This window comes from Bacillus sp. 9.4 (assembly GCF_055486415.1).
In genome coordinates this window covers 173,015-230,685 of the sequence record NZ_JBVFMU010000004.1, presented here as the reverse complement: position 1 = coordinate 230,685, position 57,671 = coordinate 173,015, and the positions used below count along the sequence as shown (strand labels likewise).

The 57,671-nt window shown below is 44.8% G+C and carries 58 protein-coding genes and 2 pseudogenes (2 of these 60 running past the window's edge); 37 read left to right on the top strand and 23 right to left on the bottom strand.

Annotation, left to right across the window (positions count from 1 at the left end):
- Nucleotides 1-1,880, top strand: the 3' portion of a protein-coding gene (htpG, locus tag ACZ07B_RS16945; protein WP_021481039.1) for a molecular chaperone HtpG. Its footprint begins 1 nt before the window's first position; 1,880 of the gene's 1,881 nt are visible here — the last part of the coding sequence; its start codon straddles the left edge of the window (only 2 of its three bases are visible, at nt 1-2); the stop codon is at nt 1,878-1,880.
- Nucleotides 1,881-1,921: 41 nt separating this feature from the next.
- Here the strand turns inward: htpG and ACZ07B_RS16940 are convergent, their stop codons facing one another.
- The 7 genes from ACZ07B_RS16940 to iolR all read right to left on the bottom strand — a co-directional run bounded on the left by ACZ07B_RS16940 (nt 1,922) and on the right by iolR (nt 7,771).
- Nucleotides 1,922-3,307 (bottom strand): sugar porter family MFS transporter, encoded by a 1,386-nt coding sequence (locus tag ACZ07B_RS16940; protein ID WP_153255529.1) that lies wholly within the window; start codon nt 3,305-3,307, stop codon nt 1,922-1,924.
- Nucleotides 3,308-3,423: 116 nt separating this feature from the next.
- Nucleotides 3,424-3,912 carry an HPP family protein gene (locus tag ACZ07B_RS16935; RefSeq protein ID WP_254150304.1) on the bottom strand — a complete coding sequence of 163 codons (489 nt, stop codon included), beginning with the start codon at nt 3,910-3,912 and terminating at the stop codon, nt 3,424-3,426.
- Between the two features lie 136 nt (nt 3,913-4,048).
- Nucleotides 4,049-4,615, bottom strand: coding sequence for a CGNR zinc finger domain-containing protein (locus tag ACZ07B_RS16930; protein ID WP_217019932.1), 567 nt, complete (start codon nt 4,613-4,615; stop codon nt 4,049-4,051).
- 190 nt (nt 4,616-4,805) lie between these two features.
- Nucleotides 4,806-5,114, bottom strand: a complete 309-nt coding sequence (locus ACZ07B_RS16925; protein ID WP_003227046.1) for a YxcD family protein — start codon at nt 5,112-5,114, stop codon at nt 4,806-4,808.
- 3 nt (nt 5,115-5,117) lie between these two features.
- Nucleotides 5,118-5,768: a hypothetical protein gene (locus ACZ07B_RS16920; RefSeq protein ID WP_130573070.1), complete on the bottom strand. Its 651-nt coding sequence runs from the start codon at nt 5,766-5,768 to the stop codon at nt 5,118-5,120.
- 261 nt (nt 5,769-6,029) lie between these two features.
- A complete protein-coding gene (locus ACZ07B_RS16915) occupies nt 6,030-6,962 on the bottom strand; it encodes an aldo/keto reductase (RefSeq protein WP_063335873.1) in 933 nt (310 codons plus the stop codon).
- 53 nt (nt 6,963-7,015) lie between these two features.
- Nucleotides 7,016-7,771 carry a myo-inositol utilization transcriptional regulator IolR gene (gene iolR / locus ACZ07B_RS16910; RefSeq protein WP_464877462.1) on the bottom strand — a complete coding sequence of 252 codons (756 nt, stop codon included), beginning with the start codon at nt 7,769-7,771 and terminating at the stop codon, nt 7,016-7,018.
- Nucleotides 7,772-8,187: 416 nt separating this feature from the next.
- On the opposite strand from iolR, the gene iolA reads away from it, so the two are divergent.
- The 15 genes from iolA to ACZ07B_RS16835 all read left to right on the top strand — a co-directional run bounded on the left by iolA (nt 8,188) and on the right by ACZ07B_RS16835 (nt 24,382).
- Nucleotides 8,188-9,651, top strand: a complete 1,464-nt coding sequence (gene iolA / locus ACZ07B_RS16905; RefSeq protein ID WP_464877461.1) for a methylmalonate-semialdehyde dehydrogenase — start codon at nt 8,188-8,190, stop codon at nt 9,649-9,651.
- A gap of 74 nt (nt 9,652-9,725) precedes the next feature.
- The gene (gene iolB / locus ACZ07B_RS16900; RefSeq protein WP_021481031.1) at nt 9,726-10,541 is read left to right on the top strand and encodes a 5-deoxy-glucuronate isomerase; all 816 of its coding nucleotides are present in this window, start codon (nt 9,726-9,728) and stop codon (nt 10,539-10,541) included.
- A 23-nt stretch (nt 10,542-10,564) separates the two neighbouring features.
- Nucleotides 10,565-11,542, top strand: a complete 978-nt coding sequence (gene iolC, locus ACZ07B_RS16895) for a 5-dehydro-2-deoxygluconokinase (RefSeq protein WP_014478485.1) — start codon at nt 10,565-10,567, stop codon at nt 11,540-11,542.
- 32 nt (nt 11,543-11,574) lie between these two features.
- A complete protein-coding gene (gene iolD / locus ACZ07B_RS16890; protein WP_003242642.1) occupies nt 11,575-13,488 on the top strand; it encodes a 3D-(3,5/4)-trihydroxycyclohexane-1,2-dione acylhydrolase (decyclizing) in 1,914 nt (637 codons plus the stop codon).
- A 16-nt stretch (nt 13,489-13,504) separates the two neighbouring features.
- A complete protein-coding gene (gene iolE, locus ACZ07B_RS16885; RefSeq protein WP_003227062.1) occupies nt 13,505-14,398 on the top strand; it encodes a myo-inosose-2 dehydratase in 894 nt (297 codons plus the stop codon).
- A gap of 14 nt (nt 14,399-14,412) precedes the next feature.
- On the top strand, nt 14,413-15,729 hold the full coding sequence (gene iolF, locus ACZ07B_RS16880) for a myo-inositol transporter IolF (protein ID WP_032725035.1): 1,317 nt from the start codon (nt 14,413-14,415) through the stop codon (nt 15,727-15,729).
- Nucleotides 15,730-15,751: 22 nt separating this feature from the next.
- Complete coding sequence (gene iolG / locus ACZ07B_RS16875; RefSeq protein WP_014481414.1) at nt 15,752-16,786, top strand: bifunctional inositol 2-dehydrogenase/D-chiro-inositol 1-dehydrogenase; 1,035 nt, start codon at nt 15,752-15,754, stop codon at nt 16,784-16,786.
- Nucleotides 16,787-16,805: 19 nt separating this feature from the next.
- Nucleotides 16,806-17,675 (top strand): sugar phosphate isomerase/epimerase family protein, encoded by an 870-nt coding sequence (locus tag ACZ07B_RS16870; RefSeq protein WP_014478480.1) that lies wholly within the window; start codon nt 16,806-16,808, stop codon nt 17,673-17,675.
- Between the two features lie 85 nt (nt 17,676-17,760).
- Nucleotides 17,761-18,597 carry a 2-keto-myo-inositol isomerase gene (gene iolI, locus ACZ07B_RS16865; protein WP_187956321.1) on the top strand — a complete coding sequence of 279 codons (837 nt, stop codon included), beginning with the start codon at nt 17,761-17,763 and terminating at the stop codon, nt 18,595-18,597.
- Nucleotides 18,598-18,617: 20 nt separating this feature from the next.
- A complete protein-coding gene (iolJ, locus tag ACZ07B_RS16860) occupies nt 18,618-19,490 on the top strand; it encodes a 6-phospho-5-dehydro-2-deoxy-D-gluconate aldolase (protein ID WP_014478478.1) in 873 nt (290 codons plus the stop codon).
- A gap of 107 nt (nt 19,491-19,597) precedes the next feature.
- A complete protein-coding gene (gene yxdJ / locus ACZ07B_RS16855) occupies nt 19,598-20,287 on the top strand; it encodes a two-component system response regulator YxdJ (RefSeq protein ID WP_003243527.1) in 690 nt (229 codons plus the stop codon).
- Nucleotides 20,284-21,261: a two-component system sensor histidine kinase YxdK gene (gene yxdK / locus ACZ07B_RS16850; RefSeq protein ID WP_339246488.1), complete on the top strand. Its 978-nt coding sequence runs from the start codon at nt 20,284-20,286 to the stop codon at nt 21,259-21,261. The genes yxdJ and yxdK overlap by 4 nt, the downstream gene beginning before the upstream one ends.
- 143 nt (nt 21,262-21,404) lie before the next feature.
- Nucleotides 21,405-22,178 (top strand): ABC transporter ATP-binding protein YxdL, encoded by a 774-nt coding sequence (gene yxdL / locus ACZ07B_RS16845; RefSeq protein WP_014115765.1) that lies wholly within the window; start codon nt 21,405-21,407, stop codon nt 22,176-22,178.
- Nucleotides 22,153-24,021: an ABC transporter permease YxdM gene (gene yxdM, locus ACZ07B_RS16840; protein WP_464877460.1), complete on the top strand. Its 1,869-nt coding sequence runs from the start codon at nt 22,153-22,155 to the stop codon at nt 24,019-24,021. The genes yxdL and yxdM overlap by 26 nt, the downstream gene beginning before the upstream one ends.
- Before the next feature lie 13 nt (nt 24,022-24,034).
- On the top strand, nt 24,035-24,382 hold the full coding sequence (locus ACZ07B_RS16835; RefSeq protein WP_014478474.1) for a YxeA family protein: 348 nt from the start codon (nt 24,035-24,037) through the stop codon (nt 24,380-24,382).
- Between the two features lie 40 nt (nt 24,383-24,422).
- On the opposite strand, the gene ACZ07B_RS16830 is transcribed toward ACZ07B_RS16835, so the two are convergent.
- Complete coding sequence (locus tag ACZ07B_RS16830) at nt 24,423-25,388, bottom strand: iron-hydroxamate ABC transporter substrate-binding protein (protein ID WP_014478473.1); 966 nt, start codon at nt 25,386-25,388, stop codon at nt 24,423-24,425.
- A 177-nt stretch (nt 25,389-25,565) separates the two neighbouring features.
- Here ACZ07B_RS16830 and ACZ07B_RS16825 point away from each other — a divergent pair, with 177 nt between their 5' ends.
- Nucleotides 25,566-25,964 (top strand): hypothetical protein, encoded by a 399-nt coding sequence (locus tag ACZ07B_RS16825; protein WP_445603912.1) that lies wholly within the window; start codon nt 25,566-25,568, stop codon nt 25,962-25,964.
- Nucleotides 25,965-26,008: 44 nt separating this feature from the next.
- Here ACZ07B_RS16825 and ACZ07B_RS16820 read toward each other — a convergent pair whose 3' ends face one another.
- Nucleotides 26,009-26,362, bottom strand: coding sequence for a hypothetical protein (locus tag ACZ07B_RS16820; RefSeq protein WP_043858345.1), 354 nt, complete (start codon nt 26,360-26,362; stop codon nt 26,009-26,011).
- Between the two features lie 246 nt (nt 26,363-26,608).
- On the bottom strand, nt 26,609-26,974 hold the full coding sequence (gene cotNE / locus ACZ07B_RS16815; RefSeq protein ID WP_123374112.1) for an inner spore coat protein CotNE: 366 nt from the start codon (nt 26,972-26,974) through the stop codon (nt 26,609-26,611).
- A 146-nt stretch (nt 26,975-27,120) separates the two neighbouring features.
- Here cotNE and ACZ07B_RS16810 point away from each other — a divergent pair, with 146 nt between their 5' ends.
- From ACZ07B_RS16810 to ACZ07B_RS16745, 14 genes and pseudogenes are all read left to right on the top strand, one after another.
- Entirely contained in the window at nt 27,121-27,489 is a 369-nt protein-coding gene (locus tag ACZ07B_RS16810) for a DUF3255 family protein (protein WP_251187552.1), read from the top strand.
- Nucleotides 27,479-28,036 carry a hypothetical protein gene (locus ACZ07B_RS16805; RefSeq protein ID WP_326209051.1) on the top strand — a complete coding sequence of 186 codons (558 nt, stop codon included), beginning with the start codon at nt 27,479-27,481 and terminating at the stop codon, nt 28,034-28,036. The genes ACZ07B_RS16810 and ACZ07B_RS16805 overlap by 11 nt, the downstream gene beginning before the upstream one ends.
- A 39-nt stretch (nt 28,037-28,075) precedes the next feature.
- The gene (gene yidA / locus ACZ07B_RS16800; protein ID WP_014478468.1) at nt 28,076-28,888 is read left to right on the top strand and encodes a sugar-phosphatase; all 813 of its coding nucleotides are present in this window, start codon (nt 28,076-28,078) and stop codon (nt 28,886-28,888) included.
- Between the two features lie 152 nt (nt 28,889-29,040).
- Nucleotides 29,041-30,027, top strand: a complete 987-nt coding sequence (yxeI, locus tag ACZ07B_RS16795) for a penicillin V amidase (protein WP_464877459.1) — start codon at nt 29,041-29,043, stop codon at nt 30,025-30,027.
- 431 nt (nt 30,028-30,458) lie between these two features.
- Nucleotides 30,459-31,784 (top strand): LLM class flavin-dependent oxidoreductase, encoded by a 1,326-nt coding sequence (locus ACZ07B_RS16790; protein WP_015385100.1) that lies wholly within the window; start codon nt 30,459-30,461, stop codon nt 31,782-31,784.
- Between the two features lie 13 nt (nt 31,785-31,797).
- Nucleotides 31,798-32,295, top strand: coding sequence for a sulfur-containing aminoacid acetyltransferase SnaB (snaB, locus tag ACZ07B_RS16785; RefSeq protein WP_014478464.1), 498 nt, complete (start codon nt 31,798-31,800; stop codon nt 32,293-32,295).
- Between the two features lie 24 nt (nt 32,296-32,319).
- The gene (locus ACZ07B_RS16780) at nt 32,320-33,114 is read left to right on the top strand and encodes an amino acid ABC transporter substrate-binding protein (protein ID WP_003227109.1); all 795 of its coding nucleotides are present in this window, start codon (nt 32,320-32,322) and stop codon (nt 33,112-33,114) included.
- 22 nt (nt 33,115-33,136) lie between these two features.
- Nucleotides 33,137-33,811: an amino acid ABC transporter permease gene (locus ACZ07B_RS16775; protein WP_003243465.1), complete on the top strand. Its 675-nt coding sequence runs from the start codon at nt 33,137-33,139 to the stop codon at nt 33,809-33,811.
- A gap of 12 nt (nt 33,812-33,823) precedes the next feature.
- Nucleotides 33,824-34,573 (top strand): amino acid ABC transporter ATP-binding protein, encoded by a 750-nt coding sequence (locus ACZ07B_RS16770; protein WP_014481395.1) that lies wholly within the window; start codon nt 33,824-33,826, stop codon nt 34,571-34,573.
- 16 nt (nt 34,574-34,589) lie between these two features.
- Nucleotides 34,590-35,732 (top strand): N-acetyl-sulfur-metabolite deacetylase SndB, encoded by a 1,143-nt coding sequence (sndB, locus tag ACZ07B_RS16765; protein ID WP_124059480.1) that lies wholly within the window; start codon nt 34,590-34,592, stop codon nt 35,730-35,732.
- Nucleotides 35,729-37,066 carry an MmgE/PrpD family protein gene (locus ACZ07B_RS16760; RefSeq protein WP_129092819.1) on the top strand — a complete coding sequence of 446 codons (1,338 nt, stop codon included), beginning with the start codon at nt 35,729-35,731 and terminating at the stop codon, nt 37,064-37,066. The genes sndB and ACZ07B_RS16760 overlap by 4 nt, the downstream gene beginning before the upstream one ends.
- A gap of 69 nt (nt 37,067-37,135) precedes the next feature.
- Nucleotides 37,136-38,248: an ethanolamine utilization protein EutH gene (gene eutH / locus ACZ07B_RS16755; protein ID WP_464877458.1), complete on the top strand. Its 1,113-nt coding sequence runs from the start codon at nt 37,136-37,138 to the stop codon at nt 38,246-38,248.
- A gap of 72 nt (nt 38,249-38,320) precedes the next feature.
- Nucleotides 38,321-39,148 carry a DUF1206 domain-containing protein gene (locus ACZ07B_RS16750; RefSeq protein ID WP_464877457.1) on the top strand — a complete coding sequence of 276 codons (828 nt, stop codon included), beginning with the start codon at nt 38,321-38,323 and terminating at the stop codon, nt 39,146-39,148.
- 78 nt (nt 39,149-39,226) lie between these two features.
- Nucleotides 39,227-39,423, top strand: a pseudogene (locus ACZ07B_RS16745) (HAD hydrolase family protein); the annotation flags it as partial.
- 1,021 nt (nt 39,424-40,444) lie between these two features.
- Here the strand turns inward: ACZ07B_RS16745 and ACZ07B_RS16740 are convergent.
- The 7 genes from ACZ07B_RS16740 to ACZ07B_RS16710 are packed head-to-tail and all read right to left on the bottom strand — an operon-like array spanning nt 40,445 to nt 44,751.
- Nucleotides 40,445-40,948, bottom strand: a complete 504-nt coding sequence (locus ACZ07B_RS16740; protein ID WP_229044426.1) for a hypothetical protein — start codon at nt 40,946-40,948, stop codon at nt 40,445-40,447.
- The gene (locus tag ACZ07B_RS16735) at nt 40,948-41,607 is read right to left on the bottom strand and encodes an ATP-binding cassette domain-containing protein (protein WP_148963273.1); all 660 of its coding nucleotides are present in this window, start codon (nt 41,605-41,607) and stop codon (nt 40,948-40,950) included. Before ACZ07B_RS16735 ends, ACZ07B_RS16740 begins: the two co-directional genes overlap by 1 nt.
- 16 nt (nt 41,608-41,623) lie before the next feature.
- Nucleotides 41,624-42,442, bottom strand: coding sequence for a hypothetical protein (locus ACZ07B_RS16730; RefSeq protein ID WP_464877456.1), 819 nt, complete (start codon nt 42,440-42,442; stop codon nt 41,624-41,626).
- On the bottom strand, nt 42,429-43,235 hold the full coding sequence (locus ACZ07B_RS16725; RefSeq protein ID WP_464877455.1) for a hypothetical protein: 807 nt from the start codon (nt 43,233-43,235) through the stop codon (nt 42,429-42,431). The genes ACZ07B_RS16730 and ACZ07B_RS16725 overlap by 14 nt, the downstream gene beginning before the upstream one ends.
- A gap of 56 nt (nt 43,236-43,291) precedes the next feature.
- On the bottom strand, nt 43,292-43,693 hold the full coding sequence (locus tag ACZ07B_RS16720; protein WP_229044421.1) for a hypothetical protein: 402 nt from the start codon (nt 43,691-43,693) through the stop codon (nt 43,292-43,294).
- Between the two features lie 36 nt (nt 43,694-43,729).
- Nucleotides 43,730-44,161: a hypothetical protein gene (locus ACZ07B_RS16715; protein WP_229044417.1), complete on the bottom strand. Its 432-nt coding sequence runs from the start codon at nt 44,159-44,161 to the stop codon at nt 43,730-43,732.
- A gap of 11 nt (nt 44,162-44,172) precedes the next feature.
- Complete coding sequence (locus ACZ07B_RS16710; RefSeq protein ID WP_464877454.1) at nt 44,173-44,751, bottom strand: hypothetical protein; 579 nt, start codon at nt 44,749-44,751, stop codon at nt 44,173-44,175.
- A 436-nt stretch (nt 44,752-45,187) separates the two neighbouring features.
- Here ACZ07B_RS16710 and deoR point away from each other — a divergent pair, with 436 nt between their 5' ends.
- The 4 genes from deoR to ACZ07B_RS16690 all read left to right on the top strand — a co-directional run bounded on the left by deoR (nt 45,188) and on the right by ACZ07B_RS16690 (nt 49,499).
- On the top strand, nt 45,188-46,129 hold the full coding sequence (gene deoR, locus ACZ07B_RS16705) for a DNA-binding transcriptional repressor DeoR (protein WP_464877453.1): 942 nt from the start codon (nt 45,188-45,190) through the stop codon (nt 46,127-46,129).
- Between the two features lie 105 nt (nt 46,130-46,234).
- On the top strand, nt 46,235-46,906 hold the full coding sequence (gene deoC, locus ACZ07B_RS16700; protein ID WP_015385091.1) for a deoxyribose-phosphate aldolase: 672 nt from the start codon (nt 46,235-46,237) through the stop codon (nt 46,904-46,906).
- 80 nt (nt 46,907-46,986) lie between these two features.
- Complete coding sequence (gene nupC / locus ACZ07B_RS16695) at nt 46,987-48,168, top strand: nucleoside permease NupC (protein ID WP_464877452.1); 1,182 nt, start codon at nt 46,987-46,989, stop codon at nt 48,166-48,168.
- Between the two features lie 29 nt (nt 48,169-48,197).
- Complete coding sequence (locus ACZ07B_RS16690; protein WP_003227132.1) at nt 48,198-49,499, top strand: pyrimidine-nucleoside phosphorylase; 1,302 nt, start codon at nt 48,198-48,200, stop codon at nt 49,497-49,499.
- 42 nt (nt 49,500-49,541) lie between these two features.
- Here ACZ07B_RS16690 and ACZ07B_RS16685 read toward each other — a convergent pair whose 3' ends face one another.
- The 6 genes from ACZ07B_RS16685 to hutP all read right to left on the bottom strand — a co-directional run bounded on the left by ACZ07B_RS16685 (nt 49,542) and on the right by hutP (nt 57,013).
- Nucleotides 49,542-50,969 (bottom strand): amino acid permease, encoded by a 1,428-nt coding sequence (locus tag ACZ07B_RS16685; protein WP_464877451.1) that lies wholly within the window; start codon nt 50,967-50,969, stop codon nt 49,542-49,544.
- A 73-nt stretch (nt 50,970-51,042) separates the two neighbouring features.
- Nucleotides 51,043-52,002, bottom strand: a complete 960-nt coding sequence (gene hutG, locus ACZ07B_RS16680) for a formimidoylglutamase (protein WP_024571658.1) — start codon at nt 52,000-52,002, stop codon at nt 51,043-51,045.
- On the bottom strand, nt 51,995-53,260 hold the full coding sequence (gene hutI, locus ACZ07B_RS16675) for an imidazolonepropionase (RefSeq protein ID WP_049140875.1): 1,266 nt from the start codon (nt 53,258-53,260) through the stop codon (nt 51,995-51,997). The genes hutG and hutI overlap by 8 nt, the downstream gene beginning before the upstream one ends.
- A gap of 12 nt (nt 53,261-53,272) precedes the next feature.
- Nucleotides 53,273-54,931: a urocanate hydratase gene (gene hutU / locus ACZ07B_RS16670; RefSeq protein WP_014478453.1), complete on the bottom strand. Its 1,659-nt coding sequence runs from the start codon at nt 54,929-54,931 to the stop codon at nt 53,273-53,275.
- Nucleotides 54,928-56,454 carry a histidine ammonia-lyase gene (gene hutH, locus ACZ07B_RS16665; protein ID WP_134154856.1) on the bottom strand — a complete coding sequence of 509 codons (1,527 nt, stop codon included), beginning with the start codon at nt 56,452-56,454 and terminating at the stop codon, nt 54,928-54,930. The genes hutU and hutH overlap by 4 nt, the downstream gene beginning before the upstream one ends.
- A gap of 112 nt (nt 56,455-56,566) precedes the next feature.
- A complete protein-coding gene (gene hutP / locus ACZ07B_RS16660; RefSeq protein WP_032725058.1) occupies nt 56,567-57,013 on the bottom strand; it encodes a hut operon transcriptional regulator HutP in 447 nt (148 codons plus the stop codon).
- Nucleotides 57,014-57,330: 317 nt separating this feature from the next.
- Here hutP and ACZ07B_RS16655 point away from each other — a divergent pair.
- Nucleotides 57,331-57,490 (top strand): annotated as a pseudogene (locus ACZ07B_RS16655) (hypothetical protein).
- A gap of 129 nt (nt 57,491-57,619) precedes the next feature.
- Nucleotides 57,620-57,671: the beginning of an arabinan endo-1,5-alpha-L-arabinosidase AbnB gene (gene abnB, locus ACZ07B_RS16650; protein ID WP_217002724.1), read on the top strand. Its footprint extends 1,358 nt past the window's final position; only the first 52 of its 1,410 coding nucleotides appear in the window; the start codon lies at nt 57,620-57,622; its stop codon lies off the right edge, out of view.

Below are 57,671 nucleotides of genomic sequence, written 5' to 3'. Positions count from 1 at the left end.
TGGCGAAAAAAGAGTTTAAAGCAGAGTCTAAACGCTTGCTGGATATGATGATTAACTCCATTTATACCCAAAAAGAAATTTTCCTGCGCGAGTTAATCTCCAATTCGAGTGATGCGATTGACAAAATCTATTACAAAGCGCTTACGGACGATGCGCTTACGTTTGATAAAGACAGTTACTACATAAAGGTCGCAGCTGACAAAGATGCGAGAACATTAACCATCTCTGATACGGGGATCGGAATGACAAAGGATGAGCTTGAACAGCATCTTGGAACAATTGCAAAAAGCGGTTCCCTCGCGTTTAAAAAGGAAAACGAGCTGAAAGACGGACATGACATTATCGGGCAGTTCGGTGTCGGTTTTTACGCGGCATTTATGGTTGCCGATGTCGTGACAGTCATCAGTAAAGCGCTTGGCAGCGAAGAAGCTTATAAATGGGAGTCTGCGGGTGCAGACGGCTATACAATTGAACCGTGTGAAAAGGATTCTGTCGGTACAGACATTATCCTGAAAATCAAAGAGAACACAGAAGATGACAGCTATGATGAGTTTTTAGAGGAATATCGTTTAAAAGCGATCATCAAGAAGTACTCCGACTTCATTCGCTACCCGATCAAAATGGATACAACCATTAATAAGCCGAAGGAAGGCAGCGAAAATGAATTTGAAGAGGTGCAGGAAGAGCAGACGGTCAACAGCATGGTGCCGATCTGGAGAAAAAACAAAAGCGAGCTGACAGATGAGGATTATGAAAAATTCTATGCTGAAAAGCATTACGGGTTTGATAAACCGCTGACACACGTTCATATCAGTGTGGATGGAGCCGTTCGCTACAACGCAATTCTATTCGTCCCTGAAAACATGCCGTTTGACTACTATTCCAAGGAATATGAGAAAGGCTTGGAGCTGTATTCCAATGGCGTGCTGATCATGAATAAGTGCGCAGACCTGCTACCGGACCACTTCAGCTTTGTGAAGGGCATGGTCGATTCTGAGGATCTGTCGCTGAATATTTCCAGAGAAATGCTGCAGCATGACCGCCAGCTGAAGCTGATCGCGAAAAACATCAGCAAGAAAATCAAAAGCGAGCTGCAAAGCCTGTTGAAAAAAGACCGCGAGAAATACGAGACGTTCTACAAGTCGTTCGGCAGACAGCTGAAATTCGGCGTGTACAATGATTTTGGCGCGAATAAGGATCAATTGAAGGATCTCCTATTATTCTACTCTTCAAAAGAGAAAAAACTGGTCAGCTTAGACGAGTATGTTTCCAGAATGCCAGAGGAGCAGAAATACATTTATTACGCGACCGGTGATTCTTACGACCGCATTGAGAAACTGCCGCAAACGGAAATGGTGGCGGACAAAGGCTATGAAATCCTCTACTTTACTGAGGACATCGATGAGTTTGCAATTAAAATGCTGGCTTCTTATCAGGAAAAAGAATTCAAGTCCGTATCAAGCGGAGACCTTGGCATAGACACGGATGAGGATCAAAAGCAGTCCGAGGAAGAGGAAAGCAAGTATAAGGATCTGTTTGAGGAAATGAAAAACATTCTGTCAGACAAAGTGAAAAACGTCAGAATCTCAAAACGGCTTAAATCACATCCAGTCTGCCTTGCTGCTGACGGCGAAGTGACAATTGAGATGGAAAAAATCTTAAACGCGATGCCTGACAGCCAAAATGTGAAGGCGGAAAAAGTGCTGGAAATCAACCCGAATCACGAGGTATTCCAAACGCTGCAGGACGCGTTTGAACAAGATAAAGAGAAGCTGAGCCTGTACACAAACCTTCTGTACAATCAGGCGCTTCTCATCGAAGGCCTGCCGATTCAGGACCCTGTGGAATTTACGAACAATATTTGCAAGGTCATGGTGTAAACAGAAAAAGGAATCGTCCCATAAGGAGACGATTCCTTTTTTTATAATGTACGCTCATTCAGCACTTGGTTTTGGGTGCTTTTCTTCTTTTTAAACCGGTTTTTCAGGCTTGCTTCAATTTCCTCCAAGCTTTTCCCTTTGGTTTCCGGTACCATGTAGAACGCGAAGAAAAATGAGAGAAGACAAATGACTGAGAAAACCATAAAGACCCATGCGATGCCCATCGCGCTTAGCATCAGCGGGAAGACAAGCGACACGATCAGGTTAGCTGCCGATAACACCAAAGTCGTGAACCCTGTCGCGGCTCCGCGTGCTTTGGACGGGAAGAGCTCAGGCATGAGCACCCACACTACCGGACCCCATGTCGCCTGGTAAAAGACGATATAGACACCTAGAAAGACTACTGTCATCCACGCTGTTGATGCGGAAAGTCCGAGCGTTAGGAGCACGCCTGATAAAGCAGCAAGGCTCAGTGTGATGCCGACACTTCCCCAGATCAGAAGTTTTTTGCGGCCGACACGGTCAATTAAGATCATGGCAGTGATACACATGATGACGTTGAGGATGCCGATCCCCATTGTGCCGAGTGCCGAAGCTGATGTGCCAAGACCGGCCTTCGTAAAAATGGTTGGCGCGTAGTAGATGACCGTGTTAATGCCGACCGCCTGCTGGAAAATGGCAAGGCCGACGCCAATCAGAAGCATGGGGCGAATCCATTTGGCTTTCAGCACGCCGAGTGTCGTTTCTTTTTTCTCCGCTTCCCCTTGCTTCATCTCTGCCAATTCCATTTCGATGTCTTTGGGATCATGAGTGATGTTCATGATGCGTCTCGCTTCTTCTTCACGGCCGCGCTTCACGAGCCATCTTGGCGATTCCGGCATGAACGCGATGCCGATTAATAGAAGCACGGCAGGCACTGCGGCCAGACCGACCATCCAGCGCCACGCTTCAAACGGTGTGAACAGGTAGTTAACGATATAGGCGAGCAAAATCCCGGTGACAATCATTAAGTTGTTCATTGTGCCGAGTGTCCCGCGAATTTTCGTCGGTGCCATTTCGGAAAGATACACGGGCACAAGTGCCGTTGAACCGCCGACGGCCAACCCGAGTATCACCCTAGATGCAATCAGCATGCCGATTGTTTGAGAAAATGCGCAAGCGAGCGCACCGATAATAAAAATGATGGAAAGGACAAATACAACCTTTCTCCTGCCCCAGCGGTCTGAGCATGTGCCGCTCAAGGCAGAACCGAAAATCGCGCCAAGGAGCAGCATGCTGACAACCAATCCTTCTGTCAATGTCGTTAAAGGAATATCGTTATTGATAAACAGGAGTGCTCCGGAGATAACGCCTGTATCGTAACCATATAGCAGTCCCCCTAAAGCGCCGAAAAAGTAGATCATATATTTCCTTGTGTCTTTCTTCACAAATGTCTCCTCCTCAGTTGTTGAGCCAATGAGTATCTAAAATGTATAACAAAGTTAATAGATTAGTACCCATTTCCTATCTCATTTGAAACATTTGTTTTGAACAAACGAAAACATTAAAGCCAAAATGCTGGGTATTGGCGATTTTTGCGTAAGTTATTAATAATGAGAGCGATGATCACGATGATGACAGATCCAATGAGGACGGGAAATACTAAATAACTCCAAGCATATGCCCCTTGAATGACAACAATCGGGTCGGCGCCGGCAGGAGGATGAGTGGTTTTGGTCAGCATCATCAAGCAAATAGCAAGCCCTGTCCCCAATGCAAAGGTCCATGGGTGGGCGCCGAATATGTGAAGGACAACAATCCCAGTAAGAGCGGAAATAAAATGGCCGCCAATCAAATTCCTTGGCTGTGATAATGGAGCATTCCAAGCGCTGAATACGAGCACACAGCTCGCTCCAAAAGGCGCCATTAACCATAAGCTTGATGTATAAGCGGTCAACGAAGCCAGTGTCAATATGGTAATAAATCCTCCGATAAGCCCTGTAACAGCATCTTTGCCGTTCACCTGCAAGGGTGTTTTTCCATTTCCTTTCATTTTAAAAAAGAAGTTGTTTTCCAAATTTATCCCTCCAGTATGTATAGAATAATAGTTAAAAACTAACCTGTCAATTTTATTTTTAGAGGTTAGTTTTTTGAGTCAATAAAAAAACCGTTCGCTGGGGAACGGATTCTTACTCATGATTCATTTTTTTCTGATGGCGTGAAACCTTATGCCTGTTGCCGCATATCTTCATGGAGCACCATTTTCGCCTTCCTGTTTTATCAAGAAAAAGCAAAATGCACTTTTCGTTTGCGCACCGTTTCAGCTGTTGAATTTCTTTTGTATGAATCAGCCACAACGCATCGTAAGCGATAAGCGATAAAATGGAATCATCTGGTTTTCCATTCGGGATGCGGGCTAGTTTGCCATCTATGATTTGATAAGAAAAGGGAGCGGCGGCGATTTGATCTTGCAGGAAAGAGATAAAAGCTTGAGAGGGTTCACTGCCTTCGACGATACGCTCAAAGTGTTTTCTCAGCTCAGCCCGGAATTGATGAATCCGCTGCAATTGTCCTCGGACTTCCTGTAGCGTCAAAGAATTGAGAAAAGGAGCAGTTTCTCCCATTATTTCAAACCATGCCATCAGATCTTTTTCTGACTGGATGAGATCGTGCCGTTTATCATAGCTTACAATTTCAGTATTCACGAGATCGAGAGAAAGGTTTTGTGTGATAAGAGGGAATTGAGCATTTGCCATTGTGATCATTCCTTTCAAAATCATTGTAAGCGCCAAAACCTTTTTGACGCAAGGATATGAGTAAAAGGAGGTTTTGCATGTTATCTCTCAGGCGGTCTGCTGATTAAAGGGGAGATGATTCTTCCTGTCTACTGGAAAACCATTATAAAAAACCTTACCCGCGCGGAGTAAGGTTTTGATTAAGACATTTTTATTCTTCTGCTTCGTTGACGAAAACCAAGGCGGAGAAGCCTTTTTTCTTATCAAATTGCAATTCAACGACGGTAACGTCCGGATTGAAGTTGTGGTATTCCTCTAAGAACTGAATAATGCCTTCTGAAATGTCATCTGACATAAGCTGCTTGTGGTGCAGGCCAAATGTGGCTTCAGCGAAGAACCCTGTACGCTTGTTGTACGATAGTTCTTTTACTTCAACGTCTTCAGGGTAGATATCTTCTTCATTGGAAATATACACGCAAATTCCGTCTACAATTTCTTGCTCATTTAATATTAATCTCATTGCCTAAAATCTCCTTCTGTACGTCTTCGGTGCTTTAAATGCGCGAATCAACGCGATGACAATGATTAAAATAATGATCAAAGCAATGATATCAACGATCCAGGCAATGGGTGAAGCGCCATACGAAACATAGCCTGGGCCTCCGACTGGATGATAGGTGTAACCCCATGGGTGCATCATGCTGATCATGAACATACCCATTGTAAATCCGCTATAATATCCAAACCATCCTGATGGCGCGAAACCTGCGTGATAGTAATGATTGACTGAAACATAACGTCCGCCAACATAAGCTTTAGACGTTTTTCCGCTGTATGTCTTTCCGGTTACTTTTGATGTAGCGCCGGAAAAGGTCCCTGACGATTTTTTAGAGCTTGATGAGCTTGCCTTTTCCGAAGGCTTCTTTTTAAGCGAAATCGATGATGATGAATCGTCAGACGTCTTAGATTTCTTGCTAGAAGAGCTTGCTCCTGAGCTGTAGCTTGATTTCGGGCTTGATTTATAGCTTCCGCTGTATGACGAGCTTGAACTCCGGCTGCTGTAACTAGATGATGAGCGGCCGCTAAAGCTTTTTGCATGAGAAATCGTTGATGGCAGCAGTACACCTAAAGCAACAATTACTGCGACTAAGGCTTTTACATATTTAAGTTTCATTCTGTTTCCTCCATAGACCATCGAAACGGTCCGCTATTCTGACCAGCAAATAAAAGAAGCTGGGTCAGCTTTATTTCATATGAGCTGGATGATATGAACGTTTCATACTTTTGCTTTCTCAATCACTTTCTTTCTGAGATAAACTACCTTTATTTTATCGGATTTATGGCTCATTTTGTAAGGTTTTGCTTCAAAATCAGTTATTTAGGAATTTATCGCACAAAAAAACAGCCTTCTCCATTGGAGAAGGCTGTTTTCTTCTTATGCGAACAGCTTATCAATAAATGAAATATCCTCTTGAGAAAGCGTCACGTCGGCTGTTTTGATGTTATCAATCAGCTGATCGGCACGTTTTGCTCCCGGGATTAAAATATCAATTTCCGGTCTTGCTAAATACCAGGCCAATACGATGTGAGGGATATCCACGTTGTGTTTTTCGGCAATCGGCGCAAGCTTGTTGACCTTTCTGATATTTTCTTTGAAACGCTCGCCCTTGAAGTGTTCCTGTTCGTTTCGCAGGTCGCCTTCTGGGAACGTTGTATCTTCTGTATACTTTCCTGCCAATAAACCTGATACGAGAGGGAAGTAAGGGATAAATGAAATATTATGCTCCTTCGTATACGGGAAGAATGTGTTTTCCGCTTCACGGTTTAACAGGTTGTATTCGCCTTGCAATACATCTACCAAACCGTCTTTGTTTGCTTCTTTCAATTGCTCTAAAGAGAAGTTGGATACACCGATGGAACGGATTTTTCCGGCTTTCTTCATCTCATTCAGCGCGTTAACGGCTTCATCCTTAGGCGTATGTTCGTCAGGGAAGTGAATGTAGAACAAATCGATATAATCGGTATTCAAGCGCTTCAGGCTTTCATCAACTGATTTTTTAAGAAATTCTGGTGAATTATCAAAGACAAAGTCATTGCCTTGTTTTCTGTGAGCGGCTTTTGTCGCGATGACAACATCTTCACGGTTGAATTCACGCAGCACTTCACCAATTAATTCTTCGGAACGGCCGATCCCGTAAATATAAGCGGTGTCTAACATTGTCACGCCATTACGGATCGCCTCGCGCACCAATTCTTTTCCGGTTTCTTCATTTAGGTTCGGGTAGAGGTTATGTCCTCCGACAGCATTTGTTCCTAATCCGATAGGGAATACCTGCAAGTCTGATTTTCCGAGCTTCGCTTTTTTCATGATCTGCCTCCTAGAATAAAATGGATGATAGACTCTCAACACTATTGTAAACGTTAGGCCAGATGAATGCCGATTTGATGCTCATTGCAGTACTGCGTGTACTCGTCGTCTAATGGCTGAGAGGTCACAATGCAATGCAGCCTGTCAAACGGTGCATACGTCAGAAGCGTTGATTTTCCGAATTTAGAATGGTCAGCCAATAGATACACTTCTTTTGCTTTTTCCGAAATCCTCTTTTTAATTTCATACTCCAGCAGATCCGAGTTGGTCAATCCGTGAGTCAGCGTCGTTCCGGTAGCGGACATAAAGGCTTTGTTGATATTGTACTTATCAAGCATAGCCGGGTCGTCCATGCCGACAAAGGAGCGGGTTTTTCTCTTATAGTTGTTTCCGATAATGATTAAGTTGATATTCTTCAAAGCTGACGCCGCATTGATAATGTCTAAACTGTTGGTTAAGATGGTGACATTTTTGGCTGGATCAAGCGTATCGAGAATAGACTTTGTTGTCGTTCCTGAATCAATGAAGATCAAATCGTGATCTTCAATAAAACGGGAAGCATAATGGGCAATTTTTGTTTTTTCATCTTGGTGCTGAATGGTGCGATTCTCAAAAGGAACTAATGCGGTTTTTTCAATAGATGTTACGCCGCCGTATACTTTTTCAATCGCACCCTTTTCTGTTAGCTTGTTGATATCACGTCTGACTGTGTTTTTGGAGACATTGAACACCTGGCACAGCTCATCTAAGGAAACAGTGCCATGCGATAAAATGTACTCCTCCATTTCCTGAATCCGCATCAGTTTCATATTAAAAACTCCTTCTTGAATCTTTACGTAACATAAATATATAATAAAAACCAAAAGTTAATCAATAGTTGCTTAAAAAATGATAACATCGGTGTATATCTTTTGCAAGATTCGACGGGCTTCTCTTACCTCTCTTAATTGATTAAAAGATTAATATAATAAAAATAATGAAAAAATTTAGTGTTTATGATTGACTTATGGGTATTATGCGATTAGAATATAACCAAGAAATGACCAAAAAGTAACCTGTTGTGCATGAAATGGTTGCTTGTATGTAAATATGCATCCGCCATTTATTTTTTTGGTTTTTTTGAAAGCGTTTAATTCTTGGCTTGCTGAAAAGTGGATATTGATATGAATCTATCCTGAACCATCCATACAAGTGTATGTGTTTACTAATGAAGGAGGCAATAAGAATGGCAGAAATCAGAAAATTAAAAAACTACATCAACGGTGAATGGGTTGAAAGCAAAACAGATCAATATGAAGATGTCGTCAATCCGGCGACGAAAGAAGTACTATGCCAAGTGCCGATTTCTACAAAAGAGGATATTGATTACGCAGCGCAAACGGCGGCTGAAGCATTTAAAACATGGTCAAAGGTGGCGGTTCCGCGCCGTGCCAGAATTCTATTTAACTTTCAGCAGCTGCTGTCCCAGCATAGAGAAGAACTTGCTCATCTAATTACAATTGAAAACGGAAAAAACACGAAAGAAGCTTTAGGTGAAGTGGGACGCGGGATTGAAAACGTAGAGTTCGCCGCTGGAGCACCTTCCCTGATGATGGGTGACTCACTTGCTACCATCGCAACAGACGTTGAAGCTGCCAACTACCGTTACCCAATCGGAGTTGTCGGCGGAATCGCGCCATTCAACTTCCCGATGATGGTTCCTTGCTGGATGTTCCCGATGGCGATCGCGCTCGGCAACACATTTATTTTAAAGCCATCTGAGCGGACTCCGCTGTTAACAGAGAAATTGGTTGAGCTTTTTGAAAAAGCGGGCCTTCCGAAAGGGGTATTCAACGTCGTATACGGTGCGCATGACGTTGTGAACGGCATCCTTGAGCATCCCGAAATTAAAGCAATTTCATTTGTAGGCTCCAAGCCAGTAGGCGAATACGTCTACAAAAAAGGAAGCGAAAACTTAAAACGCGTTCAATCTCTGACTGGCGCGAAAAACCATACGATTGTCTTGAACGATGCGAATCTTGAAGACACGGTCACAAACATCGTCGGAGCTGCCTTCGGTTCTGCCGGTGAACGCTGCATGGCTTGTGCGGTTGTGACAGTTGAAGAAGGAATCGCCGATGAATTTATGGCGAGGCTGCAGGAAAAAGTGGCGGACATTAAAATCGGTAACGGCCTTGATGACGGCGTGTTCTTAGGACCAGTGATTCGCGAAGACAACAAGAAGCGCACGCTCAGCTATATCGAAAAAGGTCTTGAAGAGGGTGCCAGACTCGTATGTGACGGACGTGAAAATGTGTCTGACGACGGCTACTTTGTCGGCCCGACGATCTTTGACAATGTCACAACAGAGATGACGATCTGGAAAGATGAAATTTTCGCTCCGGTCTTATCTGTCATTCGTGTGAAAAACCTGAAAGAAGCGATTGAAATCGCCAATAAGTCTGAGTTTGCGAACGGCGCCTGCTTGTTCACATCCAACTCAAACGCAATCCGCTACTTCCGTGAAAACATTGATGCGGGAATGCTAGGCATCAACCTTGGTGTGCCGGCTCCAATGGCGTTCTTCCCATTCTCAGGCTGGAAATCTTCATTCTTTGGAACGCTGCATGCGAACGGAAAAGACAGCGTCGACTTCTATACACGTAAAAAAGTGGTAACGGCAAGATATCCGGCACCTGATTTCAACTAAACGACGAACAGCCGAACGGCGTCCATGTGCGCTGTTCGGACTCATTCTGCCAATAGAAAGAGGAGGGCTTCTCTATGAGTTATTTGTTGCGTAAGCCGCAGTCGCATGAAGTGTCTAATGGGGTCAAACTCGTGCACGAAGTAACGACATCCAACTCTGATCTCACTTATGTAGAGTTTAAAGTGTTAGATCTTGCATCAGGTTCAAGCTATACAGAAGAATTGAAAAAACAAGAAATCTGTATTGTGGCGGTAACGGGAAAAATTACAGTGACAGATCATGAGTCGACTTTTGAGAATATCGGCACGCGTGAAAGCGTATTTGAACGAAAACCGACAGACAGCGTCTATATATCAAATGACCGTGCATTTGAGATCACAGCGGTCAGCAACGCAAGAGTGGCGCTTTGCTATTCTCCATCGGAAAAGCAGCTTCCGACAAAGCTGATCAAAGCGGAAGACAACGGAATTGAACATCGCGGGCAATTTTCAAACAAACGTACTGTTCATAACATTCTTCCGGATTCAGACCCTTCAGCTAACAGTCTATTAGTAGTTGAAGTCTATACAGACAGCGGCAACTGGTCCAGCTACCCGCCTCACAAACATGATCAAGACAACTTGCCGGAAGAATCTTTCTTAGAAGAAACGTACTACCATGAGTTAGACCCGGGACAGGGCTTTGTATTTCAGCGCGTATACACAGATGACCGTTCTATTGACGAGACAATGACTGTGGAAAATGAAAACGTTGTCATCGTTCCTGCGGGATACCACCCGGTAGGCGTTCCGGACGGATACACATCCTACTATTTAAATGTCATGGCAGGGCCGACGCGAAAATGGAAGTTTCATAACGACCCGGCGCATGAGTGGATTTTAGAACGCTAACAAGTGAGGAGTGGCTGTTTACGATGAAGTATACATTCAATGAAGAGAAGGCTTTTGACATTATTGCCATCGGCCGGGCATGTATTGACCTGAACGCAGTCGAATACAACCGCCCAATGGAAGAGACGATGACATTTTCCAAATACGTCGGCGGTTCACCTGCGAATATCGCGATCGGCAGCGCGAAGCTTGGCTTAAAAGCGGGCTTCATCGGCAAAATTCCGGATGACCAGCATGGAAGATTCATAGAGTCCTATATGAGAAAGACCGGCGTTGATACAACACAGATGGTTGTTGATCAAGATGGACACAAAGCAGGCCTTGCATTTACAGAAATCCTCAGCCCTGAAGAATGCAGCATTTTAATGTATCGCGATGATGTGGCGGATCTTTATCTTGAGCCTTCAGAGGTAAGCGAGGACTATATCGCAAATGCGAAAATGCTGCTTGTTTCCGGGACAGCGCTCGCCAAAAGCCCGTCACGGGAAGCGGTATTAAAAGCTGTTCAATACGCGAAGAAGCATCAGGTTAAAGTGGTGTTCGAACTGGATTACCGCCCGTATACGTGGCAGTCATCAGATGAAACAGCCGTTTATTATTCTTTGGTTGCCGAGCAGTCTGATATCGTCATCGGCACACGCGATGAATTTGATGTGATGGAAAACCGCACAGGCGGAAGCAATGAAGAATCCGTCAATCATTTATTTGGCCATTCAGCCGACCTCGTTGTCATCAAACACGGCGTCGAAGGCTCTTACGCATACAGCAAATCCGGCGAGGTATTCCGCGCTCAAGCGTACAAGACAAAAGTGCTGAAAACCTTTGGAGCCGGTGACTCCTATGCGTCAGCCTTTATCTATGGCCTTGTCAGCGGAAAAGACATTGAAACGGCATTGAAATACGGCAGTGCTTCCGCTTCCATTGTGGTGAGCAAGCACAGTTCGTCAGAAGCGATGCCGACTGCGGAAGAAATCGTACAGCTTATTGAAGCACAGTCATAATTGAAAAAGATCGAGTAAAGGTGGGATCGTTTGTGGGTAAGAAAATTCGCTTAACAACAGCACAGGCGCTGATTAAATTCTTAAACCAGCAGTACATCCATGTTGATGGAAAGGAAGAGCCTTTTGTCGAAGGGATTTTCACGATTTTCGGTCATGGAAACGTATTAGGGATCGGGCAAGCGCTTGAGCAGGATGCAGGCCATTTGAAAGTCTATCAAGGGAAAAATGAACAAGGAATGGCGCATGCGGCCATGGCGTACAGCAAGCAAATGCTAAGAAGAAAAATATATGCGGTGTCTACATCCGTCGGACCGGGAGCGGCTAACTTGGTGGCGGCAGCCGGCACTGCATTGGCAAACAATATCCCAGTTCTCTTGATTCCGGCAGACACATTTGCGACAAGACAGCCAGACCCTGTACTGCAGCAAATGGAGCAAGAATACAGTGCGGCGATTACGACAAACGATGCATTGAAACCTGTATCGAGATACTGGGACCGCATTACGCGCCCTGAGCAGCTGATGAGCAGTTTGCTGCGCGCGTTTGAAGTCATGACTGATCCGGCAAAAGCAGGTCCGGCAACGATTTGTATTTCTCAGGATGTTGAAGGGGAAGCATACGATTTTGATGAAAGTTTCTTCGTCAAACGGGTTCACTATATTGATCGCATGCAGCCGAGCGAGCGCGAGCTTCAAGGTGCGGCGGAGCTGATTAAATCCAGCAAAAAACCTGTGATTCTCGTCGGCGGAGGCGCAAAATATTCCGGTGCGCGCGATGAATTGGTTGCCATTTCTGAAGCCTATAACATTCCATTAGTTGAAACGCAGGCAGGAAAGTCCACTGTTGAGGCAGATTTTGCGAACAACCTTGGCGGAATGGGCATCACAGGTACACTTGCGGCAAACAAAGCGGCCCGTCAAGCTGATTTGATTATCGGCATCGGCACAAGGTATACAGATTTTGCGACATCCTCTAAGACCGCTTTTGATTTTGATAAAGCGAAGTTTTTGAACATTAACGTCAGCCGAATGCAGGCGTATAAACTTGATGCATTCCAAGTGGTAGCGGATGCGAAAGTGACGCTTGGCAAACTGCATGGCTTGCTTGAAGGCTATGAGAGCGAGTTCGGCACAACGATTCGGGAGCTGAAGGACGAATGGCTAGCTGAACGCGAGCGTCTCAGCAAAGTGACGTTTAAGCGGGAAGCATTTGATCCGGAAATCAAAAATCATTTTTCTCAAGAGGTCCTGAATGAATATGCTGACGCGTTGAATACGGAGCTTCCGCAAACAACGGCATTGCTGACAATCAACGAGACGATTCCTGAAGACAGTGTCATCATCTGTTCAGCAGGCTCACTCCCAGGAGATTTGCAGCGTCTGTGGCATTCTAATGTTCCGAATACGTATCACCTGGAGTATGGGTATTCTTGCATGGGCTATGAAGTGTCCGGGACACTCGGTCTTAAACTGGCCCACCCTGACAGAGAAGTGTATTCAATCGTCGGAGACGGCAGCTTCCTGATGCTTCATTCTGAATTGATCACGGCGATTCAGTACAACAAGAAAATCAATGTGCTGCTCTTTGACAACTCAGGATTCGGATGCATCAACAACCTGCAAATGGATCATGGCAGCGGCAGCTACTATTGCGAGTTCCGCACAGATGACAACCAAATCCTGAATGTCGATTACGCAAAAGTCGCTGAGGGATACGGCGCGAAAACCTACCGCGCGAACACAGTAGAAGAATTAAAAGCGGCGTTAGAGGATGCGAAGAAACAGGATGTATCAACGTTAATAGAAATGAAAGTTCTGCCAAAAACAATGACGGACGGCTATGACAGCTGGTGGCATGTCGGGGTGGCAGAGGTATCTGAACAAGAAAGCGTTCAGAAAGCATACGAAGCAAAAGAGAAAAAGCTGGAATCTGCGAAGCAGTATTAGAGGGGAGGCACCATAGATGGGCAAAAATGAAATCCTGTGGGGAATCGCTCCCATTGGGTGGCGGAATGATGACATGCCTGAAATTGGAGCGGGAAATACACTTCAGCATTTGTTAAGTGATATCGTTGTCGCACGTTTTCAAGGCACGGAGGTCGGGGGCTTTTTCCCCGAACCTGCCATCCTGAACAAAGAGCTGAAGCTTCGGAACTTACGCATTGCAGGAAAATGGTTCAGCAGTTTTATTTTGCGTGACGGACTTGGTGAAGCGGCAAAGACATTTACCCTGCATTGTGAGTATTTGCAGCAAGTAAACGCTGATGTCGCAGTTGTCTCTGAACAAACGTACAGCGTGCAAAGCTTGGAGAAAAACGTGTTCACAGAGAAGCCGCACTTTACGGATGATGAATGGGAGCGGCTTTGCGAAGGGCTGAATCACCTTGGCGAAATTGCCGCTCAGCATGGCTTGAAGCTTGTCTATCATCATCATCTCGGCACTGGTGTCCAAACAGCGGAAGAAGTGGACCGCCTGATGGCAGGAACAGACCCTGCGCATGTACACCTCCTCTATGATACAGGCCATGCGTATATTTCTGACGGCGATTACATGGGGATGCTTGAGAAGCATATCGGCCGCATTAAGCATGTGCACTTTAAGGATGCCCGCCTGAATGTCATGGAACAATGCAGGCTCGAAGGACAATCGTTCCGGCAATCATTTTTAAAAGGCATGTTTACGGTTCCCGGTGACGGCTGCATTGACTTTAGAGAAGTATATCAGCTGCTGTTGAAGCACAGTTATTCCGGATGGATTGTCATTGAAGCTGAACAGGACCCCGATGTTGCAAACCCGCTGGAGTATGCATTGATTGCGAGAAACTATATTGATCAGCAGTTGTTGGATCTGGCTTAATGGGGAATGAACATATGGGCAATACCAATGGAGATTCAGCCTTCAATAAACGGACAATCGCGGCAGCATTGGCTAACTATATTGATGCCGGTTCAATTGTGGCAGGCTCCGCCGGTTTATCATTATGGGTCAGTTACCTTAAGCTATCCGATACGCAAATCGGGCTGCTCGGCGCGCTGAGCGCAAATGCGATTTCTGCCGCTGTCGGCGCGCTGCTTGGCGGGTTTCTGGCTGATAAAGTCGGACGGAAGGCTGTTTATACCAATAGTATGCTGGTTTATGCACTAGGGATTTGTTTGGTTTTGTTCGGGGTTAATTTCCCCATGTTGTTAAGCGGTTACATCATTATCGGTTTATCAGTAGGGGCTGACATTACCGCGTCATGGACCATTATTGCGGAAAATGCGCCAAAGAAGAATCGGGCCAGACATTGCGGCGTAGCACAAGTCGCTTGGGCCGCGGGCGCTGTCGTTGTACTGCTCCTCTCCGTACTGGCCGGTGACTTGGGACTCTTGGGGAATAAAATCGTATTTGCCCATCTGCTTGTGATTGCGTTGATTACGTACATCCTGAGAATCAGGCTTCCGGAATCAGACGCCTGGCAGACAAAAAATCAGCCGGAGGATGCTCAGGCAGAGAAGCCGGCTGTACTGAATAAGACATCATATTTTGATTTGCTCAAGCCTATGTATCTAAAAAGCATATTGTTTTTGATGGGTGTGTACTTGGTTTGGAACTTAGCTGCCGGGGTCATGGGCTTCTTTATGCCATACATTTATCAGCAGGTCGGCGGTGTATCTGCCAACATGGCCAACCTTTTGCAAATGGGGCTGTTTATCTTCACAGGATTGGGGGTCGCCTTGATCTTCATGCCCTTTGCCGACAAATATAGAAAAACCGTATTTGGAATCGCCGCTTTCATGGCGGTGATCGGGTGGACACTGTTTCTGCTGCCAGTTGAAGGCCTGCCGATTCTGCTCCTGTTTATTGTCGTGATCGGCATCAATAACGGAGCAGGGCAGCAAGCGAACTATCAGTTATGGGCCAGTGAAATCTTTCCTACGCAATATCGTGCTTCCGCACAAGGACTGATGTTTTTCCTTGTCCGTATTTCAATAGGGATTTGGAGTCTGTTTGTCCCAATGATTATCACCAATTTCGGCATTGGAACGATGGCTGCAATTCTTCTCGGATGTGTGACGGCCAGTATGATCATCGGGCTGCTCTTTGCGCCGAATACGTCTGGCAAGTCGCTTGAACAAATTCAAGAGGAACTCTACGGATCTCCTCAGAGCCAAGTAAAGCAAGGAACAGAAAGCAAAATCATGTAACCAACAGAAGGAGTGGCTATCAATGAGTTTACGTATTGGCGTAATTGGAACTGGAGCAATCGGAAAAGAACATATTAACCGCATCACGAACAAGTTGTCCGGCGCGGAAATTGTAGCTGTAACGGATGTTAATCAAGAAGCTGCACAAAAGGTCGTTGAGCAATACCAATTAAACGCGACGGTTTATCCGAATGATGACAGCCTGCTTGCAGACGAAAATGTAGACGCTGTCTTAGTGACAAGCTGGGGGCCTGCGCATGAGTCAAGCGTGCTGAAAGCCATTAAAGCCCAGAAATATGTGTTCTGTGAAAAACCGCTCGCAACAACGGCTGAAGGATGCATGCGCATCGTCGAAGAAGAAATCAAAGTGGGCAAACGCCTTGTTCAAGTCGGCTTCATGCGCCGTTATGACAGCGGTTACGTACAGCTGAAGGAAGCACTCGATAACCATGTGATTGGCGAACCGCTTATGATTCACTGCGCACACCGCAACCCGACTGTAGGAGATAACTACACAACCGATATGGCCGTAGTCGACACGCTTGTTCATGAAATTGATGTGCTGCACTGGCTCGTCAACGATGACTACGAGTCTGTTCAAGTCATCTACCCGAAAAAATCGAAAAACGCGCTGCCGCATTTAAAGGATCCGCAAATCGTCGTGATTGAAACAAAAGGCGGCATCGTCATCAACGCTGAAATCTATGTGAACTGTAAATACGGCTATGACATACAATGCGAAATCGTCGGAGAAGACGGCATCATCAAGCTGCCCGAGCCATCAAGCATCAGCTTGAGAAAAGAAGGCAAATTCAGCACAGATATTCTGATGGATTGGCAGAGACGCTTTGTCGCTGCGTACGATGTGGAAATCCAAGACTTTATTGATTCGATTCAAAAGAAAGGCGAGGTCAGCGGACCGACGGCATGGGACGGCTATATTGCCGCTGTTACAACGGATGCTTGTGTGAAGGCCCAAGAATCCGGACAAAAAGAAAAGGTTGAATTGAAGGAGAAACCAGAATTCTATCAATCTTTTACAACAGTTCAAAACTAAAAAACAGAGGAGTGAAAATATGAAGTTAGCATTGGATCCATCCATGTATCGTGATGATTTAACTTTAGAGGAAATGGTCTATAAAACGGCGGAACTTGGTTATGAATATATCGAATTATCGCCGCGTGAGGATTTTTGCCCATTTTATAAATATCCGAAAGTCGATTCAGCAAAGATCAAACAATTAAAGCGGCTCTTAAGGGATACAGGTGTTAAGCTTTCATCGCTTCTTCCTCTTTATCACTGGGCGGGTCCTGATGAAGACCGCCGCCAGGCTGCAGTGCGCAACTGGAAACGGGCTATCGAAATTGCGGTTGAACTTGAAGTGGATTTGATGAACAGCGAATTCAGCGGTTCAAAATATGATCCTTTAACAAGTGAAGAAAAATTTATCAAATCCATGGATGAGCTTCTGCCAGTCTTTGAAAAAGAAGGCATGAAACTCAACCTTCAAGCCCATCCATATGATTTTATCGAAACGCACAAAGGTGCGATGGATATGATCCGCGCGCTTGACAAGGATTGGATCAATCTTGTCTACTCGACTGCGCATACGTTCTTCTATGATGACGGCAAAGGCGACATCGAGACCATGTTTGACGAAGCCGGCGACCGCCTCACACATGTTTTATTTGCAGATACCTATAATCATAAAGCGGCTCATGGCCTTCGCTACATCGTCAATCCGCCTGACGCGAAAGTAACGGTTCACCAGCATTTAGACATTGGCCAAGGCGAGGTTGATTTTGATACGATTTTCAGAAAACTGAGAGAGATGAAGTTCGACGGAATTGCGACGAATGCCGTATTTGCTTGGGTGGATGAAAGAGCGGATGAATCAAGCCGATTTATGCTTAAGAAAATGAAAGAAGAATTAGGTCTGGCATAAGCTGAGCATGGAGTTCGGCGGGATATGGCGAGAGCCTTCCTGCCGAACTCCCTTCATATCTAAAACGCAGATGGGGGAGTCTGGCATGAAACTTTGTTTTAATGAAGCGACAACATTGGAAAACTCAAACCTTAAACAGGATTTAGAACTATGCGAAAAGCATGGATATGATTATATTGAAATCCGCACAATGGATAAGCTGCCTGAGTACTTAAAAGATCATTCATTGGATGACCTTGCGGAATATTTTCAAACCCATCACCTCAAACCGCTTGCCTTAAATGCGCTTGTTTTCTTCAACAACCGTGATGAAAAGGGCCACAACGAGATCATCACTGAATTTAAAGGCATGATGGAAACATGCAAAACCCTCGGTGTGAAATATGTGGTGGCCGTTCCGCTTGTGACAGAGCAGAAGATTGTAAAAGAAGAGATCAAAAAGAGCAGTGTAGACGTGCTGACTGAGCTGTCAGATATCGCGGAGCCGTACGGCGTAAAAATCGCGCTTGAATTTGTCGGCCATCCGCAATGTACGGTCAATACGTTTGAACAGGCGTATGACATCGTAAACACAGTCAACCGTGACAATGTCGGGCTTGTCCTTGACAGTTTTCACTTTCATGCAATGGGTTCAAATATAGAGAGCTTAAAGCAGGCGGACGGAAAGAAAATCTTTATCTATCATATCGATGATACAGAAGATTTCCCAATTGGCTTTTTAACAGATGAGGATCGTGTATGGCCGGGGCAAGGGGCGATTGACTTAGATGCCCACTTATCAGCACTGAAGGAAATCGGCTTCTCTGATGTTGTATCGGTTGAGCTCTTCCGGCCTGAATATTATAAGCTGACTGCTGAGGAAGCCATTCAAACAGCGAAAAAAACAACAGTGGACGTCGTATCAAAATACTTCAACATGTAATGGATAAAGGAGGGGTGGACATGGCTTTTGTATCGATGAAAGAGCTTCTTGAAGATGCAAAGCGGGAGCAGTATGCGATCGGCCAGTTTAATATCAATGGTCTGCAGTGGACGAAGGCGATTTTGCAGGCGGCGCAAAAGGAGCAATCACCGGTCATCGCCGCGGCTTCCGATCGCCTGGTCGACTATTTAGGCGGATTTAAAACGATTGCCGCCATGGTCGGTGCGTTAATAGAGGACATGGCGATTACCGTTCCGGTCGTGCTTCATCTCGATCACGGCAGCAGTGCGGAACGCTGCAGACAGGCCATTGATGCCGGATTCAGCTCAGTGATGATTGACGGCTCCCATCAGCCGATTGACGAGAATATCGCGATGACAAAAGAAGTCACCGATTATGCCGCAAAACACGGCGTGTCAGTAGAAGCCGAAGTCGGCACGGTCGGCGGAATGGAAGACGGACTGGTCGGCGGGGTCTGCTATGCCGATATCACGGAATGTGAGCGGATCGTCAAAGAAACCAATATCGACGCGCTGGCCGCCGCCCTCGGCTCTGTACACGGCAAATATCAGGGTGAGCCGAATCTCGGATTTAAGGAAATGGAGGCTATCTCCCGCATGACTGATATTCCCCTCGTTCTTCACGGGGCATCCGGGATTCCGCAGGATCAGATCAAAAAAGCCATCACGCTCGGCCACGCGAAGATCAATATCAATACGGAATGTATGGTAGCGTGGACAGACGAAACACGCCGCATGTTCCAGGAAAACAGCGATCTGTACGAACCGCGCGGCTATTTGACACCCGGCATTGAAGCCGTGGAAGAGACAGTGCGAAGCAAAATGAGAGAGTTCGGATCAGCCGGTAAAGCAGCTAAGCAGCAGGTCGGCTAAAGAGACCAGAAACCGCCGAGATGGCGGTTTTTTTGTGCGGTGTTGCGTCCATATGCCCAAAACGATTATGATGATGGCAGCAGTGTAAGAAACGGGAGTGGTTCAGTTTGAATAAAATCATGATTGTGGAAGACAGTGAAGACATTCGCGGACTATTGCAGAATTACCTTGAAAAATACGGATATCAAACAGTGGTCGCCGCGGATTTTACAGCTGTTCTTGATGTCTTTTTGCGGGAAAAGCCCGATGTGGTGCTCCTTGATATCAATTTGCCGGCATATGACGGATATTATTGGTGCCGGCAGATCCGCCAGCACTCCACAAGCCCGATCATCTTTATTTCTGCCAGAAGCGGGGAAATGGATCAGGTGATGGCGATTGAAAATGGGGGAGACGATTATATTGAAAAACCGTTTTCTTATGATATTGTGCTTGCGAAAATCAAAAGCCAGATCCGGAGGGCGTACGGGGAGTACGCCGCAAAGCAGGGAGAGAAAGTGGTTGAATATGCCGGCGTTCAGCTCTTTGTGGAACGGTTTGAACTGCGTTTTCAGGATGAAAAAAGCGAGCTTTCTAAAAAAGAAAGCAAGCTTTTGGAAGTGCTGCTTGAGCGGGGAGAAAAGGTGACGAGTCGGGACCGTCTCATGGAAAAGACGTGGGACACCGACATATTCATCGATGATAATACACTTAACGTGTATATCACGCGGCTCAGAAAAAAACTGCGAGAGCTGAATGCGCCTGTTTCTATTGAAGCGGTGCGGGGCGAAGGCTACCAGCTGAGGGCGCAGTCATGAAGCTGTTTCTCCGGTCTCATGCAGTGCTGATTCTGCTTTTTCTCCTTCAAGGGCTGTTTGTCTTCTTTTATTACTGGTTTGCGGGTCTTCATTCTTTTTCTCACTTGTTTTACATATTGGGCGTGCAGCTTCTTATTTTGGCGGGGTATCTTGCCTATCGCTGGTACAAAGACCGCGGCGTGTATCATTGGCTCAGCTCGGGGCAGGAAGGGACGGATATCCCGTATCTCGGTTCCTCAGTGTTCTGTTCAGAGCTGTATGAAAAGCAGATGGAGCTGATGCGGCTGCAGCACCAGAAGCTCCATGAGACTGAAGCCAAGCTGGACGCGCGGGTGACGTATATGAATCAATGGGTGCACCAAGTAAAGACGCCGCTGTCGGTCATTAATTTAATCATTCAAGAAGAGGATGAGCCCGTTTTTGAACAAATCAAAAAAGAAGTCCGGCAGATTGAATTCGGGCTGGAGACGCTTCTTTATTCTTCAAGGCTCGACTTGTTTGAACGGGATTTTAAAATCGAAGCGGTTTCCCTGTCCGAGCTTCTCCAATCAGTCATTCAAAGCTATAAACGATTTTTTATTCAATATCGCGTTTATCCGAAAATGAACGTTTGCGATGATCATCAGATTTACACCGATGCCAAATGGCTCAAATTTGCGATCGGCCAAGTGGTCACAAATGCGGTCAAGTATTCAGCGGGCAAGAGTGACAGACTTGAGCTGAATGTCTTCCGCGATGAAGACAGGACGGTGCTTGAAGTCAAAGATTACGGTGTCGGGATTCCCTCGCAAGACATCAAGCGGGTGTTTGACCCTTATTACACCGGGGAAAACGGGCGGCGTTTCCAAGAATCTACGGGAATCGGCCTCCATCTCGTCAAAGAAATTACAGGTAAGCTCAATCATACGGTGGACATCAGCTCGTCTCCCGGTGAAGGGACATCAGTTCGATTTTCATTTCTTACAAAAATGTAAGGCTGCGTTAAGAAAACAACATAGCCCGCTTTGTTTCCCCTTGATAACATGGATTTATGTCAAGGGGATTTTTATGTTGAACGTCCCGGCACTACATGAAAGCAGCCCAGATCAACAAGAATAAAACCATAAGGAGGATTTTCATGGCGAATATGCTTGAAGTCAAACATATAAATAAAACCTATAAAGGACAAGTATCCTATCAAGCCTTAAAGCAAATTTCATTTTCAATAGAAGAAGGCGAGTTCACGGCGGTGATGGGGCCGTCCGGGTCCGGAAAAACAACGCTTTTGAATATCATTTCAACGATCGACCGTCCGGATTCAGGCGATATCCTGATTCACGGAGAAAACCCGCATCGCCTGAAGCGGACAAAGCTCGCTCATTTCCGCCGCAAGCAGCTTGGATTTGTGTTTCAGGATTTCAACCTTCTGGACACGCTGACAATCGGTGAAAATATCATGCTGCCGTTAACGCTTGAAAAAGAAGCGCCGTCTGTCATGGAAGAAAAACTGCAAGGCATCGCGGCAAAGCTCGGAATCGAAAACCTGCTCAACAAACGGACGTTTGAAGTATCCGGAGGACAGCGCCAGCGTGCCGCCATCGCAAGAGCGGTCATTCATAAGCCGTCACTCATCCTGGCCGATGAACCGACGGGCAACCTTGATTCCAAAGCGTCAAAAGACGTCATGGAAACGATGCAGAGCCTGAATCAGGATGATCATGTCACGGCTTTGATGGTGACCCACGATCCTGTTGCGGCAAGCTACTGCCGCCGCGTCATCTTTATAAAAGACGGCGAACTGTTTAATGAGATTTACCGCGGGGAAAACCGCCAAGTATTTTATGAACAAATTCTCGATGTGCTGTCTATGCTGGGGGGAAACGCAAATGACCTTTCTTCAGTTCGCTTATAAAAACGTCACGAGAAACAAAAGGGCCTATCTTGCATTCTTTTTAAGCAGCGCCTTTTCCGTTTTGATTTTCTTTACCTTTGCGATGTTCTTGTTTCATCCGGCATTAAAGGAAGGCTACCTGAATAATATCGCCAAAAAAGGCTTAACCGCTGCGGAATGGATGATCTTTGTTTTTTCTTTCTTATTTGTTCTGTATTCGGTTAACGCATTTTTGAAATCGAGAAATAAAGAATTCGGCATTCTGCTCATGCAGGGCATCACGCCGGGTCAGCTGAGAAAGCTCATTACTGCGGAAAATATGATCATTGGCGTCATGTCAATTGCAGCCGGCATTATCGGAGGATTCATTTTTTCAAAGACGTTCTTTACGGTCGGCGCTTATATTTTAGAAATGGACGCGCTGCCTTTGTATATGCCTTGGAAAGCGCTCGGTATTACGGCCTGCGGATTTCTGCTCTTATTTTTCTTTTTATCGCAGTTTACGATCCTTTTTGTCAGATCAAATACGGTTATCAAATTAATAAAGGGCACTGACAAGGTTAAGCCGGAGCCTAAGCCGTCCGTGCTTCTGTCCTTATTCGGCATCGCCTGTCTGTGCGGCGGGTACGGCATGGTTCTTAAAGGCAATGTCCACGGGGCCGAACCGTTTATCATTTTACTGCTCACCGTCATCGGAACATATTTCTTTTTCAGCCAAAGCAGTATATGGATTCTGCGCGCGCTGAAGAAGTGGAAAACCTTTTATCTGCGCGGGAAAAACGTCATTTGGGTTTCTGACCTTGTCTATCGTCTAAAAGACAACGCCCGCCTGTTCTTTATCGTCAGCATTATTTCCGCGGTTGCGTTTACTGCGACAGGCGTGCTCGCAATGTACAAATCGACCGTCGGAGCGGAAGAGTCCGCTTATGAAATGGAGTATTTATCTTACAGCAACAATCCAAAAGAACAGACTCATTTGAAAGATATTGACCATGAACTGAAAACACACGGCTTTACGTATAAGAAAGACAAAATAGATGTTTCCTATGTTCGCTATCAGGAAGGAGAAACTGTTCCCCCTGTTTACATGATCAGTGAATCGGATGCGGCAAAATACTTCCATGTCAAAATGAACGGCCTGAAAGAAGACGAGGCTGTCTATTTCCCAGGAACGTATGACCGCAATTTCAAAAACGAAGCGCCGGATCAGCTGAAGCTGCTGAACCAAAAAGGCAAGCTGTCCGGACAAAAACTGTCGGTAAAAGAAGTTAAAAAACCGCTGATCTCATTGAATGCCATCATCGCGGTGAATGATCAAACCTTTGATCAGCTGAAATCACTCGGTGATAAAGCGTCATTATACGGCTACAGCTATGATCATTGGAAAGACAGTCTTGAGATCAGCCAATCCTTGCAAAATGAGATTTACGGCAATTATATCGATGTGCATTCTGATTTTGCTTCAAAAGCCGGGACTTACTATGATACGGTGCAGCTGCCGAGCCTGAGTTTATTTATCGGCCTGTTTATCGCAATTGTATTCTTTGTCGCGGCAGCAAGTTTCTTATATTTCAGACTGTTCACTGATTTAGATGAAGACCGGGAGCGCTACCGTTCACTGGCCAAAATCGGCCTGAGTGAGCGTGAAATGGCACAAAGCGTGACAATACAATTGGCCATTCTTTTCTTCTTTCCATTTGTCATTGCCGTCATGCATACACTGTTTGCCTTGAGAACATTGGCTGTGGAAGGCTATTCCGATGTAGCGGGGCCGCTCAGTCTTACCATCGGAGGGTTTTTCATTTTTCAGCTTCTATTCTTCCTCGCGGTGCGGTCAAGCTATTTGAAAAAAATGAACAAGTAAGGGGAGTGCAAAGATGAAAAAAGCAATGGCAATCCTGGCCGTCTTGGCGGCTGCTGCCGTAATATGCGGGCTTCTCTTTTTTCATAACGATGTTACAGACAGATTTAATCCGTTTATTCACCAGCAAGATGTCTATGTTCAGATTGATCGAGATGGCAAACATCTTAGCCCAGGCGGTACTGAGTATACATTAGACGGATACAATGCATCCGGAAAAAAAGAAGAAGTGACCTTTTTCGCCGGCAAAGAGCTTCGGAAAAACGCGTATTTGAAGGTGAAGGCGAAAGGAAAGTATGTCGAGACTTGGGAAGAAGTCAGGTTTGAAGATATGCCGGACTCCGTGCAGTCAAAATTAAAGTGAATCATAAAAAACGGCACAGCGTCATGACTGTGCCGTTTTTTTATTTTTTATTTTCTTCGGCCCGTTTGATCAGCATGTCGGTGATGATATCCACCTGTTTGCTGACAGAAATCGGGTCGTACGGGTAGAACGTGTCAAAGTCATTGATAAACACGCGATTATGTTTAACAGCGTCAAGGTTCTTCCAAATAGAAGAATTCTCCAGCTTGTCGAGTGTTTTGCTTTCGCCTTTCGGGTTGTAATCCGTAATGAACATATAATCTGCGGCATACTCAGGAATAACCTCTTGAGAGAGCTGTTTCATCTCTCCTTTTTTGATGACATCTTGCTCAATTTTTTCAGGCGCTTTTAACCCAAGTGCATTGTATACAGCTTGGCCGCCGCGTCCGCCATTGTCATTGAACACCCAGAATTCGCCCTTGTCTGTGTTTTCATAAATGCCGAAGGTCGCATCTTTGTCGATGACGCCGGCAATTTTCTTTTTAGCTGCTTCCGCTTTTTTGTTAAAGTCAGCCATAAATGATGTTGCTTTGTCTTTCGCTCCGGCGATATCTCCGAACATGCTGACTGTGTCTTCTACGTTTTTCGCTGTGTTATAAGGTATGACAACAGTCGGAGCGATTTTCTTTAATTTATCAACATTCTCTTCATTCATGACAACAATTAAGTCAGGCTGAAGCTCCATCACTTTTTCAACGCTGATTGGATCACCAACATCCTTCACATTTTTCAGCTTTGATTTTAAAAACGGATTATCAAATGACCATGAGCCTGAGCCGACCACATTGGCCCCGACAGACAGCAATTCACCAGCATAAAAATCAGTGACGATGCGTTTCGGATGTGCAGGAATGTTGACGTTCCCTTTTGGTGATTTGTATGTTCTCATTTCTGTTTTTTCGGAAGCAGAATCGCTTGAGCTCCCTTTAGAAGCCGTGCCGCTGCAAGCGCTGACAAACATGAGAAGCAGCACAAGCATGCCCACGAGCAATATGTTCTTTTTCATCAAGAACCCTCCCACTATGTATCTCAATAGATTAGTAATGATTATCATTATCAATTAATAATATAGCAAGAAACCTGTTCTCCGTCTATCACTATTTTTAAGGGAGAAAGTTTTTCCCGTTTATGGGTGACGCGGTATGCCTAATCGATTATTATAGGTAAATAGGAGGAGAAAAATATGGGAATTACAAAAAGAGGTTCCGCTTGGGAATTGCTGCATAGCTGGTGGATGCTGTTTATTTTCATGCCTTTTGCCATTACCAGTTTTTTTGCCTTTTTATTTATTGGCATCAAGGTTAGAAATAGAAAGTGGATCATGTACGGCATCATTTATTTTTTCATTTTTGCGTTTGGTTTTGTTTTGCCCGATCTGCCCGGTGTTTTTATTGTGGTCCCGTTATGGGCGGTGACCATTATTCATGGATTTAAAGTGCGCCCGCTGTATTTGATTCAGCTGGATGTATACAAAGATCATGTGGAGGCGCGGGCTTTTGCCGAGGCAAGAAGTGAAGCCGAGAGCAGATTTCATGCACCGAAACAGTCTATTCAGGATATACATATTCGCAAAGAACAGTAAGAAAAAAAGCTCAACACTCGCATTGTGTTGAGCTTTTTTATATGTTACTGCTGATAGGATTGTTGCTGAAATGGCGTGTTTTGGCCGAATGGAAGTGTAGACACATTCGTATTCATGACGCTGGATTGTCCAGTAAGTTCCTGTTGCATTTGGTTGCACATGTTGACAACCTGCTGGCACTTTTGAATCGCCATGTCATGCCCGTGCAGTGCTTGCTGAATGGTATGTGCAGCTTGTTGTTCGTGGTTTAGAATCTGCTGCAGCATTTGGATGTTTTGCTGTTCCTGATGAAGCATGTGGCGATATTGCTGGCTGCTTTGCTGTGTTTGCTGAATGAGCTGCTGAGCAGTCTGGCGGCATTGATTCAGCTGCTGCAAGCCGTGTTGTGTATTATGCATGAATGATCCCTCCATGTATCGATTGACGTGAGTCGGTATTATCATGCAACCTGATTGAAAAGAAATTCTGCAAATGAGGAACTACAATTATTTTCCTCAGCCCCTCTATCTTTGAATGAAAACGGTAAAGATTGTATACTGGGTGCAAACCCTTTTTATGTAAACGTTCCGTTTTAACATATAAGAATGGCGGAAAACGAAACCCTGAAATGGGAGAATCGTATTCCGCTTTTTTTCTTTGCTTGCTCAGAAACCGCCTTCCCCTGCAGTAAATGGGATATTCAGCCTGTTTTCTACTGTGCGGAGGCGCTGATTGAGCCGATTTAGGCGGCGTGTATGGCGTTCAACAGTCTGGCTTAGCTGATTGACCTGTTCGGCCAGCCGCGCAATTTCGCGGTTTTGACGGCGATCTTCGTTTGTTAGACGGGTTAATTCTCTCGACTGCTGTTCATTTTGCCGTTCAAGTGCTGCGATTCTTCTTTCTAATGCCGGCTGTCTATCCATTTGGTATGGATCGTATACATCCTGCTGCGGATAAGAATTGTACTCATAGTGGCTATAGTAAGGTTCCTGCTGAGGCAGCTGAGGGCTGTAATATTGATAAGGGTTCATTATGATCAATCTCCTTGTGGGTGAATTCCTTATAACTTATGTAGTCATTGGCACAGCGGCACGGCATTCGCCCAAAAAGAGGAGGAAAGGATGTGATCCCCTTGAGAAACAGATATGGCATTTTGCTTTTAACTGCTGTATGCATTATGGTATCGGGCTGCCAGCAGCAAAAAGAAGAGACACCGTTTTATTACGGAACGTGGGATGAGGGGCTTGTCCCCGGGCCAGCGGATGGCGTGAAATCAGCAACAGTCACATTTACCAAAGATGAGGTAGTGGAGACGGAAGTCATTGAAGGAAGAGGAGAGGTGCAGCTGCCTTTTATGGCATATAAGGTGATTTCCCAAAGCACTGACGGGTCCATTGAGATTCAGTATCTCGGCTCCTATTACCCGCTCAAAAGCACGCTGAGAAGAGGAGAAAACGGGACGTTGATCTGGGAGCAAAATGGCCAGACAAAAACGATGACAAGAATCGAGTCAAAGACCGGCAGGGAGGAGAAAGATGAGAAATAAAAAAGCTGAGAGACTGGTGGCAGCGGGGCTTGTTTTACATATTATTCAGTGGATATTTATATTATGGGCTTTTCTCAAAGTCAAACATGTATTTAGTGACTATACGATCTATAACCCTAATGTCATCAGCGGATCGATGCAGTCCTTATCGTTTATACAAATGATGCGTGCTATGATGTACTCAGGGGCAATCGTGAATTATGTTTTGTTTTTTGCTCTTGTATTGCTGATTTATGGCATAGTGCTTCATGCCATCCTGATTGTTCTGGAAATGGCGGCTTACGTCATGATCAGACGGAATCCTTCATCTTCATGGGGGTTCTTTTTGATCGCTGCGGGTGTAAAGCTTGCCATCTTGAATATAACCGGCATTCCTTTTTTAGCTGCCGGCTTTCTGCTGATGAAACAGAAAAAAGCAGAAAACGGCGTCAAGGCAGAAAGAAAGCGGAAACCACGCAAACGTATCCGAAGACAAGGGCGGCGTCTAAACAGAATCCGGAGAAAACCTTCTCTTCCGGTTGAATATCAAAAAGAAAAAACGATATGATGGGACTATAGCCTGAAAACGACATGAAGGAGATGCAGGATGTACAAACTAATTGCAATTGATATGGATGGAACACTTTTAAATGATCATCATGAAGTAACAGAGGAGGTCCGCGACGCCCTTCACGCGGCAAAAGCGGAAGGTGTCAAAATTGTGCTCTGCACCGGCCGGCCTATCGGGGGTGTGCAGAGATATTTAGATGAACTGAATTTAATTGAAGAAGGCGACTATGTCATTGCGTATAATGGAGCGCTTGTTCAAAATACGCATACAAATGAAGTGGTCTCGGAGCTGTCTCTCGGCTATGATGATTTGACTTCATTATATGACCTGAGCTTAGAGCTGAAGACGCCGATGCATTTCTTTGATTCATCTAATTTGTATACGCCTAACCGGGATATTAGCGAATTTACCGTATACGAATCCTATGTGACACAGGTGCCGCTTCATTTCCGCAAGATTGACGAGGTGCCTAAAGATATCCTCATCCCGAAAGTGATGTTTATTGATAAACCGGAGAACTTAAGCCGCGTCATTACATCGATTCCAAAAGACGTGAGAGAAAAATATACAATGGTCAAAAGCGCGCCTTTCTTTTATGAAATTCTGCACTCGGAAGCCAGCAAAGGAAATGCTGTACGCCAGCTGGCACAGCTGCTCGGAATCGAGCAGGCTGAAGTCATGAGCATAGGCGACAACGGGAACGACCTGACAATGATCGAATGGGCGGGCTGCGGGGTTGCCATGGCAAACGCCATTCCAGAAGTATTGGAAGCCGCAAACTTTCAAACGCGCTCCAATAATGAACATGGCGTTGCACATGCGATTCATGAGCTTGTTTTGGCTAAATAATAAAAAATCCAGCCTTCTAAAGGCTGGATTTTTCGTTTTATTGGATGTAATGTCAATTCTTTGACGAATCGATTTGACTTTCGTTATGCTGATAAAACAAGTTGTTCACAAAATGTACGATTTTAGCCTGAATTGAAAGGGGACTGAATCAGATGTGCACAAGTCTTACATTGGAAACTGCTGACCGGAATCATTTATTAGCGAGAACAATGGATTTTGCATTTCAGCTGGGGACAGAGGTGATTCTCTATCCGCGCCGTTACAGTTGGAATAGTGAAGCTGACGGAAAGGCCCATCAGACACAGTACGCATTTATCGGTATGGGAAGAAAACTTGGTAATATTCTATTTGCAGACGGCGTTAATGAAAACGGTTTATCGTGTGCTGCACTTTATTTTCCGGGCTATGCAGAGTATGAAAAAACGATACGGGAAGAAACCGTTCACATTGCCCCGCATGAGTTTGTGACATGGGTGCTGTCAGTCTGTCAGTCTTTGGAAGACGTAAAAGAAAAGATTCGATCTTTAACGATTGTAGAGAAAAAATTAGATCTATTGGATACAGTTTTACCGCTTCACTGGATATTGTCAGACCGGACGGGACGAAGCCTGACGATAGAACCGAGAGCAGACGGCCTCAAAGTCTATGACAATCAACCTGGTGTCATGACGAACAGCCCCGACTTTATATGGCATGTAACTAATCTGCAGCAATATACAGGAATCAGACCGAAGCAATTAGAGAGCAAAGAGATGGGCGGGTTAGCCCTTTCCGCTTTTGGCCAAGGCTTAGGAACGGTTGGCCTGCCGGGGGATTATACACCGCCTTCCCGGTTTGTCAGAGCTGTTTATTTGAAAGAACACCTAGAGCCGGCGGCCGATGAAACGAAAGGTGTAACAGCCTCTTTCCACATTTTGGCAAATGTGACGATACCAAAGGGCGCAGTGATAACGGAAGAAGACGAAATTCATTATACGCAATATACTTCCGTGATGTGCAACGAAACTGGAAACTACTATTTCCACCACTATGACAATCGGCAAATCCAAAAAGTAAATTTATTTCATGAAGACCTTGACTGTTTGGAGCCTAAAGTGTTTTCTGCTAAAGCAGAAGAGAGTATTCTAGAACTTAATTAAGATTCAATTAGCTGATTTCGGTATGAATCCGGGATCAGCTTATTTTTTTATGTGAAGTCTCAGCTTCTGAATGAGTGGGAAGATGGACCGTTCTACGACGGCGACACGCGCGTTTATTAGCAAAGAGCAAAAGCAGCGGCAAAATGCGTATGGTCGGAAGTACAGATAAGGTACAAGCTACATTTATATAAAACTTTGGATCAAAACGAGTCTCAGCATCAGACTGGTTTTTCCAGTATACAGGTTGCACAAATGCCGCCCCATAATTCTGCGAAATTCTTTTCAGCTTAAAAAGAAAAATTTGATCCTAACTCATTGACAAACGTCCAAGACAAAGGTACATTTTGATTTATTCATATTAAACGACTAGGAATATAGGAGTTTATTTTTCGGATTATTCAGCCTAAAAACATGATAAAAGGAGTATCGTCATGACAAGCAAAAAGAAACAAATCAAATTAGGGGTATTTTTAGCAGGTACAGGCCATCACGTCGCGTCTTGGCGGCACCCGGACGCGCCGTCAGATGCGAGCATGAATTTGGATTATTTTAAAGAGCTTGCGAAAACAGCGGAGCGAGGCAAGCTTGATATGCTGTTTTTAGCGGACAGCCTTTCGATTGACAGCAAATCACACCCAAATGTATTAACAAGGTTTGAGCCATTCACCCTGCTCTCTGCTTTGGCGCAGGTCACATCAAAAATCGGACTGACAGCAACAGCCTCCACTACATACAGCGAGCCATTCCATATTGCCAGACAGTTTGCGTCATTGGATCATTTGTCCAACGGCCGTGCCGGATGGAACGTCGTCACTTCATCTATTGAATCAACAGCGCTGAATTTCAGCGGTGAAAAGCACCTTGAACACCATTTGCGCTATCAGCGGGCAGAGGAATTTGTCGAAGTTGTAAAGGGGCTTTGGGATTCATGGGAAGAGGACGCCTTTATCCGTAATAAAGAAACGGGTGAATTCTTTGACAAAGAAAAAATGCACGAGCTGAACCACAAAGGAGAATATTTCTCGGTTCGCGGACCTCTGAACGTTTCAAGAACGCCGCAGGGCCAGCCGGTCATTATCCAGGCAGGATCATCAGGAGACGGAAAAGCGTTGGCTGCCAGAACAGCAGAAGTGATCTTCACAGCACAAAACCACCTGGAATCAGCTCAGGAATTTTATCAATCCATTAAAGAACAGGCAGCGGAATTCGGACGTGATCCAGAAAAAATTGCCATCATGCCGGGTATTTTCCCAATCATTGCCGATACAGAAGAAGCAGCGCAAGCCAAATACAAGGAGCTTCAAGATCTGATTATCCCATCTGTCGGTCTGCAAATTCTCCAAAATTACTTAGGCGGAATTGATTTGTCGGCATATCCGCTTGATGGGCCGCTGCCGAAGCTTGACGCAGAAGCTTCTAATGCGGTGAAGAGCCGCTTCAAGCTTGTTCAGGAAATGGCTGAAAGGGACAATATGACGATACGAGAGCTTTACAAATACGTTGCAGGCTCCAGAGGCCACCATATCTTCGTCGGCACGCCGGAGCAGCTCGCCGACAAGATGCAGGAATGGGTGGATAAGAAAGCGTGTGACGGGTTTAACATCATGCCTCCGCTTCTTCCAGAAGGAATTGAAGTGTTTGTTGATCAAGTAGTTCCGATTTTACAGGAGCGCGGCGTGTTCAGAAAAGAATATGAAGGCACAACATTACGAGAGCACTTCGGTTTGGAAAAGCCGGTAAACCGCTATGCAAAGTAAGGAGGAACGCTAGATGAAGCCACAATATCGCCTTGCAGTTGAACGTGATGCTGAACAGCTCCTCGCGCTGACATTGCGGGCTTATGAACCGATTCGAAAGCTTGGCATTCGTTTTGCTGCTGCTCATGCGGATTTAGATTTGGTGCTGCAAAATATTCGGAAAAACGCTTGCTACGTCATGGAAGAAGACGGGCGGATCATCGCGACCATCACCTTGAGAATGCCTTGGGGAAAACAGCCGGGACCGTATGGCGTTCCGCATATCTGGTGGTTCGCTGTGGACCCCGACACCGGTAAAAAAGGAATCGGAACAAAGCTGCTTCAATGGCTGGAGGAAACAATCCTTCGCGATACGTTAAAGGTTCCGTTTGTCTCACTCGGAACAGCGGATAAGCATCCGTGGCTGATAGAGATGTACGAACGAAAAGGGTATGTCCGCTCAGGTGAACAAGACCTTGGAAAAGGGCATATCACAGTCTATATGAAAAAACAATTGCGACATGATCTATAAAAAAAGAAAAGGCGGGAAAATCAAATGAAAATGAAAAAATGGACTGTGCTGGTCGTTGCTGCATTATTAGCGGTGCTTTCAGCTTGCGGCAATGGAAACAGCAGCAGTAAAGAGGATGACAATGTGCTTCATGTCGGTGCGACAGGACAAAGTTACCCATTTGCTTATAAAGAAAACGGAAAGCTGACAGGTTTTGACGTTGAAGTGATGGAAGCAGTCGCTAAGAAAATTGACATGAAACTGGACTGGAAGCTGCTTGAATTCAGCGGGCTGATGGGAGAGCTTCAAACAGGCAAGCTTGACACCATTTCCAACCAGGTAGCTGTGACAGACGAACGTAAGGAAACGTATAACTTTACGAAACCATACGCTTATGCGGGAACACAGATTGTCGTCAAAAAAGACAATACAGACATCAAATCAGTAGACGATTTAAAAGGCAAGACAGTCGCAGCCGTTCTCGGTTCAAACCACGCGAAAAACCTTGAAAGCAAAGATCCTGATAAAAAAATCAATATCAAAACGTATGAAACACAAGAGGGTACGCTGAAGGATGTTGCGTACGGCCGTGTAGACGCTTATGTCAACAGCCGAACTGTATTGATCGCGCAAATCAAGAAGACCGGTTTGCCATTAAAGCTTGCAGGAGATCCGATTGTTTACGAACAGGTTGCATTCCCATTTGCCAAGGACGATGCGCACGACAAGCTCCGCAAAAAAGTCAATAAGGCGCTAGATGAATTGCGTAAAGACGGAACACTGAAAAAACTCTCTGAAAAATACTTTAATGAAGATATCACAGTAGAACAGAAGCATTAAGAAACGGCGGTGACTCACCAGAATGAACACGATTGATTGGGAATTCATGATATCAGCGTTCCCGACTTTAATTCAGGCCCTTCCGATCACGTTGTTTATGGCCATAGCGGCTATGATTTTTGCCATTATTGGAGGACTTATTCTCGCACTCATTACAAAGAACAAAATTCCAGTGCTTCATCAGCTGTCAAAGCTGTATATATCCTTTTTCCGAGGCGTGCCGACACTGGTGCAACTGTTCTTAATCTATTACGGGCTGCCGCAGCTGTTTCCAGAGATGAGCAAAATGACAGCTCTCACAGCTGCCATCATCGGGTTAAGCTTAAAAAATGCAGCATATTTGGCAGAAATCTTCCGGGCCGCCCTCAATTCTGTTGATGACGGGCAGCTGGAGGCGTGCCTGTCTGTCGGTATGACAAAATTTCAGGCATACAGACGGATTATTTTGCCGCAAGCGATCCGAAATGCGATTCCGGCAACGGGCAATACATTTATCGGGCTCCTGAAAGAAACGTCACTGGCCTTTACATTAGGGGTCATGGAGATGTTCGCCCAAGGGAAGATGTACGCTTCAGGAAACCTCAAATATTTTGAGACTTACTTGGCGGTTGCGATCGTCTATTGGGTTCTTACCATTATCTACAGCATTTTGCAGGACTTGTTTGAACGTGCCATGAGCAAGCCATACCGGACTTAGAGGTGAAATCAGTTGATAACAGTAAAAAATATTCGCAAAGCGTTTAAAGATCTCGTCGTGCTCGACGGAATCGATCTAGAAGTGAAACGCGGAGAAGTGGTGGCAATCATCGGTCCGTCCGGTTCCGGAAAGTCAACGCTTCTCCGGTGCTTAAATTTATTAGAGCGTCCGGATCAAGGACTTATTGAAATCGGAGAAGCCAAACTGAACGCGGAAAAGTTTACACGCAAGGAAGCATATCGGCTTCGCCAGCAAACGGCCATGGTCTTTCAAAACTACAATCTGTTTAAAAATAAAACGGCTCTGCAAAACATTACAGAAGCTTTAATTGTGGCTCAACATAAACCACGCGACGAAGCGAAACGTATTGGAATGGAGATTCTGAAACAAGTCGGTCTGGAGCATAAGGCTGACAGCTATCCGATCACAATGTCCGGCGGCCAGCAGCAGCGAATCGGCATCGCCCGGGCGCTTGCGGTCAATCCGCATGCGATTTTGCTGGATGAACCAACTTCAGCGCTTGACCCTGAGCTCGTCACAGGGGTGCTTCAGGTCATCAAGTCCATTGCGGAAAAGCAAACAACGATGATCATTGTTACACACGAAATGGCGTTTGCAAAAGAGGTCGCTGATAAAGTGATTTTTATGGCAGACGGCCATATTATCGAGCAGGGAACGCCAAAAGAACTGTTTGACCATCCGAAAAACGAACGGACGAAACGATTTATCAAGCAGGTGGGAGAGCCTGCAGAGCTTATATAAGAAGGGGAGAAGAACAATGGCCGACAAAGCGTTTCATACCCGTTTAATCAATATGCGGCGTGATCTTCATGAACATCCTGAGCTGTCATTTCAAGAGGTTGAAACGACGAAAAAAATCCGCCGCTGGCTTGAGGAGGAGCAAATCGAAATACTTGATGTTCCTCAATTGGAGACTGGCGTGATTGCAGAAATCAAAGGACGGGAAGACGGCCCCGTGATAGCAATACGAGCGGATATTGACGCGCTCCCGATCCAAGAACAGACGAATCTCCCGTTTGCATCTAAGGTTGATGGCACAATGCATGCGTGCGGACACGATTTTCATACTGCTTCTATTATTGGCACAGCGATGTTGCTGAATCAAAGAAGGGCCGAGCTGAAAGGTACAGTCCGCTTTATCTTTCAGCCTGCAGAAGAAATTGCCGCAGGAGCAAGAAAGGTTCTAGAAGCTGGCGTACTTAATGACGTTTCTGCGATTTTCGGCATGCACAATAAGCCGGATCTGCCTGTCGGGACCATTGGTGTAAAGGAAGGTCCGCTCATGGCAAGTGTTGACCGGTTTGAGATCGTCATCAAAGGGAAAGGCGGACACGCCGGCATCCCGAATAACAGTATTGATCCAATCGCTGCAGCCGGACAAATCATCAGCGGGCTGCAATCTGTGGTCAGCCGCAATATCAGCTCACTGCAAAACGCAGTCGTCAGTATCACAAGAGTACAGGCGGGCACGTCGTGGAACGTGATTCCAGACCAAGCTGAAATGGAGGGGACGGTTCGAACCTTTCAAAAAGAAGCGAGGCAGGCTGTTCCGGAGCATATGAGACGAGTGGCTGAAGGAATTGCAGCGGGCTATGGGGCACAAGCAGAATTCAAGTGGTTTCCTTATTTGCCTTCCGTTCAGAATGACGGCACATTTTTGAATGCGGCATCCGAAGCTGCGGCACGGCTTGGCTATCAAACCGTTCACGCTGAGCAGTCTCCGGGCGGAGAAGACTTCGCTCTGTATCAAGAGAAGATTCCGGGATTTTTTGTCTGGATGGGAACGAACGGGACGGAGGAGTGGCATCATCCGGCCTTTACACTGGATGAAGAAGCCCTTACGGTTGCCTCTCAATACTTTGCGGAGCTGGCGGTTATTGTATTGGAGACCATCAAATGAGCAAACAAGGGCTGACAGCAGGTCTTGCAGAGGCTGTGAGAACGTCACAACCTGAGCATTCAGTTGACGCGATTCACGAAGCAAAAAAGGGATTACTTGATTTTACTGCCGCTTCATTCGCAGGAAGAGAAGATAAAGGAATTCAAAAGCTCCTCCGTCTGATAGAGGATGAAGGAGGCCGGCCCCTTGTTCCTGTTATCGGACAGGGCAAAAAGGCCGCGCCATTACAATCCGCGATGCTCAATGGATTTATCGCCCATGCATTGGATTTTGATGATGTCCACTCCGATGTAAGAGGACACCCCAGTGCAGTCATCGTGCCTTCTCTTATTGCTTCTGCCGCTCGCGGACATGACGAGCGGCTTCTTGGCGCTTATGTTGTTGGTGTGGAAGTGATGGCACGGCTGGGAGAATCAATTGGCAGCCGCCACTATGAAAAGGGCTGGCATAATACAGGAACGCTTGGTGCTATCGCTGCTGCCTGCGCCGTAGGTTATGCTGAGGAGCTGACTCAGGAAGAGCTGGAAAAAGCAATTGGTTTTGCGGCTACGCAATCTGCTGGGATGAGGGTGCAATTTGGAACAGAAATGAAACCGCTGCACGCCGGTTTGGCGGCTCAGGCTGGCTTGCTGGCCGTTAAGCTGGCCCAATCAGAATTTGGCGGGTCCCGCACGGCACTTGAAGGAGAAACTGGTTTCTTCAGTCTGTACGGTGACGTTGAAAAAGCACAACATACTTTGCTAAACGATTGGGGGGCACCGTGGAGAATTGTGCAGCCGGGTCTATGGTTTAAAATCTATCCATTTTGTTCCGCGGCACACCATGCTGCAGATGCGGTACGACAGCTTATCTCCGAAGAAACCATTTCTGCTGCCAATACCGAACGTATTGAAGTGATTTTTCCGCCAGGCGGAGATGCTGCATTGACGGAAAGATCTCCGAAAACTGGAGAGGAAGGCCGTTTCAGCGTTGAATATGTGATTGCTCTTGCTTTGCACGGACACGACCTGACCGTTGAACATTTCAACAGCCAGCCGATCCCAAACGGAATTCAAACGACAATAGGGCATATTCAGCGCGTATATGACAATGCTACTCAGCCGGCTCCCCATGCCGTTCCAAAAGGCCGTTTCACGATTGTCCGGGCCTATTTATCAGACGGCCGGATTTGCGAAGCGCGTGTGGACTGCCCAAAAGGGGCGCCAGGAAATGAGCTGTCTGAAGAAGACATAATAGAAAAATTGACATTAACGGTCCCGCAAGAAAAAGCGCGGAGCATCATAACAGCCGTTGAAAAAGCCGATATAAAAGAATTTTTAGCTCATATTGAATAAGATAAACTCTATTCGGTGATTTCAGATGATATGATAAAACCAATCATACGTTTGAAAAAGGAGAAAACCATGACGGTGAATGACGCGGTTGTATTCATTTTGGCTGCCTTTTTACTATGGGGAGCGGCGGATTATTGTTTGGGAAACAGATGGGGGCTAGGCGAGCGGTTTGCGGACGGCTTTAAGGCTATGGGGCCGCTGGCGCTGTCCATGATCGGAATTGTGTCGCTGGCGCCCGTGCTGGCAGCAATCCTGATTCCCATTGTTGCTCCGTTTTACACAGCGATTGGCGCGGACCCTTCTTCCTTTGCGAACACCATTTTGGCGATTGATATGGGAGGATATGCGCTGGCTGGAGAAATGGCGAAAGATCCGCAGGCCGGGCTGTTTTCATGGGTGTTTTTAGGAACAATGATGGGACCGGCAATCGTCTTCACAATTCCCGTCGCTCTTGGCATCATCGAAAAAGAGGATCATCCGTATTTTGCGAAAGGCATATTAATCGGGCTGTGCACAGTGCCGATCGGTTGCTTAATCGGCGGATTATGCGCAGGCTTTGACATTGGCATGATAGTTAAAAATCTTCTGATCCCGAGTCTGTTATCTGCTGTGATCGCTTTTGGGTTATGGCGATACACCGACAATATGATTCAGTTGTTTCATCTCTTCGGGAAAGCGGTCAGTGTGGTTGCGATTATCGGGCTTGCAGCTGTTTCTGTTGAAACGATGACCGGCATTGTGCTGATTCCGGGAATGGAGAATGTCGAGACAGGGATACAAACGACAGGGACCATCGCCATTGCCCTGGCAGGGGCGTTTCCAATGACGGCTTTTATTACAAAAACCTTTAAAAAACCGCTTCAGGCCCTGGGGAAACACCTTCATTTAGATGAGACAGCAACAGCAGGCTTGGTGACCTCTTTGGCGCACCATATCCCAATGCTGGCTTCATTAAAGGATATGACGCCGAGAGGAAAGGTCATCAATGTCGCGTTTGCGGTCAGCGGCGCCTTTGTACTCGGCAGCCATCTCGGTTTTGTGGCTGGAATGAAAAAAGAAATGGCGGCGGCCATGATCATTGGGAAATTAGCAGGCGGAGTCACAGCTGCCGCAGCGGCTGCTTGGATGACACCTGCACAATCAGCTAATCAGCAAAAACGTATCTCAGCCGGCCATAGCTGAGGCAGAAGCTGTTTCAACTTTGTCCAATCGGGAATGTTACAGTAAAGATTTCTGTGAAAGAGGGTTGGACACATGGCGGTGAAAGACCGGTACATGTCAAAAATAAAACAGGAAACCAAGCCTTGGATCAAACGATTCGGGAGGCTTGGTTATTTTGCATTCGGCGGCGTTTTTATTCTGCTTGGGGTTTTGGCCTTTATGACGGCTGCCGGGGCAGGCCGCGCGAAAGATTCGAGCGGAGCGCTCCAAACGCTATCACGCATGCCGTATGGGTCACTATTGCTTTTTTTAATAGGCATCGGCCTTATCGGCTATGTGATCTGGATGGTGTTAAGCGCGATCAAGGACACGGAGGGGCACGGAAACAGCAGGCGAGGCTTGTCACGGAGAATAGGAAACTTTTTCAGTGCCGCCGTTTACACATCCATCGCTTGGAATGCCTTGCGATTTGTGTTTGGCCAAGGGGACGGCGGCACTTCAGAACAGACGTGGTCCGCTTATGTATTGGCGCAGCCGTTCGGCCAATGGCTCACAGGGCTTACGGGTGCGGGTTTTTTCGTATTTGCGATTGTTCAATTTATGAAAGGCGTTCGGGCTGCTTTTATGAAAGAATTTGATACGTCAAAAATGAACAAACAAATGATATGCATCACGAAAAACACCGGACGTGCAGGCAATATCGCCCGGGCCATTATTTTCTCGGCTATCGGCTATTTTCTCATCAAGACAGCTATGACCGCTGATCCCGACGACACAAGAGGCTTTGACGGTGCGCTCGCCGAACTCGCGCAGCAGCCGCATGGCAAATTGATTCTGTCTATATTGGCATTAGGCCTGATCCTATATGGAATGTACGCCATTATGAAAGGCATTTATCAGCATATGACCTGGGAGAAATAAGCTCTGGGCAGGTCCGCGCCCAGAGCGTTTTTCAGTTTCTTAGAAATCAGGTGGATGAAAGCCGGCGCCAGCCTGTAGCTATCGCAGCTGCTTGGAATTGAACAGGAGGAAGTTATGTACATAGGCACAACGGAAACGACCTGACAATGATTGAATGGGCGGGCTGCAGCGTTGCCATGGTAAACGTTATTCCGGAAGTAAGGGAGATTGCCATTTTCAAACAAAATCAACACGGCGTGGCGCATGCGGTTCAGGAGCTTGTGCTGAAAAAATAGGCACCCCATAAAAGAGTGCTTTTTTGAAAACAAAGTTAAAATCCTAATTCCGGAATATTGTAGTTACATTAGCCGAAAGGGGAGTTAAAATATTAAAGTTGATTTCAGAAATGATTAGGATTAAACCCTTTAAAGTTTTGAAATGATTTTTCTTAGCTTAATACTTTTAATCAATAGAATCCCCTATGATGTCTTTTTTGTTTAGATATATAATGGAAGTAATTATACATATAAGAATAATTATCACTTGTACCAACAAGGTGATCATAATAGAGGTAAAAACATTTTGGTGAAATAGGGGCTGTCTTAAAACCATACTCAGATTTCCTATAAAAACAAACGAGTCTCTGAAAATAGACAGCACGTACCATGCAGTTAAGATTAAAAAAGCATAAACTGGTTTCATCATTATAGAAAGTGTTGTGAAGAGAAAAACTGCACATAGTACACTTGAAAAATTCAGCAAAATGACGAACCATGTTAACTGTAGATAAGGCATTTTAAAATCTGAAAAATTTAGTGTATGTAAAGTATATTCAGTATAATTTGTTGAATGGATCCCAAATAAAGAGCATAGACAAAATGTTAATAAGAATATTAGAGAGCAGTAGATAAATGTAATAATAAAAGTACAGGTATATTTACTAATGATAAGTAAATACACTTTGCGTATTCTAATTCTAGTAAATGAGCTGAAATTTATAATGTCTGTTCTTGCCCACGTATTCATAATTAAAATCAAGCTTAGTTGAATAAACAACCATAAAAAAGGGAATTTAAAAGAGTGTTGTATTACAAGCTCAATTGGTACACCCCCTATACCAATTAGTAATGTATCTAAATACGAATAATAACTATTTTGATCATAAGTTTTTAGCAAAAGTACTGGGTACAACAAAAAAAACAACGTGAGAATTAGCAAAATTATGAAGTTGTTTTTAGCATGTTGAAAGCCAGTTTGCAGATCTCTTTTTATTAATAAGAAATAATCTTTCATTGAATTTCACTTCCATAAAGTATCTTATTTGTAAACTGGTATCTTGAACAAATTGATAGTCATACCATGTCGAGAGTTAATATTTAGTTGTAATGATGCGGTTTTATTCATATCATTATAGGTGAATTTAGCCTCCCCTTTGATTGTTGTGTGAGGAGGGATGGAATTCACTCTTTTTTTTGTACGATTATCAATAAAGTCGATACTTTGTGTCATATCTTCTCCGCGCATTAAACGATAAAACTCTGGATGGAATGTAACAGCTTTATCAGTGTCATTTTTAAAAGTGAAAGGTATTATAAAATTTGTAATTTTATTCAGCATATCATCTTCCACTACTTCAGTTTTTGCTTTTCCAAATGTTTGTGTAAAGCCTAGGGCTTTTATGGGTGTGTCTAGATTAGAATTAATAACTGATAATTTGTAACCAGCATAGTTTTTATTAGTAGCGCGGTATTGATAAATACTATATGAAGTAACCAATATCAAGCAAATTAATATTAAAGCCAAATATAGTTTTTTCTTCATTAATTCACATTCCTTTCAGACTCGCCGACAATACGTCCACAATCAATATCAAAAATTTTATCTGATACTGCATGAAGTGTTTCAGAATCGTGACTAGCAATTAATATGGTCTTTCCTTCAGCCTTTAATTTAAATAAAAGATTTTCGACTACTTTTACAGTTTCACGGTCTAAAGCGTTTGTCGGTTCATCCAGCATTATAATTTGTTGATCTTCCATAATAGCTTGAGCAATTCCAAGGCGTTGCTTCATACCTAAGGAATACTTTTTATATTTTTTTTTATCATCAGGATTTAAACCGACACTTTCAATAGCTTTCTTGATGTCATTATCGGAAATTTTTGATTGAATTTTTGAAAGTAACTTTAAATTCTTAAAGCCAGTGTAATCAGGTACAAAACCAGGATACTCTATTAAAACGCCAATATTGTTAGGGAAATTTCCTTGCTTTGTCATATTAATTCCGTTTATTAAGATTTGCCCTTTAGTAGGGCGCATCAATCCCGATAATACACGCAACAGCATAGTTTTACCAGATCCATTCCGTCCTTGAAATCCGTAAATTTTCCCTTTGTCTAATTTAAAAGAAATACTATCTAGTACCGTATTTCTTTTGAATGTTTTTACAATATCTTTAGCTTCTATGATTACTTTCGACATTTTTCGTCCTCCATTATTAGTTCTTCTTAACGTTGTTCTCGTCAATTTTCCCATTAGAATAATCTTTTTTGACCATTTGTACATATATTATAGAAAATAAAAGTATTGTTCCGCCTGTAAACAGAAAGACTGTGGTCTCAAAAGATTCTGGTACTAACCATTGGTCTAAATTCAAAGATAAGTGATCATGCAAAATTGAAAATTCATAAAAGTTGCTCATCATACGATCCATAATAATTAAAGACATTACAGCGATAAAACTATATATGTAATTTGATAAAAACAAATATATAGCACTAACTGCAGCAGAAAAGAAAAAGAACACGAGAGTACTCGTAATAAAATAACGAGTAATCATCCATATCCCTGAAAAAGATGAGAGGTCTATTTGATCTCCATATCTTATATAAGGCGTTCCTGCTGTTGTGTCCCAATAATGTACAAAATTTCCGCACCAAATCCCACTAATAATGTATCCGAAAAATAATAATAGTAGTGTAAAACATAAGGAAATACCAAACAATCGAGCAATTAATGCTAAAAAAAGTTCTGAACGTGATCTATATCTAATGATACGAAATAAAGAAAAAAATGGTATAACACCAATAGACACAAATAATAGAAAAAGTGGACTGAGAGGAAAAGTAAATGTATATATTGAGAAAAATTGATCCATTGCGTCGGCAATACTAATCGTCCCTTTTAGATCTTCAAGTCGTGCATTTTTAATTAGGAAAAGAATAGTCAGTATAAATAAGCAAAGCCAACTCGATATTTTCCATTTATCAGCATATAAATCAGTTATTAAGTTTTTCCATTCCCTAATCACGAACATATTTGCGAACTCCTAGTAGAAAAATTATTAAGCTTAAAAGCATCACTCCTATTAACTGGAAGCACATTGCAGACCAACTCGCTCCATTGGGTGCTTGTTGTTGTAAAAAACTAGAGGCTTGCATTTGATCTTGTCCTAACGTTGTAAATACAGTATTAAGAATAAACTGAAGTACGAATGGAGATAAAACAACAATAAACATATTGTGAAATAGCATACTTATACTCAGTGCAAAACTAGCCCATACCCCGGAAAACAAACCAGTCAATAATATATAGAACAAAATGTGTAATAATGGGTGACTATAATAAAAATCAGGAAAAAATGTATAACCTGTTACTAATGGCATTTCATTATTGATAACACGATCAGGCGGAATATTAGGAAACTTCATGAAAGACAAATAAAGATTAACAATTAGAGGCAGCGTTCCAGTAATAAAAGCTGCGGCAAAATTCAATCCAAATAAAGCCTTGAAGTATAAACTTGCTTTTTTCCTTATAAATAAAAAAGGTGTATAGCCAGTACGTTGATCACTTGCGAATAAATCTGCTAATGGAAGAGATACTATTACAGGTAAAAGGAAAAGAAACAAGGTAGGGTAGTCTGAAATTCCACCAATCCCCATCCACTTGGTATAAGGCGTAAATGCTATTCCGCCATCTTTTTCAATTGATTCTTCTAAAAAAAGTTCATCTGTATAAAAATAAGCAACAGAACAAAATAAGCCGATTAAAATTGCGATATAATATGACTTTCTATGTAATAGTCGGTGTAAAATTAGTCCGCCCATAAAATCCTCCTCTAAACAAGTAAATAGGTACTGAAATATCAGTACCTAAGAATTTATCAATAATCTGCGCTCCAAAATCCATTAGAATGGCCGTTTCCGTCTTTTTTAGCAGCAATTGAAGCGACTACTGTTCTAGATCCTTTGTTATCTTCAAGGGCGTAATTTGTCATTAATATTGTGCCCTTTTTTCTTACTGTATAATTATGACCATGGGAAACATCATGCCCGTTTGCTTTAACCCAAGATTTATATGAAATATTTATATCATTTACTCTTTGATAGACAGCACTCTTAGTATATTTTTCGAGCTTACCAGTCTCATCGTATGGATTTCCTTTTAAAAACCCAAAATGATAACTTTTTGTCATACCTTTTGAATCAGCAAAAGCTTTGTTAATACCTACTAAAGTAAAACTAAGCCCTATAATAAGAGTGAAAATAAAAAACTTTTTTTTCATGCTCTAATAACTCCCTTTTGAATGTTTCACGTTTTATTACGAATATTTATCGTAGTCAGGACTCCATACTCCGTTAGAGTGCCCATTTCCATTTTTTTTAGCTGCAATAGAAGTGCTTACGGATTCTGCCCACCAACTTCTATAATCTTCAACTGCATAGTTTGTCATTAATACTACGCCCTTATTTCTTACTGTATAATTATGCCCGTGGGAAGCATCATGCCCGCTTGCTTTAACCCAAGATGTATATGCAATATTAACATCTTTTACATTTTGATATACATAAGTTGTTCGGTACTTTTGACGTTCAGTTGTCTCATCATAAGGATTTCCTTTTAAGAATCCAAAATGAAATTTTGTGTCTACAAAGTTTCCATCAGGTGGGTGCTTTGCTAATAGTTTGGCAGTGCCTAAAGAAGTAAAACTGACTCCCAAAATGAGCATAAATACAAGTATCTTTTTTTTCAATGAATTCACCTCTATATTTTTTTTATATTAAAAATCTTGTCTGCCACACCGTAACAGTCATGATTTTCGTTCAACCAAATAAACCGAAGAGAAACAACTGCTGATTTTCCTTTAAAAGATGGTAATTTGATTTGAAAATCTGCATCAGGTCCAGGATCTTTGTAAGTTTGTTTCCATGTGACTTCTTCCCCTTTTTCGTCTCTAATTTTCCCAAGTATGTAATTTGGTGTAGGATGCTTTAATTCCTTTACCATTTCAATCTTATTATGTTTTGGGAGAGGGACAATGTCGGTCTTTTTATCTTCAAGTAATTTTTTGATGTCAGCATTATTCGTCTCCACTTGTTTGTTGTAAAAAGGGCCATTCTTAAAATCAGATGACCAAAATATTTTTTTGAAATAAATATTTTTCGATTCAGAGTCTAACCAAAAGTCATTATTTTCGCTCTTAGGATCTTTGGAGGTATCTGTTATTACAATGATTGGTTCGGATACCGAATCTGTTACCATCTTGACTTCATTATTTTTGGCACAAGCAGAAACCATTAAGAGGGATGCTGTAAAAAATAGTGAAAAGATTAATTTCTTCATTAAAGAACACTTCTCCTCATTTACTCAAAAAATTCCAATAGACTCATATTAACTTTAATATTTTTACAAGTCAACTATTTTTTTCTACTTTTTTGAGTATTTATTCTTATATTTACCTTTTAACATAGATCGCGAGATAATATTGAAAAGTATAGGATGATAAACTTTCATTACTTTATGGAGTTATGTTTCAGGTATATATTTATAGTCGTGACTAAAAATATAATAGTTTCTTAACAGAAGATTAAATTTCTATGCTAGTTTAAATGATTAATAAAATAGCTTTTAATCATAGTCATTTTTAGAAATGCATAATATAATGAGTTTATTTATTAATGAGCTTTCCGATAATGGAGCGTATATCGTATTTCAATGTTAAAATAAATTGAGATATTGTAAAAATGAATAGAAATTGAAGCTAAACTGGAGGCACGATATGGATCGTGAAAAACAGCAGCTCAGCATAGAAGCGGCAAAATTATATTATCAATCAGATTACAGTCAGCAGCAAATTGCTGAGCAGCTCAACATTTCAAGGCCAACCGTTTCCCGGCTGCTGCAATATGCAAAGGAAAAAGGGTATGTCCAGATTCGCGTCATGGACCCTTTTGAGGATTTGGATGCGCTCGGTTCCATACTTGAAGAGAAATACGGGCTCCTTGAGGCGCATGTTGTGTTTTCCCCGACACCCGATTATGCAGGAATTACACATGACCTAAGCCGCTATGGTGCAGAATATATGCATGAAACGGTAAAAGACGGCGACATTGTCGGCGTCAGCTGGGGAACCACCATGTATCAAATCGCGCAAAACATGCAGCCGAAGCAGGTAAAAGGCGTCGAGGTCGTCCAGCTGAAAGGCGGCATCAGCCATTCCCGGGTGAACACGTATTCGGCTGAAACGATTCAGCTGTTTGCAGAGGCTTTTCAAACGATGCCGCGCTATCTCCCGCTTCCCGTCGTGTTTGATAATGCGGATGTGAAGCGAATGGTGGAGAAAGACCGTCATATTGAGCGGATCATCGAGATGGGAAAGCAGGCGAATATCGCTCTCTTCACGGTGGGGACTGTCCGTGACGAAGCGCTGTTGTTCCGGCTCGGATATTTTAATGAAGAAGAGAAAGCCCTGCTGAAAAAACAGGCCGTGGGGGATATTTGTTCACGCTTTTTTGATGCGAAAGGGAATATTTGCAGCAGCGCCATCAATGACCGGACCATCGGCGTTGAGCTTGAAGACCTCAGACTGAAGGAACGCTCCATTTTAGTTGCCGGCGGAAGCAGAAAAGTATCTTCCATTCACGGAGCATTAACCGGAAAATATGCCAACGTTTTAATCATTGACCAGCATACCGCAAGGGCGCTTGTTAATGATTTGTGACACGTTCAAACCTTTCGTTGAACAAAATTTCAATTACCAATTTACATATGTTCAAAAGTCGGTTATGCTAAAAAATATCTTAACAAAAAAGGAAGTGTGCGAAGGATGTCATTAGCCAACATAATTGATCATACAGCTTTGAAACCGCATACACAAAAAGCGGAAATTCTAAAACTAATTGAAGAAGCTAAAACATACAAATTTGCTTCAGTATGTGTCAATCCGACATGGGTGGAGCTTGCTGCAAAAGAGCTTAAGGGAACTGGAGTCGACGTTTGTACGGTCATCGGCTTCCCGCTCGGTGCCAATACAACTGAAACAAAAGCGTTCGAGACAAAAGACGCCATTTCAAAAGGCGCCACTGAAGTGGATATGGTCATTAATATTGCCGCTTTAAAAGACAAGGAAGACGATGTGGTGGAAGCTGATATCCGTGGTGTAGTGGAAGCTGCAGCCGGAAAAGCGCTTGTCAAAGTCATTATCGAAACGTGCCTTCTGACTGATGAAGAAAAAGAACGTGCATGCCGTTTAGCGGTGTCTGCGGGAGCGGATTTCGTAAAAACATCAACAGGCTTTTCTACAGGCGGCGCAACGAAGGAAGATATCGCCTTAATGCGCAAAACAGTAGGACCTGATATCGGCGTGAAAGCATCTGGCGGCGTCAGAACGAAAGAAGATGTAGACACAATGGTAGAGGCCGGAGCAAGCCGAATTGGCGCCAGCGCAGGCGTTTCTATCGTAAAAGGAGAAAATGCATCAGGCGGAGACAACTATTAAGAGCTGACGGAAGGCAGACTGCTTTCCGTTTTCTGAGGAAACAGTGATTGTAAGCGAATACAAATAAAGGAGAAACACATATGAAGTATTTGATTGGGATTATCGGTTTAATCGTGTTTTTAGGCCTCGCGTGGATCGCGAGCAGCGGCAAAAAAAGAATTAAGATCCGCCCAATTGTTGTTATGCTCATTTTGCAATTTATTCTTGGCTACATTCTCCTCAATACCGGGATAGGGAATTTCCTCGTGGGAGGATTTGCAAAAGGATTCGGTTATCTGCTTGAATACGCGGCTGAGGGAATTAACTTTGTGTTTGGCGGCTTGGTGAATGCGGACCAAACGACATTCTTTATGAATGTTCTCTTGCCGATCGTGTTTATTTCCGCTCTGATCGGGATTCTGCAAAAGTGGAAAGTCCTCCCGTTTATTATTAGATATATCGGCCTTGCCCTCAGCAAGGTAAACGGTATGGGAAGATTGGAATCGTATAACGCAGTGGCTTCTGCGATTTTAGGGCAGTCAGAAGTATTTATCTCCTTGAAGAAAGAACTCGGTCTTTTAAATCAGCAGCGCTTGTACACGCTTTGCGCATCTGCGATGTCAACTGTGTCAATGTCGATTGTCGGCGCGTATATGACAATGCTGAAACCGGAATATGTTGTAACAGCCCTGGTCTTGAACTTATTTGGCGGTTTCATAATTGCTTCTATTATTAATCCGTACGAGGTTGAAAAAGAAGAGGATATGCTACGTGTTGAGGAAGAGGAAAAACAATCCTTCTTCGAAGTGCTCGGAGAATATATCCTTGACGGTTTCAAAGTAGCGGTTGTCGTCGCTGCGATGCTGATTGGATTTGTCGCGATTATCGCCTTGATCAATGGCATTTTTAATGCAGTATTCGGTATTTCGTTCCAAGGCATTCTTGGATATGTGTTTGCTCCATTCGCTTTTCTTGTGGGTATCCCATGGAATGAAGCTGTTAATGCGGGAAGCATTATGGCAACAAAAATGGTATCGAATGAATTTGTCGCCATGACGTCGCTTACGCAAAACGGTTTCCATTTCAGCGGCCGTACAACAGCGATCGTATCGGTATTCCTTGTGTCATTTGCGAACTTCTCCTCAATCGGAATCATTGCCGGTGCCGTAAAAGGACTGAATGAGAAGCAAGGAAATGTCGTCGCTCGTTTCGGCTTGAAATTACTATACGGTGCTACGCTTGTCAGCTTTTTATCAGCAGCAATTGTGGGCTTGATTTACTGAACTTAATCGAAAAGGATCGGTGACCAAACATGAGAATGGTAGATATCATCATCAAAAAACAAAACGGAAAAGAACTCACCACTGAAGAAATTCAATTTTTCGTGAACGGCTATACAGACGGAAGCATTCCTGATTATCAGGCAAGCGCGCTTGCTATGGCGATTTTCTTCCAGGATATGAGTGACCGTGAACGCGCGGACTTGACGATGGCTATGGTGAACTCCGGTGAAACGATTGATCTTTCTGCCATTGAAGGAATTAAAGTGGATAAACACTCCACCGGCGGCGTCGGCGACACGACAACACTCGTTCTCGCTCCGCTTGTTGCGGCTCTTGATGTGCCGGTTGCTAAGATGTCCGGCCGCGGCCTCGGCCATACGGGTGGCACGATTGATAAGTTAGAGGCAATCGACGGCTTCCACGTGGAACTGACGAAGGATGAATTTATTAAACTTGTGAACCGCGACAAGGTTGCGGTCATCGGCCAAAGCGGCAATTTAACGCCGGCTGATAAAAAACTGTACGCGCTTCGTGATGTAACGGGAACGGTCAATTCCATTCCGCTTATTGCAAGTTCGATTATGAGCAAAAAAATCGCTGCCGGGGCGGACGCCATCGTGCTTGACGTAAAAACGGGAGCGGGCGCCTTCATGAAAACAGAAGAAGACGCAGCTGAACTTGCCAAAGCGATGGTACGCATCGGAAATAACGTCGGCCGTCAAACAATGGCTGTCATTTCAGACATGTCCCAGCCGCTCGGCTTTGCGATCGGAAATGCGCTTGAGGTCAAAGAAGCGATCGACACACTCAAAGGCGAGGGACCTGAGGATCTTCATGAGCTTGTCTTAACGCTCGGCAGCCAGATGGTTGTGCTTGCGAAAAAAGCCGATACATTGGACGAAGCGAGAGCGAAGCTGGAAGAAGTCATGAAAAACGGCAAAGCACTTGAGAAATTCAAGGATTTCCTGAAAAACCAAGGCGGCGACAGCTCAATTGTTGACGATCCGTCTAAGCTTCCGCAAGCCGCATATCAAATTGATGTGCCTGCCAAAGAAGCGGGTGTCGTCTCTGAAATCGTTGCGGACGAAATCGGCGTCGCGGCGATGCTGTTAGGTGCCGGTCGCGCCACAAAAGAAGATGAGATCGATTTAGCCGTCGGCATCATGCTCCGCAAAAAGGTCGGCGACAAAGTAGAAAAAGGCGAACCGCTCGTGACGCTTTACGCCAACCGCGAAAACGTTGATGAAGTCATCGCAAAAGTCTATGACAACATCCGCATCGCCGCGGAAGCGAAGGCGCCGAAGCTGATTCATACGTTGATTACTGAATAAAAATAAAGCACATCCCATCCTGAGTGGGGTGTGCTTTTTTGATTACAGGATGTGATCAGCCTGATATTCCTCTTGGCTGATTTTTTTCGCTTTTGTAACATTTCTTTTGAAATGGTAGATCAGATAGCAAAGGATGATACAAGGAACTCCGCAGAAAAGTGCGATTCTTTGATTAGGATCAAAAGCAAGACCGATACAAGAAGCAGAACATAATAAGAGAGCGGCTATAGGCATAAGAGGATAAAGCGGCGTGCGAAATGTCAGATCTTTTACATTCCCCCCTTTTTTCAGAAATCTCTTTCGAAACAAGAGCTGGGACAAGGCAATGCTCATCCAGACCACGACCCCTGCAAATCCAGCAATTGCGACCATCACCACATAGACAGTTCCAGGGGCCACGATACTGGAAACGAGAGATAAACAAGATACAGCCATACTGATCATTAAGGCATTTAAAGGAATGCCTTTAGTGGTCACTTTCTTAAAACGGGAGCTGATCATGTTTTCATTTGCTAACGACCACATCATACGTGTCGAAGCATATAAGCCTGAGTTGGCGACAGACAGCAAGGCTGTTAATATCACGAAATTCATAATATCAGCAGCGTAAGGGATTCCGATCTCCGCAAATACGGCGACAAACGGGCTTTCAATCACGCCTGCGTCCTTCCACGAAATCAGCCCGGATAATATGAAGACCGCGCCAATGAAAAAAATCACGGTTCTCCATGCGACATTACGGATGGATCGCGGTATATCCTTTTGAGGATTTGCTGATTCTCCTGCTGTAACGCCGATTAACTCTGTACCAGAAAAGGCAAAACTCACAGATATCATCGCGATAAAAACGGCGAGAAAGCCATTCGGAAACAGCCCGCCATGGTCCGTGAAGTTTGACAACATAGGAGCATCCGCCGTTCCGTTTAAAGAGATCAGGCCAAACATGGCGGCTCCTCCTAAAATGATAAATAAAATAATGGTGACAATCTTTACGCTGGAAAACCAAAATTCAGTTTCCGCAAATAACTTAACTGAAAATGCGTTGCATATAAAAAGAAGGGCTGCAAAAATCGCACTCCACATCCATACACTGCTGTCAGGGAACCAGCGCTGCATGAGAATACCGGATGCGGTAAACTCAGAGCCTACCGTCACCACCCAATTGATCCAGTACATGATGCCGACCATAAAACCGGTAGATGGACCGATAAATGTTGTAGCATATTTTTGAAAAGAGCCGGTCACCGGCATGGCAACCGACAATTCGCCGAGACATTGCATGACGAGGTACATCATCAACCCGCCGATTACATAAGCGAGTATCGTACCGCCGGGTCCGGCTTGATGTAGCGTATAGCCCGTACTGAGGAAAAGTCCTGTGCCTATGACGCCTCCCAATGAGATCATAAATAGGTGCCTGCTTTTCATTGTGCGTTTTAGCTGTTGGCTGCTGTTCTCCTGAAGATTCACTGTCTCGCCCTCCTTTTAGCTGCCATTCATTAGGCAGATGAGTTTCTTACCCAAAATACAACCTGCCAGAAGATCACTTGAATGGGGAGAGTTTCATTCCTTTTAATGCGTGTAACAGAACATGAGCTGCAGCTCTGCTTGTCATATCTCGAAAATCGAGGGTAGGATCGACTTCAACAATTTCAATCCCGGCAATATTGGGCTGTTGTGCGATGTACTTGACTGCTTCAAGCAATTCGTCTGTATAGAGGCCGCCCGGGCCAATCGCTGGACAGCCGGGTGCATGGGACTGGTCTAAGACATCCATGTCAACAGATATAAAAATGAAATCTGTTCTATTTTGAACGGCTGGCAAAACCTCTTTTATCGTGGAGATGAGTCCTTTTTCCCGGATCATGTCCATCGTGTGAATGTTCACGCTATGTTTTTTTGCATATGCTTCATAGGCCTGGCTGTTGCTGAATTCTCTGATACCCAGCTGGATCAAATGTTGACCTTTAATAATCTCTTCATCCAAAAGGCGGCGGAAGGGGGTGCCGTTTGTCGGCCCCCCGTCCTCCGTATTGCGAACATCGTGATGGGCATCAAATTGAATCACTGCTGTCGTTCCTTTTGTTTGTGCTATCGCTTTTATGGTGGAGTAGCTGATAGAGTTATCTCCCCCGAGTATGAGCGGCACCCAATCCGGATGATCCGAAAGCAGAGCGTGCATGGTTTGGAAAATGTGATGATGTGACTTTACGATATCAGTGACATGAATATCGATATCCCCCAGATCATATAGAAGCTCTGATACGACGTGCTCTCCAAGCTCAGCAGAATAGGCTGATGAATGTTTCAGAGCCTGGCGTATTGTTCCGGGTGCAAAGGAAGCGCCTGAATGACTGATGGAGGATTTTGATAGGGGGACACCTATCAACGCCGGTCCCTTAATGTCCTGACCGTCCCATGTTGCGATCAGGTCGCTCATTTTTGTGACATCCCGGTCTTTAAACGAAGATCCGGCCTCTCTGAGAAAAGGGTACTTATCCAAGAATGGCTCCCTCCCTGTTGACAACAATTGTTCCGTTTTTCATGACTTGATGTACATGATTGACCCCGTAGTGATACGGAATATACATATAGTTCGAGGCTTGCCAAATGACTAGATCAGCTGAGCGGCCGACTTTGAGCTGACCGGCTTCTTCTCCTTTTCCTATGGCATATGCGGCATTGACTGTGACCGCGTGCCAAATTTCTTCTGCAGTCATTTTCAGATGAAGCGCGGCAATGGACATAATCAGCTGGATATTTTCAGTCGGCGAGCTGCCAGGATTAAAATCCGTTGCCAAGCTGACACATACACCTTCATCAATCATAGCTCTTGCCCTGGCGTATGTGCTTTTGCCAAGATAAAATGTCGTACCCGGCAAGAGGACGGCGATCGTTCCTGCCTCAGCCAATTTCTTTATGCCTTCGTCCGATGCACCTACCAAATGGTCGGCTGAGACGGCCTTTAGCTCACCTGCTAATTCAGCGCCTCCAAGCGGATCGATTTCATCTGCGTGTATTTTTAATCCGAAGCCTGCCTCAGCTGCTTTTTGTAAATAACGGCGGGATTGGCTGACTGTAAAAACGCCTGTTTCTGTAAAAATATCAGCAAAGCTGGCGAGCTCCTGCTCTTTGATTTCCGGCAAAAGGGAAAGCATTTGATCCAGAAATTCATCTGGATCGTTTTGATATTCGGGAGGAATCGCATGGGCTCCCATAAATGTGGAAACAAGGTCAACAGGCTGGCTTTCATGCAGTTTTTTTGCGACACGCAACTGTTTGAGCTCTGTCTCTTTTTCCAAGCCGTAGCCGCTTTTCACTTCTGCTGTGGTTGTGCCGTAGGACAGCATTCTTTGCAGATGAAAATGGGCTTTTTGCAGCAGCTCTTCTTCTGAAGCCGCCCTGGTATCCTTGACTGTAGACAGAATCCCGCCGCCCTGCGCCAGAATATCCAAATATGAAATGCCCTGAAGCTTAAGGTTCATCTCCTTTTCACGAGATCCGCCAAATACAAGATGGGTGTGCGGATCAACGAGGCCGGGCGTTACAAGGCGTCCCGAACAGTCAATGATTTCGTCTGCCTCGTAACCGGCTTCAGCCCCTTTTTGTCCGGCGAACACAATTTTCTGTTCATGAATGCCGACAACAGCGTCTTCGATCACATGAAGATCCTGCATGCTTTTGCCTGCCCGCGGACCGCTGCTTTCCATCGTCAAAAGCTGACCGATGTTGATGAGAATCGTATCAATTTGCTTTGGCATGTCATCACTCCTTTATTTTTGCATCGGCACGATAATGTCCTGTTCCTTCGCTACTTCAACGGCACGTTCATAACCCGCATCCGCATGACGGATAATGCCCATTCCTGGGTCGCTCGTTAAGACCCGCGCGAGCCGCTCGTCAGCCAGCTCACTTCCATCGGCCACTGCAACCATGCCGGCATGCAGGGAATAGCCCATTCCGACGCCGCCGCCATGGTGGAAGGAAACCCAGCTTGCACCCGCCGCCGTGTTGACAAGCGCATTTAGCACAGCCCAGTCACCAACAGCGTCACTTCCGTCTTTCATCGCTTCTGTCTCCCGGTTTGGAGAGGCGACAGACCCGCAGTCCAAATGATCTCTCCCAATAACGACAGGCGCTTTTAGCTCCCCGGTTCTAACCAGCTCGTTAATGGCGAGGCCCATCTTTTTTCGTTCTCCATATCCAAGCCAGCAAATACGGGACGGCAAGCCTTGGAAGGTGACTTTTTCCTGTGCCATATCAATCCAGCGGTGAAGGGCTTTATTTGTCGGGAACAGCTCTTTTAATAACGCATCCGTACGGTAAATATCTGCCGGATCTCCGGAAAGCGCCGCCCAACGGAACGGCCCTTTTCCTTCACAGAATAAGGGGCGGATGTAGGCAGGGACAAACCCCGGAAAATCGAAGGCATTCTCCAGCCCTTCATCCTTTGCGACTTGCCGGATATTGTTGCCGTAGTCAAATACAATAGAGCCCTTTTGCTGAAAGGCCAGCATGGCTTCGACATGTTTTTTCATGCTTTGCTTCGCAAGGCGCACGTAAAGCTCTGGATTGTCTTGACGCAAACGGTCAGCTTCATCAAGTGAATAGCCCTCGGGAACATAACCGATTAAAGGGTCATGGGCAGATGTCTGATCTGTCACAATATCAATTTTGACGCCTCGGTTCAAAAGTGTGTGATGCACCTCAGCTGCGTTTCCGAGAAGTGCAATGGACAAAGGTTTTCCTGCCAGCTTTGCCTCTTCAGCCCAAGCTAAGGCTTCCTCAATCGATGCTGTTTTTCGATCGCAGTATTTTGTTTCGATCCGCTTGTCGATGCGTTTCTCGTCAACCTCGACAGCAATGACGACGCCTTCATTCATCGTGACAGACAGCGGCTGTGCGCCTCCCATTCCGCCGAGACCCGCTGTCAGCGTCAACGTTCCTTTTAAGCTGCCCCCGAAGTGCTGTCGCGCCAGCTCAGCGAAGGTTTCATAGGTTCCTTGCAATATGCCTTGTGAGCCAATGTAAATCCAGCTGCCAGCCGTCATCTGTCCGTACATCATTAACCCTTTTTTCTCAAGTTCGTGGAAATGCTCCCAGTCTGCCCACTTCGGAACAAGAACAGAATTAGCCAGGAGCACGCGCGGGGCCTGCGGGTGTGTACGGAACATGCCAACGGGCTTCCCGGATTGCACGAGCAATGTTTCATCATTTTTTAATGTTTTCAAGGAATGCTCAATGGCGTGAAAAGCGTCCCAATCCCGTGCGGCTTTGCCGATCCCGCCATATACGATGAGGTCCTCCGGCTTCTCGGCGACTTCTGGATCAAGGTTGTTTCGAAGCATCCGAAGCACTGCCTCTTGCTCCCATCCTAAGCATTCAAGCTCTGTTCCTCTGTTGGCACGGATTGATTTTTTTACATCAGTCATATGTTCATCCCCCTTAGTTCTTTATTCTGATGATCAGGTATTAAAGATTCCTTCTTCAGCCAGTCAGTCAAGCGTTCAATGTCATAGGAAAAAATACGGTCCTGCTGAATGGACGGCACGACTTTTCTCATTTCCTGAAAAAGCTGTTTCGTATAGGACGCTGCATGTTCTATGCCTCTGTATTCAACAGCCTGCAATGCGCAAATCGCTTCGATCGCAATGACTCTCCTTGTATTTGCGATCACCTGATAAGCATGCCGAGCGGCGATGGTTCCCATGCTGACATGGTCCTCTTGGTTGGCGGATGACGGAATGGAATCCACACTTGCAGGATGGGCCAGTGTTTTATTTTCAGAAACGAGTGATGCCGCGGCGTACTGCATGATCATTGCACCGGATTGCAGACCGGGATGAGGGCTCAGGAACGGCGGCAGGTCATTCAGCTGCGGATTCACAAGTCGTTCGATCCTGCGCTCTGCGATATTCGCAAGCTCTGATATTGCGATTTTCAGAAAATCCATGGCAAAGGCGATTGGCTGTCCGTGAAAGTTTCCGCCGGAAATCACTTTGTCACCGTCATTGAAAATGAGTGGATTGTCTGTAGCTGCGTTCATTTCAATCTCTAATTTTTCTTTGACATAGCCTAGTGTCTGCCAAGTCGCACCGTGTACTTGCGGAATACAGCGCAATGAATAGGCATCCTGAACCCGCAGTTCTCCCTGGGAGGTTGTCAGTCCGCTGTCAGATAGATAAAAGCGAATTCGTTCTGCGACATCGATCTGCTCCTGATAGCCGCGGGCTGAGTGAATATCCTCGTCAAATGCATCGATAATTCCCCGCAAGCCTTCAATCGTTAAGCTGGCAATGCGTTCTGTTTGATAGGCTAGTTTCTCAGCTTCAATGTAGGCGACCACTCCCATTGCAGTCATGGCCTGAGTCCCGTTAATCAAGGCAAGCCCTTCCTTGGATGTCAGCGTTACCGGTTGAATACCGGCTTTTTTCAAGCCTGTCATTGCCGGCATTCTTTCCCCCTCAAAAAAGACCTCTCCTTGCCCGATCAGCGCAAGCGCCAGGTGGGAAAGCGGCGCCAGATCTCCACTTGCGCCAAGTGATCCCTGCTGGGGGATGACAGGATGGACGCGGTTATTTAAAAAAGCAAGCAACTGTTCGATCAGCTCAGCACGTACACCGGAAAAGCCTTTTAACAGCGCATTGGCGCGCAAAAGCAGCATTGCCCTGGAAACACACTCAGGAAAAGGGTCGCCGACTCCGCAGGCATGAGAAAGGATTAAATTCAGCTGCAGCGCCGCCGAGTCTTCTTTCTGAATCAGGACATCGCTGAATTTGCCAAATCCGGTGTTGATGCCGTAGATTGTCTTTTCGTCGCGTACAATCCGTTCCACTGCCGCTCTGCTTTTTTTCACGCGCTCCATACTTTCCTCAGAAGCCGCTGCCTCCTCAAAATCAAACAGCACACGAGCGACGTCGGCTGTTGTCAATGAAGAACCGTCTAAAGTCACCATAAGCCCAACTCCTTTTTCTTTACTTTGGTAAAGCGCCCATACAAAAAGGAGCTATGCTGTGAACATCTGTTTTCACGCATAGCCCCCTATCGTCTAAGATCTATGGGCTGTTTCATATGTGATTAATTCCAACACCGAATGTCTCGTGCTCAAGACCTTTAATCGGCGCCCCGATTGTTCCGTAAAGCGAGACAGCAATCCAATCGCCTTCTGCTTCACTTTCATAAGGATTTCCCCTCAAAACGGCAAACCTCAAGCCCACCGTCCGAAGCAGCGATCCCAGCAGCATTTCACCTCTGGTCACGCCATGCAAAGCCTCCATCGTCGCATGATAAAGCGCATGTGACTCCCGATAACCCTCAGATTGAATGACACCGCTCTTTTTGGAAGCGGTTTCAATTGCGGCTACTACTTTATGCGCGTCCATTGATCCTACCTTGCCAAGACAGACCCTCCATCCGTCTCGCTCCAGCTCCTCAACCTGCGTACTCTCTTCCGCCTCATTCAGCAGCAGGAGAACAGACAGCCGGCCGATCCGACGCTCTTTATGCAGTGTCATATGAATCACTCAATTCCTAAAAATTCTGATAACTATTAACTGAGTATTATATTAATTGGTTCAGCAGCAGAAGTCAAAAGGTTTTTTACAGTCTTTAACAAGTTAGATTGCTATTGTAATAGCGTGACGCAGAAAGCAGAACAGGTTTTTTCAGCGATTGCACACGATATCCAGACAAGGAGGCAAGCGCCGCTGTCTAACTCTCAATATGCGTTTACAAAGTCGCATTTTTCGTAAGGCGTTTTATAAAGAGCCAGCCGAATGACTCCGGTGTTGACGGGCAATCAGGCATCATCTTAAAAACCGCCGACAACGAAATGGCTGTATCACAGTCGATGCAAAACCTGACAAAGCAGTTATTACATGTACGCGAATGAAAAACAGAGTGATGAAAGAAGGAGAAACAGCAAAAGAGTTGAACTATGAAGGAGAGGATATGCAAGCAGCAGTTCTGCGCAAAACAGCCAGACAATGTAAGAGAACAGTGAGAAATCACCTATCTGTTTGAATATGAAAACATTCGGCTGTTTTAATAGGCCGGGGTTTCTTCATAGGGAAATGTAAGCGCTTAAAAATTTAATAAAAAAAGTGAGGCGAATTGGTTAAATGTTCAACCGATTGTTTCGTGTATGTTTTCTTGCAGCTCTTATCATGGCCT

Bases quoted from the DNA above. Each gene is read 5' to 3' on its own strand.
- ACZ07B_RS16935 (WP_254150304.1), bottom strand. From the start codon at position 3,912: ATGAAAGGAAATGGAAAAACACCCTTGCAGGTGAACGGCAAAGATGCT.
- ACZ07B_RS16930 (WP_217019932.1), bottom strand. From the start codon at position 4,615: ATGGCAAATGCTCAATTCCCTCTTATCACACAAAACCTTTCTCTCGAT.
- ACZ07B_RS16925 (WP_003227046.1), bottom strand. From the start codon at position 5,114: ATGAGATTAATATTAAATGAGCAAGAAATTGTAGACGGAATTTGCGTG.
- ACZ07B_RS16920 (WP_130573070.1), bottom strand. From the start codon at position 5,768: ATGAAACTTAAATATGTAAAAGCCTTAGTCGCAGTAATTGTTGCTTTA.
- ACZ07B_RS16915 (WP_063335873.1), bottom strand. From the start codon at position 6,962: ATGAAAAAAGCGAAGCTCGGAAAATCAGACTTGCAGGTATTCCCTATC.
- iolR (WP_464877462.1), bottom strand. From the start codon at position 7,771: ATGAAACTGATGCGGATTCAGGAAATGGAGGAGTACATTTTATCGCAT.
- iolA (WP_464877461.1), top strand. From the start codon at position 8,188: ATGGCAGAAATCAGAAAATTAAAAAACTACATCAACGGTGAATGGGTT.
- iolB (WP_021481031.1), top strand. From the start codon at position 9,726: ATGAGTTATTTGTTGCGTAAGCCGCAGTCGCATGAAGTGTCTAATGGG.
- iolC (WP_014478485.1), top strand. From the start codon at position 10,565: ATGAAGTATACATTCAATGAAGAGAAGGCTTTTGACATTATTGCCATC.
- iolE (WP_003227062.1), top strand. From the start codon at position 13,505: ATGGGCAAAAATGAAATCCTGTGGGGAATCGCTCCCATTGGGTGGCGG.
- iolF (WP_032725035.1), top strand. From the start codon at position 14,413: ATGGGCAATACCAATGGAGATTCAGCCTTCAATAAACGGACAATCGCG.
- iolG (WP_014481414.1), top strand. From the start codon at position 15,752: ATGAGTTTACGTATTGGCGTAATTGGAACTGGAGCAATCGGAAAAGAA.
- ACZ07B_RS16870 (WP_014478480.1), top strand. From the start codon at position 16,806: ATGAAGTTAGCATTGGATCCATCCATGTATCGTGATGATTTAACTTTA.
- iolI (WP_187956321.1), top strand. From the start codon at position 17,761: ATGAAACTTTGTTTTAATGAAGCGACAACATTGGAAAACTCAAACCTT.
- iolJ (WP_014478478.1), top strand. From the start codon at position 18,618: ATGGCTTTTGTATCGATGAAAGAGCTTCTTGAAGATGCAAAGCGGGAG.
- yxdK (WP_339246488.1), top strand. From the start codon at position 20,284: ATGAAGCTGTTTCTCCGGTCTCATGCAGTGCTGATTCTGCTTTTTCTC.
- yxdL (WP_014115765.1), top strand. From the start codon at position 21,405: ATGGCGAATATGCTTGAAGTCAAACATATAAATAAAACCTATAAAGGA.
- yxdM (WP_464877460.1), top strand. From the start codon at position 22,153: ATGACCTTTCTTCAGTTCGCTTATAAAAACGTCACGAGAAACAAAAGG.
- ACZ07B_RS16835 (WP_014478474.1), top strand. From the start codon at position 24,035: ATGAAAAAAGCAATGGCAATCCTGGCCGTCTTGGCGGCTGCTGCCGTA.
- ACZ07B_RS16830 (WP_014478473.1), bottom strand. From the start codon at position 25,388: ATGAAAAAGAACATATTGCTCGTGGGCATGCTTGTGCTGCTTCTCATG.
- ACZ07B_RS16825 (WP_445603912.1), top strand. From the start codon at position 25,566: ATGGGAATTACAAAAAGAGGTTCCGCTTGGGAATTGCTGCATAGCTGG.
- ACZ07B_RS16820 (WP_043858345.1), bottom strand. From the start codon at position 26,362: ATGCATAATACACAACACGGCTTGCAGCAGCTGAATCAATGCCGCCAG.
- cotNE (WP_123374112.1), bottom strand. From the start codon at position 26,974: ATGAACCCTTATCAATATTACAGCCCTCAGCTGCCTCAGCAGGAACCT.
- ACZ07B_RS16810 (WP_251187552.1), top strand. From the start codon at position 27,121: ATGGTATCGGGCTGCCAGCAGCAAAAAGAAGAGACACCGTTTTATTAC.
- ACZ07B_RS16805 (WP_326209051.1), top strand. From the start codon at position 27,479: ATGAGAAATAAAAAAGCTGAGAGACTGGTGGCAGCGGGGCTTGTTTTA.
- yidA (WP_014478468.1), top strand. From the start codon at position 28,076: ATGTACAAACTAATTGCAATTGATATGGATGGAACACTTTTAAATGAT.
- yxeI (WP_464877459.1), top strand. From the start codon at position 29,041: ATGTGCACAAGTCTTACATTGGAAACTGCTGACCGGAATCATTTATTA.
- ACZ07B_RS16790 (WP_015385100.1), top strand. From the start codon at position 30,459: ATGACAAGCAAAAAGAAACAAATCAAATTAGGGGTATTTTTAGCAGGT.
- snaB (WP_014478464.1), top strand. From the start codon at position 31,798: ATGAAGCCACAATATCGCCTTGCAGTTGAACGTGATGCTGAACAGCTC.
- ACZ07B_RS16780 (WP_003227109.1), top strand. From the start codon at position 32,320: ATGAAAATGAAAAAATGGACTGTGCTGGTCGTTGCTGCATTATTAGCG.
- ACZ07B_RS16775 (WP_003243465.1), top strand. From the start codon at position 33,137: ATGAACACGATTGATTGGGAATTCATGATATCAGCGTTCCCGACTTTA.
- sndB (WP_124059480.1), top strand. From the start codon at position 34,590: ATGGCCGACAAAGCGTTTCATACCCGTTTAATCAATATGCGGCGTGAT.
- ACZ07B_RS16760 (WP_129092819.1), top strand. From the start codon at position 35,729: ATGAGCAAACAAGGGCTGACAGCAGGTCTTGCAGAGGCTGTGAGAACG.
- eutH (WP_464877458.1), top strand. From the start codon at position 37,136: ATGACGGTGAATGACGCGGTTGTATTCATTTTGGCTGCCTTTTTACTA.
- ACZ07B_RS16750 (WP_464877457.1), top strand. From the start codon at position 38,321: ATGGCGGTGAAAGACCGGTACATGTCAAAAATAAAACAGGAAACCAAG.
- ACZ07B_RS16740 (WP_229044426.1), bottom strand. From the start codon at position 40,948: ATGAAGAAAAAACTATATTTGGCTTTAATATTAATTTGCTTGATATTG.
- ACZ07B_RS16735 (WP_148963273.1), bottom strand. From the start codon at position 41,607: ATGTCGAAAGTAATCATAGAAGCTAAAGATATTGTAAAAACATTCAAA.
- ACZ07B_RS16730 (WP_464877456.1), bottom strand. From the start codon at position 42,442: ATGTTCGTGATTAGGGAATGGAAAAACTTAATAACTGATTTATATGCT.
- ACZ07B_RS16725 (WP_464877455.1), bottom strand. From the start codon at position 43,235: ATGGGCGGACTAATTTTACACCGACTATTACATAGAAAGTCATATTAT.
- ACZ07B_RS16720 (WP_229044421.1), bottom strand. From the start codon at position 43,693: ATGAAAAAAAAGTTTTTTATTTTCACTCTTATTATAGGGCTTAGTTTT.
- ACZ07B_RS16710 (WP_464877454.1), bottom strand. From the start codon at position 44,751: ATGAAGAAATTAATCTTTTCACTATTTTTTACAGCATCCCTCTTAATG.
- deoR (WP_464877453.1), top strand. From the start codon at position 45,188: ATGGATCGTGAAAAACAGCAGCTCAGCATAGAAGCGGCAAAATTATAT.
- deoC (WP_015385091.1), top strand. From the start codon at position 46,235: ATGTCATTAGCCAACATAATTGATCATACAGCTTTGAAACCGCATACA.
- nupC (WP_464877452.1), top strand. From the start codon at position 46,987: ATGAAGTATTTGATTGGGATTATCGGTTTAATCGTGTTTTTAGGCCTC.
- ACZ07B_RS16690 (WP_003227132.1), top strand. From the start codon at position 48,198: ATGAGAATGGTAGATATCATCATCAAAAAACAAAACGGAAAAGAACTC.
- hutI (WP_049140875.1), bottom strand. From the start codon at position 53,260: ATGCCAAAGCAAATTGATACGATTCTCATCAACATCGGTCAGCTTTTG.
- hutU (WP_014478453.1), bottom strand. From the start codon at position 54,931: ATGACTGATGTAAAAAAATCAATCCGTGCCAACAGAGGAACAGAGCTT.
- hutH (WP_134154856.1), bottom strand. From the start codon at position 56,454: ATGGTGACTTTAGACGGTTCTTCATTGACAACAGCCGACGTCGCTCGT.
- hutP (WP_032725058.1), bottom strand. From the start codon at position 57,013: ATGACACTGCATAAAGAGCGTCGGATCGGCCGGCTGTCTGTTCTCCTG.